This window comes from Mesorhizobium sp. M1348 (genome assembly GCF_040317925.1).
Taxonomy (GTDB): domain Bacteria; phylum Pseudomonadota; class Alphaproteobacteria; order Rhizobiales; family Rhizobiaceae; genus Mesorhizobium.
Map to the genome: position 1 here is coordinate 1 of NZ_JAMYLH010000005.1, position 54356 is coordinate 54356.

A 54356-nucleotide genomic window follows, 5' to 3' on the forward strand; every position below is an offset into this window, starting at 1 on the left:
GGGGGGCCGCCCCGCGCGGCCCGGGTGTGGGGGCGTTCCGGCACCCACAACTTAAATTTAAGCTTAATTTTCCCCGAGGCGCCGGTTGGCACAGCCCCCCCTCTCGGGCGGGTGCGCGGCCACCTCTCCCCCGCTTCGCGGAGGCGAGGAAACGCTGCCTCAGCCACGGAGCTTCCCCATGCGCATTGCCGTCCTCGCCGACATCCACGGCAATGTCCTGGCGCTCGAAGCCGTGCTCGACGATCTGCGGCGACGCGGCGGCGCCGACCTCATCGTCAATCTCGGCGATTGCGTTTCCGGCCCGCTCTGGCCGCGCGAGACCATGGAGCGGCTCGAGGCGCTCGACCTGCCGACGGTACGCGGCAATCACGACCGCCGCGTTGCCCGCGACACCGGCGACGAGACCATGTGGCCGTCCGACCGCTACGCGCACGAACGGCTGACAGAGGCCCAGCGCGAGGCGCTGTTCGCGCTGCCCGTCACGCTGGAGGTGGCGCCCGGCATACTCGCCTTCCACGCCCGGCCCGACCACGACGAAAAATACCTGACTGACGCGATAGTCGACGGCCGGCTGGTGCGCGCGCCGCTGGCCGCCATCGAACGGCGCCTCGGCGCGATCGATCCCGCTTGCCGCATCATGCTTTGCGGCCACAGCCATCGTAGCGAGCTGGTCCGCATACCCGGCGGTCCGGTCATCTTCAACCCGGGCAGCATCGGCTGCCCGGCCTATGACGATTCGACCCCGCCGGCGCATGTCTCCGAGCAAGGTTCGCCGCACGCCCGCTATGGCATCCTCGACTTGCACCCTGATCGTTTCGAGGCCATCGCCGTCGATTATGACCACGAGGCGGCGGCGCGTCAGGCCGAGCAGGCGGCACGGCCCGAATGGGCTCACGCGCTGCGCACCGGCTTCATGCCGGGTTGAACCGCGGTTATACCCGGTCCGAACGGATGACCGCCTTCGAGCGGCAGAAGCTGCGGCCGGTCCAATCTTCAGTTGTCCGACGCGGATCGCTTCGATCGCTTGGCAGGACGTCGGGTGCTGGCCGCCGAAGTCTTGGGCGTCGAAGTCTTGGGCGATGAAGCCTTTGGCCGTGTCGGCTTGGGCGCCAGTTGCGTTGGGTTGAAAGTCTGTGCTGGAACCGATTCGGAACCGGCCCGAATGTCGGCGTCGCGCACCTGCTGGCCAAAGTTCAGGCTGGTCAGCTGTTCGATCTCGGCCACCGTCGAAAGAAACTCCGATACCCTGGCAATTTCAAGCGGGTCATCGAATGCCTCGGCACGCTCGCCGAACGCTTCGGGCATCACTTCCAAAACCGGCTTCTGGTCCGCCAGCAGCGCGATGGCGCGCAGGCCAGCTTGATCGGACCACAGCGCGATCTTCCAGAACTTCAGCGGAACATGGCTGTCGAAGCGGTAGGGAGGATCGTCCTCGCGGAACACTGGCCCGGCAAACACCGTGACACGGCCTCGGGTCGTGTAGGCGTTGCGCAGCACATAGGTTTCCACCGCGCGCCATCTCAGTTTCCCCTTGGAGCCGGGATGGTTAAGCGAGCTTCCCTGATTGAAGAAGCCGACTTGCGGCGCAGCATTGGGATAGAAGAACGTGTCGCGTTCTGCCGCGACCGCCTCCTGATCCACCCCCCATGCAGGGTCGCCGCGAAGCGTGATATGACCCTTCTGGAACATTCGGGCTATTCGTTCCTTGGATTTTGCGACAGGAAATCCAGGCACATTCTGGCTCGAATAGAATTCCTGGGTCATCTGCTCGCCAAGGTCGATGCGGCGATCGGGCCGGAAAGCATCGCTGGCTTCCGAACCGGAAATCGACTCCACCCCCAATTCGACAAGCGACGGGTTGTCGATGACCGTCTTGTCCTCACGATTTACCGCCTTGGTGCGGGATCCATCGATATTGCAGGCGGTGACGAAGGCAAGCCTGCGATCGGCGTTCATCAAGATCGAAAAATGATGGTAGCGCAATTCGTGTGGGTCCTCGCCCGGTTTGGCAAGAAGGTTTTTGGCCAACCGGAAGGGTGAATCGGCAACCGTCGGCATTGGCAGGACAAAGCCCGGTATGAAGCCGGGCTCATACCCTCCACGATCGTCGAAGTCCTCTGTTTTCCAACCCGCTGCCTCGGCGATGGCTACCTTCGCGGGTTCGCTTGCCGGGCTCTTGCCGTCGTTTCGTCTTGCATCGCCTCCGTCGCCGTCGATTAACGGCGCCCGGACATTTATCTCGACGGGAAAAGTCCAGGTGACCGAGCCATCGGCGTTGTGTCTCGTCGCCGGCGGATTGCGATCGGGTTCCGGCCGCTGCACCGGCTTGTCCGGCACATCTTCGCGAATGTCGGCGTTCAGCCGAACTGTCTCGTCCATCATGCGCGGCGTGCCGGCCCAAATCGCCAGAGCTTGCGAAACCGCCGATGCCGAGGAGCCCGGTAGCCTGGTCTTTCTAGTGCTGAGATCGTCAACGATGGCGCTGATCCGTATGCCTTCGTTGATCTCGCGCGTAAGCGCATAGCCACCTATGCCCGTCACCTCGTGGAACGGCCCGGCCCAATGATGCAGGGCAATAGGCTCCCATTCGTTGTTGAAGACCGGTGAGCCGGACGAACCCTGTTCGGTGTCGGCGACATAGTGCAGCACTTGCACCGTTTCGTCGCGGGCCACCAGCCGGTTTTCACGCAGCACCAGTTCCTTGAAGCGGCCATCGGGGTGCTGAACGATGTTGGCGATTTCGCCAAGCATATGCTTGTCGCGCGCGTCCGACAGCGAGATAAAACCGAACTCCCCCAGTTCCTTTGGACCTGAACGCCGCTCGCCGACCCCGATCAGCGTATAGTCCAGACCCTCTATGCTATCGGTCACGAAACAGGATTCGGGATCGAACAGGAACGTCGTCGGCGTACGCACGGCATTCGCACCGTCCTGCTCATAATCGAACTGGACCTGGAAGCGCCGGGAATCCGCCGGCGACGAAATCACATGGTTGTTTGTGAGGAACAGCCTTGGTCCGACCAGGAAACCCGATCCTTGTGGATTGCCGTTGAGAAAGGCAACGCGGCCGACCGCATCGGCCACACGGCGCCCACGCTCCAGAAATGCGACCCCGATGAAATCGAGCGTTGGGCCGAGAATTGCCTCAGGTCCTGGCTGTTTGGCGGCGGCCTTTCTTTCCCCGGCAGACCTCATGTCGATCGCTGCCGATATCATCTCCGCTTCGGTGCGGCTGAGCGACGCCTTTACCTGCAGCCTGTCGAGGCGCCTGGAGAGGGTCTGTTCGGCGGCCAGCGGATTGCCGTTGGCGATGTGACCAAGTGAAGCCTCAATCTCGGCGCGCGTTTTCTTGATACGCTGGCGAACTATGTTTTCCACCTGTGCAAATATTTCAAGGTCGACCATATTGCCCTCCTCAACCTTACTTGAGAGAGTGCATATTTACATGAAATGTGCAATATTTTGCCGGCTGTAGTTTACGGAAGTGGCCTGGTCGCGATTCAACACGCGGCCCCTTTTCGGGCTTACACAGCGCCGCCTCGTCGCCTATAAAAACCGGCTGGCGTGCGATGGCGCTTTCGTGCCTAGCCGCGCCTTCGGCAATTGAACCTACCGCCCGTGGCAGATGACTAGGCGCACAGTAACACTCCCGACGACGCTGCTTGCGGTGATTGCCGCTCCGCTGATGCTGGCGGAGCTGCCGGCCACCGGCCAGGAGCCGGAGCCCATCATCTCGATTGTGACGGGTCTCGCTCCGGATGACCTCCTGAACGTGCGCGCCACGGCATCGGCCATGGGCAAGATCGGGGCACGGCTACCGAGTGGTTCGAGCGTGAAAAATCTCGGCTGCGGCGACGTCAGCGGCTACAAGTGGTGCAAAGTCCAAGACATCGACGACCCGAAGCTGAGCGGATGGGCTCCGGCGCGCTATCTCGACCCCATCAATCCCCGGCAAGTGACACCGCAGGTGGCGGCCAGTGCGGAGAACCCTGCCTCTCAACCGCTGCCGGATCTGACAACGCGCCTCGGCGCGGCCGCTCCCGAAACGCCGCTGAACTCCGCTGACTCAATCGGCAGGGTGGCGATCGAGGATGCTTACCGCCTGGCCCTGGCCGCTGGAAACCCGTCGACTGGACAGGTTGATGGATCGGCGCCCGCAGCAGTGGGTCCCGTCCAGAATTTCGGCGCGGCCAACGCGGCGCCTCCGCCCGACGCACAGACCGTTGCACGGCTGCAGCCGCCGGGGACACCGGTCCCAGGTGCTGGCAACGCCATCCCCTGCGCGCGCTATCTCGGCCAGCCGATGACCAGCTGCAAGGCAGGCGTCGCGCGCACGGGCGACAAGATCGACGTGACCGTGACCTGGCCCGACGGCGGCACGCGCATCATCAGCTTCAAGGCCGGCAAGCCGGCCAGTGCGGACGCACCCGGCGAATTCCGCTTCACCCGCGAGGGCAGCCTCAACATCATCCGTATCGGTGCTTCCGAGCGTTTCGAGATCACGGATCAGTTGGCTGGGTTAGGGGAATAAGGCAGTAGGGCACTAGGGCAATATGTTTAAAGGGCGCTCGAACCTCTGCCCTACTGCCCTACTGCCCTACTGCCCTACTGCCCTACTGCCCCACTGCCCCACTGCCCCACTGCCCTACTCCCCTACTCCCCTACTGCCCTACTGCCCTACTGCCCTACTCCCCTACTCCCCTACTCCCTCATTTTCGGGGTTACATCCGGCAAAACTCTTCCCTATAAGGCCCTCCTAGCCTGATACCAGAATCGCGAGCACAACCGGCCGGGTCATCCCGTCCGGCTTTTTGTGCAAGCCGCCCGCCGAACGGACCCTCGACATGCCAAGACGCACCGACATCAAGTCGATCCTGATCATCGGGGCCGGCCCCATCGTCATCGGCCAGGCCTGCGAGTTCGACTATTCCGGCACCCAGGCCTGCAAGGCGCTCAAGGAAGAGGGTTTTCGCGTCATCCTGGTCAACTCCAATCCGGCCACCATCATGACTGACCCGGAACTGGCCGACGCTACGTACATCGAGCCGATCACGCCGGAAGTTGTCGCCAAGATCATCGCTAAGGAGCGGCCCGACGCGCTGCTGCCGACCATGGGCGGCCAGACCGCGCTCAACACCGCTTTGTCGCTGCGCCGCATGGGCGTGCTCGACCGCTATCAAGTAGAGATGATCGGCGCCGACGCCACGGCCATCGACAAGGCCGAGGACCGCGCGCTGTTTCGCGAGGCGATGAACAAGATCGGCCTGGAAACGCCGAAGTCGATGTTGGCCAATGCCACCGACGTCAAGAATGCCGACCGCAAGACACACGAGGCCGAGCGCGCCGCGCTGAAGGCCGAGAAGCCCGAAAATCTCGACGCCGCGCTCGACGCGCTGGAAACGCGCTGGAACCTCGGCGAGGGCGACCGCAAGCAGCGCTACATCAGCCACGGCATGGCGATCGCAGCACAAGCGCTCGATCATGTCGGGCTGCCCGCCATCATCCGCCCGTCCTTCACCATGGGCGGCACCGGCGGCGGCATCGCCTACAACCGCGCCGAATTCTACGAGATCGTCCAGTCCGGCCTCGACGCCTCGCCGACCACCGAAGTGCTGATCGAGGAGAGCGTGCTCGGCTGGAAGGAGTATGAGATGGAGGTCGTCCGCGACAAGGCGGACAATTGCATCATCATCTGCTCGATCGAGAACATCGACCCGATGGGCGTGCATACAGGCGACTCGATCACCGTCGCCCCTGCCCTGACGCTGACCGACAAAGAGTACCAGATGATGCGCAACGCCTCGATCGCGGTGCTGCGCGAGATCGGCGTCGAGACCGGCGGCTCCAACGTGCAGTTCGCCGTCAACCCGGCCGACGGCCGCCTGGTGGTGATCGAGATGAACCCGCGCGTCTCGCGCTCGTCCGCACTGGCCTCCAAGGCGACCGGCTTCCCGATCGCCAAGATCGCCGCCAAGCTCGCCGTCGGCTATACGCTGGACGAGCTGGAGAACGATATCACCGGCGGAGCAACGCCGGCCTCGTTCGAGCCGAGCATTGATTACGTCGTGACCAAAATCCCGCGCTTTGCCTTCGAGAAGTTTCCCGGCGCCGAACCGGTGCTGACCACCTCGATGAAGTCGGTCGGCGAGGTCATGGCCATCGGCCGCACCTTCCAGGAATCGCTGCAGAAGGCCTTGCGTGGACTGGAGACCGGCCTGACCGGTCTGGACGAAATCGAGATCCCCGGCATCGGCCACGGGAACGCGCCAGCCAGCCATGTCGATGACCGCAACGCTATCCGCGCCGCTCTGGGCACGCCAACGCCCGACCGGCTGCGCATGGTGGCGCAGGCCATCCGCATGGGCACCTCGCTGGAAGACGTGCACGCAATGTGCAAGATCGACCCGTGGTTCCTCGAGCAGATCGCCGGCATCCTCGCCATGGAAGCGCGCATCCGCGAGCACGGCATTCCGGAGGACGCCGCCAATCTGCGCATGCTGAAGGCGATGGGTTTCTCCGATGCCCGCCTCGCGTCCCTGGTCAGGAAGGATGTCGAAGAGATCCAGAAGATACGCGACAAGCTCGACGTTCATCCCGTCTACAAGCGTATCGACACTTGCGCCGCCGAGTTCGCCTCGCCCACCGCCTATATGTATTCGACCTATGAAGTGCCGTTTGCAGGCGCGCTTGCCAACGAGGCGCAGGTCTCGTCGCGCAAAAAAGTTGTCATCCTCGGCGGCGGCCCCAACCGCATCGGCCAGGGCATCGAGTTCGACTATTGCTGCTGCCATGCCGCGTTCGCGCTGCGCGACGCCGGCTTCGAGGCGATCATGGTCAACTGCAACCCGGAGACCGTGTCGACCGACTACGACACTTCGGACCGGCTCTATTTCGAGCCGCTGACGCCGGAGGATGTCTTGGAGATCCTGCGCGCCGAACAGGCATCGGGCGAACTGGTCGGCGTCATCGTCCAGTTCGGCGGCCAGACGCCGCTCAAGCTCGCCGATGCTTTGGAAAAAGCCGGCATCCCGATCCTCGGCACCTCGCCCGACATGATTGATCTCGCCGAGGACCGCGACCGCTTCCAGAAGCTCTTGCACAAGCTCGGCCTCAGCCAGCCGAAGAACGGCATCGCCTATTCGGTCGAGCAGGCCCGCCTCGTCGCCGGCGAGCTCGGCTTCCCGCTGGTGGTGCGCCCGTCCTATGTGCTCGGCGGCCGCGCCATGCAGATCATCCACGACGAGAGCATGCTGCAATCCTACCTGCTCGACACCGTGCCCGGCCTGGTGCCGGAGGACATCAAGCAGAAATACCCCAACGACAAGACCGGCCAGATCAACACGCTGCTCGGCAAGAACCCGCTGCTGTTCGACACCTATCTCTCAGGCGCCATCGAGGTCGATGTCGATTGCCTCTGCGACGGCAGGTCGACCTACGTCTCCGGCATATTGGAGCACATCGAGGAGGCCGGCATCCATTCGGGCGACTCGGCCTGCTCGCTGCCGGTGCACTCGCTGCCTTCGGAGCTCGTCGACGAGCTGGAGCGGCAGACGGCCGCCCTTGCCCGCGCACTCAATGTCGGCGGACTGATGAACGTGCAATATGCGATCAAGGACGGCACCGTCTATGTGCTTGAGGTCAACCCGCGCGCATCACGCACCGTGCCGTTCGTCGCAAAGACCATCGGGCGGCCGATCGCCAAAATTGCCGCCCGCATCATGGCGGGCGAAAGCCTGGAAGACGCCTTCGCCCATTACGGCGCCATGCCGGACCCGCGCAATCCCGGCCACATCGCGGTCAAGGAAGCAGTGTTCCCGTTCGCCCGCTTCCCCGGCGTCGACATATTGCTCGGACCGGAAATGCGCTCGACCGGCGAGGTCATGGGCCTCGACCGCGACTTCGCGCTCGCCTTCGCCAAGAGCCAGCTAGGCGCCGGCGTCGACCTGCCGCGCTCCGGCACCCTGTTCGTCTCCGTGCGCGACGAAGACAAGAAAGGCATCCTGCCGGCGGTCAAGCGCCTTGCCGGCCAGGGCTTCAAGGTGCTCGCCACCTCCGGCACCGCCCGCTTCCTCGCCGAGAACGGCGTCGCGGCGGAGAAAATCAACAAGGTGCTGGAAGGCCGCCCGCACATCGAGGACGCCATTCGCAACCGCCAGGTCCAGATCGTCTTCAACACCACGGACGGCCAGAAGGCGGTGTCGGACTCGAAATCGCTACGCAGGGCGACGCTGATGCAGAAAGTGCCGTATTACACGACGCTGTCGGGCGCCGCTGCGGTGGCCGAGGCGATTGCGGCGCTACGGGCGGGGAGTTTGGAAGTGCGGCCGCTGCAGGAGTATTTTAGTTGATCTAAAGTAGTGCTGAGGTGGCCAGCAGGCAGCCGCAGCCTTTAATGCATCCCTGATAGGAAGCCTCGTTTACGCATTTCACAGCAATTCCGAGATTGTCGACCAAGCGGCCAACAGGAATATCTGGATTGAGGGCCAAAATAGCCACCATACGGCGGCGAGAGGCGTACCAATGCCGATCAATGTTGCAATGAACGATAGAAGTTTGCTTTCAACGACGAGATTGTAGAGAGTTCTAAGCCGGCCACCATGCATCTCCCACCAGCCCGTCTCAGTTCGGAGATCTCGATCTTTCACCAACGTCGCAAAATTCGCGAAAATATCGACTTTACGCAAAGTCGACTGATGAAGCCCGTAGAAATTCCTCTGCTCAAAGGCCGCCGCCTCTTGAGCTCCAGTCATGAAGTCCAGAGGACGAATATGGTTTTTAGCGATTAGCGACTCTATTCGAGGATGCGAGATATACCCCTTTCCATAGATATTGATGATCAATCTTGAAAGATCATGCTTTCGATCGTCGTCGATAACCACCGGCGCTCCACCAAGAACGGTATATCGGTGTTCGATAGCGGCAAAGCCGTAGTTGGCGTCGCGCATATTCCAATGTAGGAAATGACTATTCCTATATGATCCCACAAACGAAAAGAACGCATCGAGCATGACTCGCTCCAGCCGATCATAGTGTTGTTCAATCTCGGCGAATGCTACGCCTTGGCGTTCAGCAACCTGATGAATCGAAAATGAGTGGGTTTGCGCGTCGCTAAGTTTGCGAACCGCAACTGAAGTCACCCTGGGCGAACGTCCGTCAACCCGGTCGTAGAAGCTTTCGCATGAATAATGGATTAGCCATGTATTTTTGGCGTCAGCAAAGATACCGTCAATTTCCTTCCAAGCTTCCGTTTGGCGAGTCGGATCAGGCGCCGTCATATGTGGCATCCATTTATACGAGAGCTTTCCTATCAACTAGACGGCACACAATACCAAGTCTTAAATAGGATTGTCGAAAGTTAGAATAAAAGCTAGCCTGTGTTGCTCTCGACCTGTCGGAGCTGTGGAGGGGCCGCTGGACATCGGTTTTGGACACCGAGCCAGCGGCTCCTCGTGGGCCCAGCAAAAGCTGAGCTTAATTCCCGTTTGGACCGGGAATCAATCCGTAGACGCCATCGCGCGTATTACATTTGCAATCTTGTTCGCTTCTGCAGGTGTCAGATCGTAGGGTAGGCCTTGCACCTGAACCGTCAAGTCCGGCCTAATAGGAATCGGTAATATTGAGACCGAAGTAGGTGGCGCCATTGGAAAGATGGGCGATATTTTTTGCGAAGGCCTTTCCGGAGTGCCGTTATCAATAGTATTGGTCGATTTCTGGCGCTCTGTAGATTTCCTTCCGGACGACTGGATCGATGGTCGAAAAGACATTGGATTGTCTAGATAACTTTTGAAATCATCAATCGCGGATTTTAATCTGCTCTTGTACGTGTTTAGGCTATCAGGCGTATAATTTGACCCGGAAATATTCGAAAATCTAACAAGAAGCTGATCAAGATCTACATTTGTAACGTCTTCCGCCTCATCGCGTTCAAGTATAGAGAGAACTTTGTTCGCTGACGCTTTGCGCGAGCGAGCAGTCGTCTTGTTCATTAAGCCCTTCCTCGCAAGGTAGTCGAGGAACTCCAGAAGGGCTTCGCGGGACCGCTTTCCATTCATTGCAGCCATCCTTTCACGGATAGGCATAACACATTCCGGATAAGTTGCAATATCTTTTGTGTCCACGTAGACGTTGTCCATATCTATAAGGGCGAATTGGATAATGGACACTCGGCCTAGCCGAGAAACCCAATAAACCGCCCCGCAAACAGCACGGACGTCCACAGCACCAGCGAAAGCACAGCCAGCACGGCCGTGGCCCTACCGGCCGGCTCGTCACCGCCTTTTGCACGGCGCATGAAGACAAGAAAATTGGCGCCGGCGAGGAGGATGAGGGTCATCTTGGCGAGGAAAATCGGCATCGCCGCATACTCGCTCGCCCTGACCGAAAACAGCAGCGATCCCGTGACAAGCGCACCGCCAAACGCGCCCAATGCGGTGCGGCGCAGTAGCGCGACGAACGCCGCCTGCGGCAGCGACCGGAAGACGCCGAGGACCCTGAGGTCCATGAGCCAGACGCTGGTCAGCAGCGCGCCGATCGCCATGATGTGCAGCGCATTGACGATGGGGTAGGCGACGAAGGAGGCCTTCAGTCCCCGCACAAGCGCGAGTTGCTCGATGCCAGCGAAAAACCCGTCCATTCAGGCCGGCGGCACGCGGTCGGGATAGACGTCATAGGTCTTGCCGCCGACGATGATGCGGACTGCCTTCATGCGCTTTTCGCTCTCGTCGCGCGAGCGATGGCCGATCGCGGTCACCTCGTCCCCGACCTTGGCGACACCTTCCGTGAAGCCGGCAGCGATCGTGCGGGACGGCGGCGCCATCTCCACTCGCCAGACCGCTCCCTCGGCGTCGACATCCAGCGTGGCGTGCGGATTGCCGATATAGATGGCCGTGATCTTGCCCTTGAGTTCGAAGAATCCGTCCTGCGTCCACGACCAGCCATGATGGGCATAGGCTGCGGTGCCGGCGACAAGGATCACCGCCGCCGCCAGCGTGACGCTCCGGTTGAAAGGTGACAGCATCGCTCGTCTCCTCGGTTCCGGCATAAAAGGGTAGGTCAGCGCGCTGCAGCGTCAAATCACATGAGGGCCTTTTGGGTCGCTGCGCTCCACAGCCATGGTAACGGAACGGATCCTAGGGTCTGCGCTCCGCTTCGCGTTCGCTCCGCCCTAGGATGACGAAGCGAGGGGAGGTTTCCAGCCAATCTCCAACGTCCGCGATTAGCGTTATGCCACTGTACCTTCGTCATCCTAGGGCGGAGCAGGAGCGAAGCGACGTCGCGGAGACCCTAGGATCCATGCCGTTACCTTCGAGCGTCGGAGCCTCTGCTGAACATCGCCGCACTTACCGAGGCGCTTGCCCCGAACCTCACCCCGCCCAATCCACCTCGATCATCCCCAGCCGCTGATAAAGCCGCACCGCAGCCGCGTTCTCGACCGTGTTGGTCTTGAGATCGACATGCGCCGCGCCCCTTGCCTGAAATACCGCAAAGGCGTGACGCATCAGCGCTTCGGCAATGCCCTTGCAGCGCGCCTCGGGGTGGACGGCAAGGTCCTTGACGAAAGCCCGCGTCCAGCAGAGCGCAGCGCCGGCCAGCCGGCCCTTGCCGTCGATGACCAGGAAACACAAAGCGGGATCGAAGTCCGCGTCGCCCGAAATGCGTGGCCACCACTCGTCGAACGGCCCATCGGCGCCGTCGTCGAACACCGCGGTCAACAGCGTATGCAAAGCGAGTGCATCGGCGGCTTCGAAGGCGCGCATGAAAAAACCTTCGGGCCAGCGCGGCGCCAGGAGCGTGTCGTCGAGGATCTTGCGCAGTCTTATGTCGTTTGGCGCCGGTGGGCGCGGCTCAGGCATCGGGCTGCATGCGGCGGCGCAGGCTGTCGCTGCCGAGGCCGGTTTCGCTCAGCATCCCCTTGCGCTTGGCGTCGTAGTAATAGCCGCTCTGGTAGAGCCGGTCGGCGCGCTTGGGGTTGCCGCCTGAGACCAGCCAGGCGCCGCGCAGATATTTCACCGCGTATTTCAAATTGGTCTCGGCGTCGAACAGGCCGCTCGCCGGCCCGTCATAGCCCATGCCGCGCGCCGTCGCGTGCTTGATCTGCATCAGCCCCCAATGGCCGTGGTTGTAGGCTTTCGGGTTGAAGGTGCTCTCGCGGTTGACGACGCTGCGCACCAGGTCGACCGGCACCTGATAGAGCGCGGAATATTTCTCGATCAGCCGCTCGATCTCGCTGCGGCCCCCGGCGTTCGACCGGCCCTCGGTGGGGTCGGTCGCGGCCAGGGCGGCCGGGTTCTGCGGCACCGTGTAGGAAACCGGCTGAACGCCGGGCATGGCGGCGGTCTGTTCGGTGACCGGCATGGCGACAGCGGCCGTTGCGATGGCTGGCTGGGCATTAGTGGTGATAACGGCGAAAGCCGCCAGCGGCGTCGGCCCGGCAAAGGCGGCGGCCGGCTCGACCGGCAGTCCTGCCACCTGGGCGACACCGGACGGCTCCGGCAGCACCGAAACCGTGTCGGGCAGCGCCAACGTAAAGCCGGCATCGGTATTGGTCGCATTTTCGGTGAAGGCCGGCGTCGGGGTCACCGGCGAATTCGAGGTGCAACCGCTGAGAGCGGCCACGGCCAACACCGCCGCTAGGACGGGAAAGAGGAATTTTGCTGGCAAGCGGCGCTCGGGTCCGGTTCGTCGGGTGTTAAGAAGTCCTTACACCAGCATCTTTCCCCCGGCAATCCGCGGTAGAAGGTGGTTTTCGGGTGGCGAGCCGGACCGGGAAATGCGATATTGTTCTGGATTTGTACTTCGAAGGATTCCGGAAAGGAGCACGCCATGGACGCCTCTCATGCCACCGCCGGCCACGCGGTCTTCGAAACCGTGCTCGGCTTCATGGGCATCGCCTGGAGCGACGCCGGACTGACCCGGCTCTGCCTGCCGCAGCGCAATCGCGACGCGGTGGAACGCCGGCTGCTGCGCCATGCCGCCGCCGACCAGGCAGCGAAGCCCGAGCCGCAATGGGTTGCCGCGCTGATCGCCTCGATCAAGGCCTACGCCGCCGGCGAGGATATCGATTTCTCCAACGTGCCGGTCGATCTCAGCGGCGTCGACGAGTTCCGCCTGGCGATCTATGACGCGGCGCGAAAGCTCGGCTTCGGCGAAACCACCACCTATGGCGAACTGGCCAAACGCGCCGGCCATGCCGGGCTGGCGCGTGAAACGGGCGCGGCTCTCGGCGCCAACCCGGTGCCGCTGGTCATCCCCTGCCATCGTATCCTTGCCGCCGGCGGCAAGATCGGCGGCTTTTCCGCACCCGGCGGGTCGGCCACCAAGGAAAAGATGCTGGCCATGGAAGGTGTACGCGTCGGCCCGCCGCCGCCGGCGCAGGTGTCGTTCGGGTTCTAGGGTTTATCGATGTTCAGGTGAGGCCGGCATCTCGGCACGTCGTCTCAACCCCTAATCCGGCAGCAGGCGCCGGCGGAAGCGGCGGTCGATCTCCACCCGCTTGCATTTGTAGACGGTGCAGGAATTCGTATCGGCGCTCGGCACCGAGGCCCGCGCCCTGACCTCGCCGATGTCGCAGAATTGCTGGCTCCGCACGTAGCGGTCGTAGAGCGCCAGCCCCGGCACGCGCGCCGATCTGTAACGCAGGATGACCGCGCCCTCGCGCGCGATCGTCGCCTTCACCTTGCCGCAGCTCATGCGTGTCGGGTCATAGCGCGAGACCGCCTGCGCCTCGGCGGCCACCAGCGTCAGGCAAGCGGCAAGCAGAACGATTTTCATGGCCCCTCTCCCCAAAACCCGGTCGCGCCCGAAGCAGGCGCGATCTCCCGCGTCAGGCGCGCAACAACGACGCTCTCACGCGATTGGGGCGGCCGTTGGGCAGCGTTGCCGCCGCGCCATTTTCCGCCCCGTCTTGTTTTTCGCGCGAAAGCATATTATATGCGGTCCATTGATATTTCGGCCGATCGATCCGGGCCTCGCGATATTCGCGTTTGCTGACGTTCTATCTCCAAAATCTCGATACAAACCGGCTGGGTTTCGGCCCCGTCAAACTAAAGCAAACGTAAAGGACTATCGAAATGGCAACAGGTACGGTCAAGTGGTTTAATTCCACCAAGGGTTTCGGCTTCATTCAGCCTGACAGCGGCGGCGCGGACGTTTTCGTTCACATCTCCGCAGTCGAGCGTGCTGGACTGTCGACCCTGGTCGAAGGCCAGAAGATCAACTTCGAGATCGAGCAGGACCGCCGCACTGGCAAGTCGTCCGCTGGATCTCTGAGCAAGGCAGCCTGATTTTGCGAATGGCGCGCGCCGGGCGATAGCCCGGGGCGCGCGGCAAGTCACGGATGTACTGACAGTCGCGCGAGAAGCGCGCCGGAGCGACAGACCCCGACAAGCCGAAGCAGCAGATTGCTGCCGGCCCGGCCAAAACGCTCCCGATCAGGCTACCAAGCATGGGAAGGCGGGATTTTGTCCCGCCTTTTTGCTGTTTGGATTCCGATGAACCGCCGCCTTGGTCCTATGGGACCACTTTATGGTGTTTTTGCCCCGGTCATGGTACTATCGACCGATGAGCAAGCTTGAACAGATTGAGAAATCCGTCGCCGAACTAAGCCCCGAAGAGCTCAAGGCGTTTGCCGCATGGTTCGAGGCGCTGCAGGCCGACATGTGGGACCGTCAGTTCGAAGCCGACGCCAAGGGCGGCAGGCTGGACAAGCTTGCCGAGCAGGCATTGGCTGATCATCGCGCCGGCCGGACCCGGCCTCTGTGAATCATTTTGCGACTCCCTCGTTTTAGGAGGCCTACGCAAAACTGCCCTCGTTAATCAGAGCAAAGGCGAACAGACGTTTCGCCAAACTGAATTCTGAGCCGTTCCACCCGTCGTTGCATTTCAAACAGGTCGGGCGCTACTGGTCGGCGCGGGTTGATATCAACTACCGCGCCGTAGCTGTTCGCGACCACGATGACGTGGTCTGGTTCTGGATAGGCACCCATTCCGAATATGATCGCCTGCTGAAATAGCCGCGCGACCATTCACGCCACGGGCCGAAAGCCGCTAGCGCGACCGGGCATCGCGCCTGTTGGCGCGCCCGTCCGGAGCGAGCCGCGAAGCGGCGACAAGCGTGAGGACAGAATTAAGGCAGCCACTCCAGCGGCACATGCCCCGGGTCGGCCTCGACCCTTTTCAGCCAGGCGGCCACCGCCGGATAGGCGTCGAGCTGAAACCCACCCGTCTCGGCCGTATGCGTATAGGCATAGAGCGCGATGTCAGCGACGCTGAGCGCATTGCCGGCGAAGAAGCTGCTCCCGGCCAGGTGCTTGTCCATGACGCCGAGCGCCTTGTTGCCGCGCTCCAGCGTCACCGCCAGCCGATCGGGTGTCGCGTCTTTCGCGCGTTCTGGAAAGGTCAGCAGCGCCCTGCGCACGGCGATATAAGGCTCGTGGCTGTATTGCTCGAAGAACAGCCACTGATAGGCCAGCGCGCGTTCGTATCTGTCCGCCGGCAGAAACCGCGTGCCTTCGGCGAGGTAGAGCAGGATGGCGTTGGATTCGGCCAGCCGCCGGCCGTCGTCGAGTTCGAGCAGCGGGACCATGGCGTTCGGGTTTTTTGCGACATAGTCGGGCTTGCGCGTCTCGCCGGTATGCGAGCTGACCTCGACATTGGTGAAAGCGATGCCGAGCTTGGCCATCAACAGGCGCGGCTTGTAGCAATTGCCGCTGTCGATCATTCCATAGAGTATCATCGGTGCTCCCCCTTGCTCGCAACCACCCGTCTCAAGGCTTGATCCAGCCTCAAGCCTCTATCCCGGCAGCGGCGGCTTCATCCAGTGATTTGTTTTGGCGTAACCATCAGCGCCGCTGATGCATTTCAGGATATGTCGAGATTCAAGTCAGGCCGAGCCGAGAAGTGTGGGTTCCGAGAACCGGAGCGGAGCGTACCTTTTGGGTACGTGAGCACCGGAAGCGCAGGACCCCCGTTCGCAGGCCGGCATCACTTGAATATCGGCATATCCTAGCCGAACAAGGGGACGACGTTGCTATCCCTGCCAAGCAGCCTGTCGATCGACAGCGGCTCCTCGTCGAACAGCGTGCCGGCCAGCGCCGGCCGGGCGAGGTAAAAACCCTGCAGCAGGTCGACGCCGCCATCCAGCGCGACGCGCAGATGCGTGGCGTTCTCGACGCCTTCGACCAGCACCTTGGCGCCGCGGTCGTGCAGCGTCGAAACCAGCGGCCGGAAAAACCGCTCGGCGGCGGCATGGCGGCAGAATTCGGCGAACCAGGTGCCGTCGATCTTGACGATGTCGGGCTGCACGAGGGCGACCCTTTCTTCCGTCGAATGCCCGGTGCCAAAATCGTCGATGGCGATGCGGACGCCGTCGCGCCGCATCTCACGCGCCAGGCTGACAAGCACCTTGTCGCCGGCCGCCTGCTCGGTGATCTCGCAGACCAGCATGCCGGGATGCAGGCCGAAATCCGCCAGATGCCTGGTCATCAGCCTGATTTCGGCCAGCGCCCGTGCGGGGTCATCGTTGATCAGCGGATTGTAGTTGAAGAACAGGTCGAGCCCGTCGACGCCGATGTTGCGGAAGTTGCGCAAATGCAGCACCCGGCACATGGTTTCGACAAACAGCCGATCCGCAGTCGGCACATCTTCGAAGAAGATTTGCGGCGCCATCGGCCTGCCTGCACGATGCGGCTCGATCAGTCCCTCGACCGCGACGGCGGCGAGAAACCTGCCGCGGGGCGCGAAGACCGGCTGGTAGGCGCTCCTCAGCCGGAATGCGCCGTAGACGCCATATTCGATGCCGACCTCGTCGGCAAAGATCGCCTCGCCGACCTTGCGCCGCATGTCGGCTTGCCCGGTCACGATGCCACCCTGCGGCCAAAGGCCCGCATCGGCCGTCGCGATGGCGAAACGGCCGCAGAAACCTTCTCCGTATCGGCCGACACCGCAGCCGCCTGCCCGCTTTTGTCGAAGACGCGGAAGCTGGTCGGCGCAAGCTCGGGGCGCGCCAGCACATAGCCCTGCACCATCGAGGCGCCCGACTTTTCGGCGAGCTCGAGCTGCCAGCCCGTCTCGATGCCCTCGAACACCGTACGGATGCCTTGCTCTTCGAAGCTCGTCACCATGGCGGTCAGCAAGGCGAAGCCGGCACCGGATTCCATCAGCGTCATGATCCAGTCGGCATCGAACTTGACGATGTCGGGCCTGAGTTCCTTGATGCGATTGATGTCGGACTCGTCGGCGCCGTAATCGTCGACCGCAATGCGCAAACCATTGCCCCTGAGCGCCTCGACGAAATTGTAGAGCGTTTCCTGCGATGCCGATTTCTGCTCGGTGACCTCGCAGACGACGCGGCGCGGATCGATGTCGGCCTCGTGCAGCACCAGCCGCATGTCGCGCAGCGCCTTGTCGGCGATGCTGCGGTCGGTGAACACCGATGGATCGAAGTTGATGAAGATCGAGGCGTCTCGCGGCAGGCAGGCGCCGGCGTTCAGAAGGTGCAGCGTCCTTGTCAGCGCCTCGATATGCAGGCGGTCGACCGCCGGACAGCTGTTGAAGAAACTCGTTGGCGGCTGCGGCTCGCCTTCGCGGAACGGCCGGATCAGCCCCTCGAACGCGACGACGGAAAGCTTGCCCTTGTTGAAGGCGAAGATCGGCTGGAACGCGCTTTGCAGCGTATAGACCCCCCAGACACCGCTGGCGGTGCCGTCATCATGGCGGATGATATGGGCAAGCCCGATGCTGCGCGTCACGGTTCCTCGCTGTGCGAGACTGGCGGACCGGCTACGGTCCTGCCGTTCAAGCTTTTACCGATCGTTGATGAATTTATTGTTGCCAGCATTGCGCGCTGGCTCATTCGACAATGCCTGCGCTGGGCTTGCGCTTGGCAAAACGATGCGACATGAGAGGCGCCGCGGCGCCTTCGCCGCGCCCGTCCTTTCTGGAGATATTTCTCATGGCCTTTCTTGCCGACGTCCTTTCCCGCGTAAAGCCTTCCGCGACCATCGCAGTGACGCAGAAGGCGCGCGAGCTGAAAAACGCCGGCCGTGACGTGATCGGGCTGGGCGCCGGCGAGCCGGACTTCGACACCCCCGACAACATCAAGAACGCCGCGATCGAGGCCATCCGCCGCGGCGAGACGAAATATCCGCCGGTCTCCGGCATCGTGCCGCTGCGCGAAGCGATCGCGAAAAAGTTCAAGCGCGAGAACAATCTCGACTACCGGCCGGACCAGACCATCGTCGGCACCGGTGGCAAGCAGATCCTGTTCAACGCCTTCATGGCGACGCTGAACCCCGGCGACGAGGTGATCATCCCGCGGCCCTACTGGGTGAGCTATCCCGAAATGGTGGCGATCTGCGGCGGCACCTCGGCCTTTGCCGACACGTCCATCGACAACGGCTTCAAGCTGACGGCGGCCGTGCTGGAAAGGGCGATCACGCCGCGCACCAAATGGCTGTTGATGAACTCGCCGTCCAACCCCTCGGGCGCCGCCTATACCGAGGCGGAGCTCAAGAGCCTTGCCGACGTGCTGTTGAAGCATCCCCATGTCTGGGTGCTGACCGACGACATGTACGAGCACCTGACCTATGGCGACTTCGTCTTCAAGACCATCGCCGAGGTCGAGCCTAAGCTCTATGAGCGCACGCTGACGATGAACGGCGTGTCGAAGGCCTATGCCATGACCGGCTGGCGCATCGGCTATGCGGCAGGCCCGGTGCCGCTGATCAAGGCGATGGACATGATCCAGGGCCAGCAGACCTCCGGCGCCTGCACCATCGCCCAATGGGCGGCGGTCGAAGCGCTGAACGGCCCGCAGGATTTTATCCCGAAGAACAAGGTGATTTTCCAGGGCCGGCGCGATCTCGTCGTCTCGATGCTCAACCAGGCGCGCGGCATCACCTGCCCGTCGCCGGAGGGTGCGTTCTACGTCTATCCCTCCTGTGCCCAGCTGATCGGCAGGAAGACCAAGAGCGGCAAGGTGATCGACAGCGACGAAACCTTCTGCTCGGAACTGCTCGAGGCCGAGGGCGTGGCGGTCGTTTTCGGCTCGGCTTTTGGCCTCGGCCCGAACTTCCGCATCTCCTACGCCACGTCGGAGGCCTTGCTCGAAGAGGCCTGCACGCGCATCCAGCGCTTCACCGCCTCGCTGGCCTGAGACGTTTCAGCCGCCATACTGCTCGTCGCTGACCTTCTCCAGCCAATCGACATGCACACTCTCGAGTGCCTCCTGCATGGCGATGTGGGTCATCGCCGATTTGGGCGCGGCGCCGTGCCAGTGCTTTTCGCCGGCCGCAAAGGAGATGACGTCGCCGGCCCTGATCTCCTGGATCGGGCCGCCCCAGCTTTGCGCGAGACCGGCACCGGACGTGACGTAGAGCGTCTGGCCGAGCGGATGCGTGTGCCAGTGGGTGCGGGCGCCGGGCTCGAAACTGACCAGCGTGGCGCGTAGCCGCGCCGGCGCCTCTTTCTCGATGATCGGCGTCTGCAAAACCCGGCCGGTAAAATATGTCTCCGGCGCAACGATCGTCGGCACGCTGCCGCAGGCAATAATCTTCATCGTCGCAAGTCCTCGATCCAATCCAGTGTCTAGAGCCTACCACTTTCGTCCGACGCCGGCTGCATGTCCTGCCGGCTGCGGGCAAGGCGCGGCCAAAACAGGCCGGTGCGCCTGCGGTAGGCGTCGTAGGCGTCGGCCAACCTTGTCCGCGAAAATTTTCGTTCTTCGTCCAAGGCTGCGATCACATAGATCGCAACGATACCGGCGACCGGCACCACCGCCCAGACCGACCAGGTCGCGATACCCCATCCGATCCAGAAGATGATGTAGGACGTGTAGAACGGATGACGGACATGGAGATAAGGGCCTTCGGTCACCAGGCTGTCGGGATTGTCCGGATCGAACGCGAAACGCAGCCGCGCCTTGCGGGAGACCGAGATCGCCCACCAGAACAGCGCCGAGCTTGCCAGTTCGATGGCGAGCCCGCCGATCTTCGCCGCCACCGGCTGCCGCTCGATCCACAGCAGTGCAAGAAAGAACAGCGCCGTGCCGACCACGACGGCCGAAATGATCATCGCGCCCTGAGACATGCTCGGCGACTGGAAATGCGCGCGCATCGACCAGGCATATTGGCCGAGCGTGGCGATGCTGCTGATCGAGACGAGAAGGTCGAGCGTGGATTCCATCATCAGGGTCCCGGGGTTAGCTGTGGTGGATTCGTTCATCATACCCGGCAGAAACCGAGAAATCATTTCTTAACCACCGTTCTAAACAACATGGTGACCTCGGCATGCGATGTTGACCTGGAGACAATCCCAAGGTCCAACCAGATATGGCCGTTTCCCACCGCACGATCCGCACGCCGCAAGCGGATTTGCGCCTCAGCCAGTCGTCGGGACCCGGCATCCCGCTTGTCCTGATCCACGGCTCGGGCAGTTCGCGCGCCGTATTCGCCCGCCAGTTCGACAGCCCGTTGGCCGCTGCCCATCGGTTGATTGCTTTCGACCTGCCCGGCCATGGCGAATCCTCGGACGCCCGCGATCCGGCGACGGACTACACCATCGCCGGCCTTGCCCAATCGGCGGCTCAGCTCCTCGATGCCTTGGGCATCGGCCGCGCCGTCGTCTTCGGCTGGTCGCTTGGCGGGCACGTGGCAATCGAACTCGCGAGTTTTCACCGCGCCGTCGGCGGGCTGATGCTGACCGGCGCGCCGCCGGTATCGAAGGGTCCTTTCGGCATGCTGCGCGGCTTCCACGCGCATTGGGACATGCTGCTGGCGTCCAAAAAGACGTATTCCGAACGCGATGCCGAGCGCTTCGAGACGCTGTGTTTCGGCGACACCGCCGATCCGTCCTTCCGCCAAGCCATCCTGCGCACCGACGGCCGGCTGCGCGCCGCGGTGACGCGCGGCATGCTCACCGGCAAGGGCGCCGACCAGAGACAAGTGGTCGAGCAGGCGGCATTTCCGGTTGCCATCGTCAATGGCGAGAACGACCCGTTCGTCCGGCTCGGCTATTTTGAAACGCTCGCCTACGGCTCGTTGTGGGAGCAGTGCCACATCATTCCCGGTGCCGGGCATGCGCCTTTCTGGGAGCGTGCGGACCGGTTCAATCCGTTGCTCGCGCGCTTTGCCGAGACGGTGGCAGTGCAGCGCGTCGACGCAACCCCGCTGGCGTCGCGCCTAGCCGGCACCGGCTGAACCCAGCCCCTCAACTTCAAATCCCTTCAACTTCAAATCCCTTGCCCTCCCGGCCTGCCCGTGGGACGATGCCTTTTGGGTAGGTGGCAAATTGAAAAAAGCCTCGCCCGCGACGGCCGACAGGCCGGCCGCCGCTCACAGGGAAACGCCTGAGTGGAGGTCAGCCATGGGTACTCGCGCCGGAGGACGACGCACGGGACCGAAATGCATTGCCATAGTCGGTCCCTTCGCAAGCGGTAAGACGACACTTCTCGAAGCCATACTCGCCCGTACAGGCGCCATTCCCCGCCAGAATCCCGTTTCGTCGGGAAATACCGTTTCCGATCATTCGCCCGAGGCGCGCGCTCACGGCATGAGCGTCGAGGCGACCTTCGCCACCACCGATTTCATGGGCGAGCCGTTCACCTTCGTCGATTGTCCCGGCTCCATCGAATTCTCCTTCGAAGCCGAGCCGGTGCTGGCCGCCTGCGACGTCGCCGTGGTCGTTGCCGAGGCTGACGAGAAGAAGATCCCTGCCCTGCAGCTGATCATGCGCAAGCTCGACGATCTCGGCGTGCCGCGCATGCTGTTCCTGAACAAGGTCGACAAGGCGATAGCAGGCGTGCGCGACACGCTGAAGATGCTGCAGCCGGCAAGCTCGGTGCCTCTGCTGCTGCGCCAGATCCCGCTGCGCAAGGACGGCGTCGTCATCGGCTCGATCGACCTCGCTTTGGAGCGTGCCTACATCTATCGCGAATATGCCGAGAGCGAGGTCGCCCAGATCCCGAGCGACGACAAGGCGCGCGAGCTCGAGGCGCGTTTTTCCATGCTGGAGACGCTCGCCGACCATGACGACCGGCTGATGGAGCAATTGCTGGACGAGATCGAACCGCCGAAGGACGCGATCTTCGACGATCTTGCCGCCGACCTGCGCGACGGCATAGTGACGCCGGTGCTGATCGGCACCGCCGAGAAGGGCAATGGCGTGCTGCGCCTGTTGAAGGCGATCCGTCACGACGCACCCGACATCGAGGCGACGCGCCAGCGTCTCGGCGCGCCCGACGGCAATGCCACCGTGGTCCAGGTGATGAAGACCATCCACACCGCGCATGGCGGCAAGCTGTCGGTCTCGCGCATCCTGTCCGGCCAGGTCGCCGACGCAGCCGAGCTGTTCCTTTCCACCGGCGAGACGGCAAAGGTCTCCGGCATCTACAAGATGCTCGGCAAGGACCAGGTCAAGCTGATTTCGGCCAAGGCCGGCGACACGGTCGCGCTCGGCAAGCTGGACGCCGTCAGGACCGGCCAGACGCTGAGCTCGACCAAGGGCGGCATCAAGCCGCTGGTCACGCTGGCGCCGCCGCAACCGGTCTTCGCCTTCGCGCTGCGACCGAAGGAGCGCAAGGACGAGGTCAAGATGTCGGCGGCCATCCAGCGCCTGGCCGAGGAAGATCCCTCGCTCAACCTGCATCACAACCAGGATTCGGCCGAAACCGTGCTGTCCGGTCATGGCGAGATGCATCTGCGCGTCGTGCGCGAGCGGCTGGAAGGCAAGAACCAGATCCCGATCGAAGGCCATGTGCCGGCCGTGCCCTATCGGGAGACGATCCGCAAAGCGACGCAGCAGCGCGGCCGCCACAAGAAACAATCGGGCGGCCACGGCCAGTTCGGCGATGTGGTGCTGGAGATCAAACCGCTGCCGCGCGGGTCAGGCTTCCAGTTCACCGATACGATCACCGGCGGCGTCGTGCCGAAGACCTACATCCAGTCGGTCGAGACCGGCGTGCGCGATTATCTGAAATCCGGCCCGCTCGGCTTCCCGGTCGTCGATGTTGCCGTCAACCTCTCCGACGGCTCCTACCATGCGGTCGATTCCTCCGACATGGCCTTCCAGATGGCAGCGAAGCTGGCGATGAAGGAAGGCATGGCCGCGTGCTCGCCGGTGCTGCTCGAGCCGGTAATGAAGGTCGAGATCGTCACGCCGTCGGATGCGACGTCGAAGATCATCGCGCTGATCCCGCAGCGGCGCGGCCAGATCCTCGGCTACGACGCGCGGCCCGATTGGCCGGGATGGGACGTGGTCGAGGCGACCATGCCGCAGGCCGAGATCGGCGACCTCATCATCGAGCTGCGTTCGGCCACAGCGGGTGTCGCCAGCTACCGGGCCGTCTTCGACCACATGGCCGAACTCACCGGCCGGTTGGCCGACGAAGCGCTGAACACCAACGGCAAGGCCGCCTGAAACGGCAGCTGGCGGCCAGAACACAAGGGACACACAAGGAAACGGCGCCCGGACCATCCGGGCGCCGTTTCGTTGCGGACCGTCTTCGTGGGAGGCGAAACGGCAGGTCCGCCGCATACTTGCCGCCGGTGCCCGGCGGCGGAGGAAGGTTCGGACGCGGTAGCCGCCTGAGCCCGGATCGTCCGAGTGATGCCCCCATCCCCCGGACGAACCACACCGCGTCCTATGTTCTGCTTAATCGATTTGGCGCGCCCGCGGCATGTTACCCGAGGTTACATGTCACTGTTACGCGGCCGTTCCGGCCGATTTTCTGGCGATGTGTTGGTTTCAGGCAACAAAAAAGCCGGATCAATGAAGACCCGGCTGAGTTTGATTGGAAGTGCCTGTTAAGGCTAACCTCCAGAGGGGAACACTCGAGAGCGCTAATGGGAGGAGAACGCGCTCAGGAGATGATCTATATATGTGCTCTTCATGCCCAAGAAACAAGCATCTATTTTGCAACACACACATGCAAAAAGGCGTCGGCTGTGGTCTAATCCGTCCCGAAGCCCAATAGGACCAGTTGAATCGCTGAAATGCAGCGTGCGGCAAGGGAAAAATCGATCTGCAGCCGCGAATCAGCAGCGATTCCTGCTCGGAAAGTCGAAAAACGCAGGATGACGTAGAATCGTGCAGCACGCGTTTGTTTTTTCGGCAGCCAGACCTTGCTGGTGCATGTCGCCTAAAAGCCCGCCATCGAGCTTGACCTGAGGGTGCAGCGGTTTGGTTTACATGCCAAGGACAAGACCTGAAGCGCGTCGCAGGAGACCGTTCAAGGGCGCGCCTTGGAGCATGATCCCGGTCGAACAGGAAGATAGAGCTCCAACCCGATTCTATCGGGATGGAACAGGCTCTAGGTAAGGAGACCTCCATGCGGGCCGCTTCGGCGATCGCCGGCAGCGTCATCTTCCTTGCTGCAGCGCCCGGCGTGGTCGCCGGACTGGTGCCTTGGCTGCTGACCGACCGCTATCGCCTGCCCTGGTCGAGACTGCCCGGTTTCGTTCCTGTGGGCTGGCTGCTGGTTATCGCCGGCACAGCCATACTGCTGCATGCCTTCGCCCGGTTTGCCCTGGAGGGCCTGGGTACGCCCGCCCCGGTCGCGCCGACCGAAAGGCTGGTCGTCGGCGGCATCTACCGCCATGTCCGCAACCCGATGTACGTCGCCGTGCTGTCGATCGTCCTCGGCCAGGCGCTGCTGTTTTCGAGCTGGACGGTCGCTGCTTATCTAATCATCGCCGCGGCCGCCATGATCTCCTTCGTGAAACTATATGAGGAACCGACGCTTGCCCGCCGCTACGGCGACGAATACGAAGCCTACCGCCGCGCCGTACCAGGCTGGCTGCCCCGCCTGACACCTTGGCGCGGCTGAAGCAGCCTCGAAGGCTGCGTCACCACGGCAGCGGGCCGTCCTCGTTCGAGAACGTGCCCGTCGGACCGTTCGCGTCGAGAAGCGCGAGGCGCACGGGCTCCCGCGCGGCCTGTTCGACGGTGCGCGGACCTTCGAAGTTGTTCAGCTCCGTCGCGGTGTAGCCCGGGCACGCAGCGTTGACCTTGATGCCGGTCTCCTGGAGCTCGATGGCGAAGGCGAGCGTCATCGCGTTGACCGCCGTCTTCGACGGGTTGTAAACGGCGCCAAACGAAGTGCGGTACGGAAAGGCCGGATCCGCGTTCAATGTCTGCGAGCCGGCGCCGCTCGATACGTTGACGATACGTGCCGCCGGCGCCTCACGAAGGAGCCGCAGCATCGCTTGCGTGACGGCGATGACGCCAAACACGTTCGTCTCGAACACCGCGCGTACGTCGTCGAGAGAGGCAACACTCGGGCGGCCCGAGTTGATGATCTCCTCGAGCGGCCTGCCCGGCTTTCCCGCATGGGAGATGCCGGCATTGTTCACCAGCACGTCGAGGCGGCCGAGTTCGATACGGATGCGCTCTGCCGCGGCGGCGATCGACGCCTGGTCGGTGACGTCGAGCTGCAGGGCGTGGGCATCCCCTCCGATGCTCTTTGCGGCTGCCTCCGCATGCTCGAGCCTGCGCGATCCTACGAGCACGGTGAGGCCGTTCGCCGCGAGATCCTTGGCGATCTGAAGACCGATGCCCTTGTTGGCCCCGGTGACCAGGGCGACGGGTTTGTCCTGCATGGTAATCTCCTTCTGTGCACCGACGTGTGGCCAACACCGCCTTGCCGTGCTAGATACAAGTCAAACGGAACCACGTTCCATATATATCCGGAACAAGGTTCCGTTTGCAAGAGGCAATTTGATGGACGAAAAAGCGCCGAACGGCAAAACGAAAGATCAAGGCGATGGTCTGGAACCCCGCGACCGCGCGGATCGCCACGTGCGCGCCGACGCACGGCGCAACATCGACGCGTTGCTCCGGGCGGCCATGGCGGTGTTCGCGACCTCCGGCGTGGAGGCTCCGGTGCGAGAGATCGCGGAAAAGGCTGGCGTCGGCGTCGGCACCGTCTACCGCCACTTTCCACAGCGCTCGGACCTGATCGTGGCCGTCTTCCGCAACGAGGTTGACGCCTGTGCGGACGCCGCGCCGATCCTGGCCAGGAAGCATGAGCCGGGTGAAGCGCTGGCCCTGTGGATGCAGCGCTACGTGGATTTCATCACGGCAAAACGCGGCCTCGCGGCAGCCTTGTACTCAGGCAATCCGGCCTTCGAGACTTTGCCTGCCTATTTCAACCAACGGCTCCGGCCCGCGCTCCAAACATTGCTAGAGGCAGCGGCCGCGGCCGGCGAGGTGCGCGCCGATATCGAGCCGGGCGACCTGTTGGGGGCGGCCGCCAGCCTTGCCATGCCGGCACATGGTGGCGGCCCTGCCCAGGCGCGGCGCATGGTTGCCCTGCTCGTCGATGGTTTGCGCTACGGCGCCAGCACGCCGGCGCGCTCCTAGCCCAGAAGCCGATAATTAGCGAAACCGGCGATACAGCCCCCTTCTCCCCGTCACTATACGGGGAGAAGTGCCCGGCAGGGCGATGAGGGGCGGCACGACATATCAGGACTGCCGATCGCCGAGCCAAGCCAAGTACGACAAAGGCTGGTGCTGCACCTCATCTGGCTACCGCCATCTTCTCCCCGTATAGTGGCGGGGAGAAGGACGCTTTCGCCGAAGCTTTCGCCAATCGCCGACGTTGCTCGGAAAGCCGGCGGGCTGACTAGAAACTAAAACGACCAGCTGCGCGCCTTGGCGATGATGAAATCGCGGAAGACATGCAGCTTCGCCTGGTTCTTCATCGCGTCGGGATAGGCGAAATAAGTATCGAAGGACGGCACCTCGGTCTCGGGCAGCAACTGCACCAGCCCCGAATCCTTGCTGACCACGTAATCGGGCAGCATGGCGATACCGGCGCCGCCCTGCACCGCCCGCTTGATCGATAGGATGTCGTTGATCTGCAGCGTCGGCACCCTTTGCCCGCCTTCGAAATCGCCGACCGTCTCCAGCCAGTTCAGTTCCGACAGGTGCGCCGGCACCGGCACGCCGAAGGTGACGATGCGATGGGCCTTCAGCTCGGCGATCGAATTCGGCTTGCCGTGTTTGTTCACATAGGAGGGCGCCGCGTAGAGATGGAAATGCACGGTGAACAGACGGCGCTGAATAAGGTCCGGCTGCTGCGGCTGGCGCAACCGGATGGCGCAGTCGGCCTGGCGCATCGTGAGGTCGAGTTCCTCATTGGCCAGGATGAGCTGCAGGCTGACCTCGGGATAGAGCTCGATGAACTCCTGCACGCGCTCGGTCAGCCAGCCGGCGCCGAGGCCGACCGTGGTCGTCACCCTGAGCACGCCGGAGGGCCGGTCCTTGGTTTCGGTCAGTCGCGACTTGATGGTTTCGAGCTTCATCAGCACGTCGTGCGCCGTGCGGAACAGCATCTCGCCCTGCTCGGTCAGCACCAGGCCGCGAGCGTGGCGGTTGAACAGCGGGACGCCGACATCATGCTCGAGCGCGCTGACCTGCCGGGAGATCGCCGATTGCGACAAATGCAGTGTTTCCGCCGCATGCGTGAACGACCCCGCTTCCGCTGCGGCGTGAAACACGCGTAGCTTGTCCCAATCCAACGCCATGATTTCCCCTCGTCCTGTTTTCTGGCGTCCGCCTGTTATGGCGTCTGAATGAAAAATCAGGCTTTTGCGCGGCTCTTCTCAGCCGCTTGTCGAACAATCACTCCGCCGCTTCGCGGTGAACCTCGATCCCTGCCAGATATTTTTCCGCCTCGAGCGCGGCCATGCAACCGAGCCCGGCAGCCGTCACCGCCTGGCGGTAGATATCGTCGGTCACGTCGCCGGCGGCGAACACGCCCGGCATGTCGGTGCGGGTCGAATCCGGCGCCGTCCACAGATAGCCGTTCGGCTTCTGCTTCAGCTTGCCGGCAAACAGCTCGACCGCCGGCGCGTGGCCGATCGCCACGAACACGCCGTCGACCACCAGATGCATCTCCTGCCCAGTCACCACGTTGCGCAGCTTCAGCCCTTCGACCGAAGGCGGCATCGGCGCCTTGCCGGGCCGGCCGGTGACCTCGTCGACCACCGTGTCCCAGATGACGCGGACATTGTCTTTCCGCAGCAGCCGCTCGCGCAGGATGCGCTCGGCGCGGAAATCGCTGCGCCTGTGGATGACGGTGACGCTCTTGGCCAGGTTGGAGAGATAGAGCGCTTCCTCCACCGCCGAATTGCCGCCGCCGATCACCGCGACATCCTTGCCGCGGTAGAAGAAGCCGTCGCAGGTGGCGCAGGCCGAAACGCCAAACCCCATGAAGGTCTGTTCGCTCGGGATGCCCAGCCATTTCGCCTGAGCGCCGGTGGCGATGATCAGCGCGTCGGCGGTATAGATCGTGCCGGAATCGCCCTTGGCGCGGAACGGCCGCACGTTGAGGTCGACCTCGGTGATGATGTCGTTGACGATGTCGGTGCCGACATGCTCGGCCTGCCTGAGCATTTCGCTCATCAGCCATGGACCCTGGATCGGTTCGGCGAAGCCCGGATAGTTTTCGACGTCGGTGGTGATCATCAGTTGCCCGCCCTGCTGCAGGCCGGCGACCAGCATCGGCTTGAGCATGGCGCGGGCGGCATAGATCGCCGCCGTATAGCCGGCAGGGCCGGAGCCGATGATGAGAACAGGCGCGTGCTTGGTGATCATGAAAAGCCTCTGCGGGGGAGCAGCCATGGATTGTGGCATGAACTCTCGTCGATTGTTGCGCGTAATGTAAGTGTTGCCTGCGACGCCAGCAAGGCAAGTTGCCGTTCGTCCCCGGAAAGCTTCGGCGCCGGCGACGGCGACAAGCAACCCGCAGCAAGATGATGCGAAAATCCTCGATCCAGCGGATGGAATAGACAGCAAAGTCGTTTAACTACAAAGTCGCGAAAGATTCTTTCGCGTCACCACGGAAGCCGCACGGAAGCCACCATGCCGATCAAGGCCGATCTCGATGCCATCGACTGGAAGATCCTGCGCGAGCTTCAGCAGGACGGACGCATGACCAATGTCGAACTGTCGGGCCGCGTCGGCATTTCGGCGCCGCCGTGCCTGCGCCGCGTCCGGCGGTTGGAAGAGGCCGGCATCATCCGCGGCTACCGCGCACTGCTCAACGCACCGGCGCTCGGCCTCGACGTCGTCGCCTTCTGCCTGATCGGCCTGCATCACCAGGCCGACGCCGAGCTCAAGACCTTCGCCGAGCGAACCCGCGGCTGGCCGATCGTTCGCGATGCCTGGATGGTGTCGGGCGAGTCCGATTTCCTGCTGCATTGCGTAGCGAGCGACCTCGGCACCTTCCAGACCTTCGTCATCGAGGAACTGGCCTCGGCCCCAAATGTCGATACGGTGCGAACCGCGCTGACCATCCGGCGGGTCAAAGACGAAGGGCTGGTGGCGTTTTCGGCTTGAGAGACCAGGCAAGGCGCCTGAGAAACAAAAAACCGGAAACAAAAAACCCGCCTCGGGAGCGGGTCGTCGGTGGGAATCATCACCATACCCAAATTAGTAGCATAGCTGCCGGCACAAAGCAAGAACAAAATGTGGCGACCTCGATGAATTTGCCGATCTCCCCCCTTTCGGGGGAGATTGCAGCTTCGCCCACGGCATCAACTCCGAATGCCCGATCACCCCGCGTCGCAGAGGCGCTCTTCGACCATTTCGCACAAATGGTGATAGAGGCACAGATGCCCCTGCTGGATGATCGGCGTCGAGGTCGAGGGTACGTTGAGCAGGATGTCGGAGAGCGGCTTCAGCTTGCCGCCGGTGTCGCCGGTCAGGCTGATCACCGTTATGCCCATCATGCGCGCCTGTTGGGCGGCGGCGAGGATGCTTGGCGAATTGCCGCTGGTCGAGATGGCGAGCAGCACGGCGCCCGCCGAGCCATGCGCCTCGACCTGGCGTGCAAACACCGTGTCGAAGCCGTAATCATTCCCCCAGGCGGTCAGCACTGCCGCGTTGGCCGGCAGCGCGATGACGTTGTAGGCCTTGCGCTCCCTGAGGAAGCGGCCGACCAACTCGCCGGCGATGTGGATGGCGTCGCTGGCCGAGCCGCCATTGCCGGCTATCAGCAGCACCTTGCCCTGCGAAAGCGCGGCGACGACGGCGTTGACCGCCCGCTCCATCTCGCTGGTCAGGTCGCGCTCCACCATCGCCGAAATCGCAGCCGCCGAGCGGACCAGGTAATCGTTCAGTTCGGACATGAAACCCTCAGTTCCCGGCGCGCAATCTGCCGATGGTGCCGGTCGTGCTCTTGCCGGCGACGAGATCGACCAGCACGACGCGCCCGCCGGCCTTCTGCACGACATCGGCGCCAACCACCTGATCGACCGTATAGTCGGCGCCCTTGACCAGTATGTCGGGGCTCAGCGCCTCGATCAGCGAAAGCGGCGTATCCTCCTCGAAGATGACGACGGCGTCGACCGAGGCAAGTGCTGCCAGCACGCAGGCCCGGTCATGCTGGTCGTTGACCGGGCGTCCCGGCCCTTTCAGCCGGCGCACCGAGGCATCGCTGTTGAGGCCGAGCACCAGCCGGTCGCACTGGCTGCGCGCCGCATGCAACAGGCTGACATGGCCGGCATGCAGGATATCGAAACAGCCATTGGTGAAACCGACGCTCAAGCCCTCGTCCTTCCAGGCCCCCACCAGCCGCGCCGCGGCGGCGGCATCGAGGATGGCATCCTTGTGGGCAACCGGGCCGTGCGAGCGAAACAGCGCACCGGTGAGTTCCTCGATCGTCAGCCGCGCCGTGCCGCGCTTGCCGACGACAACGCCGCCGGCTGCGTTGGCGATGGATCCGGCCATGACGCGATCGGCCCCTGCCGCCAGGGCCAGCGCGAAGGTCGCGATCACCGTGTCGCCGGCGCCCGAAACGTCGAACACTTCGCGCGCCTGCGTGGCGATATGGCGGGCGTCGTCCGCACCGACGACGCTCATGCCCTTTTCGCTGCGCGTCGCGACGACGAAATCGAAACCGTGCGCCGAAATCAGCTGGCGCGCCGCCGCCTCGATTTCGTCGTCGGCAAACACTGCGCGCCCGACCGCCTCGCCGAGTTCTTTGCGGTTGGGCGTGATTGCCGTCGCGCCGGCATAACGCGCATAATCGCTGCCCTTCGGATCGACCAGCACCGGCTTGCCCGCTTCCCGGCAAATCGAGATCAGCTCGCCGGCGACGCCGCCGAGCAGCACGCCCTTGCCATAGTCGGACAGGATGACGATGTCGGCGCGCGCCAGCGCTTCGCGAAAATGCCCGACCAATGTCGCGCGCTCGGCATCGCCCAGCGGCTTGATTTCCTCTTCGTCGAAACGCAGCACCTGCTGGTTGAGCGCGCTGAACCGGCTTTTGGACGAGGTCATGCGATCGGCATCCTGCGCCAGCCCGCCGGTGTCGACGCGAAATTCGCCGAGCATGCGCATGACGTTCTTGCCGGCCTCGTCAGCGCCGATCCCCGAGACCGGTATCGCGGCAGCGCCGAGCGAAACGATATTGGCGACGACATTGCCGGCGCCGCCCATGGCCAGCGTTTCGCCGCGCCCGTGCAGCACGGGGATCGGCGCTTCCGGCGAAATGCGCTCGATCACGCCATTGACGAAACGGTCGAGGATGAAATCGCCGACCACCAGCACGGTGGCGTTGCCGAAGCGCGAGATGGCGCGGTGAAGAGGTTCGGGTGAAGGAAGCTTGATCATGTCAACGCGCGGGAGAGCCGATTTCAGTGACAGGGAAACTCGATTGGCAGGGCCGGCCGTTCAAGGCGATGCCGATATACCGCAATTTCAGCCGACGCAACGGTAGGCCTTCGACCGATCGCGGCGGCGAGACAGTGCGTCAGCTTTTCTGCAACGCGACATGCATGCCCAGCCCGACGAGCACCGTACCGCCGGCGCGCCGCATCAGGCGCTGCGCCCGGCTCGACTGCCGCAGCCTGGCGATCACCGCGCCGGCCAGCACCACGCAAACAATGTCGGCCGACGAGAACATCAAATTGACGATCGTTCCAAGCACGACGAACTGCAGCCAGACCGGAAACGCTGCCGAGGCATCGATGAATTGCGGCAGGAACGCCATGAAGAAAATCGCCGTTTTCGGGTTGAGCACCTCAACGGCAACGCTCTCGAAAAAGGCGCGGCGGGCAGATTTCGGCTGAATTCCCGGCAAGACGGCATCGCCTTGCGCCTTGGCGCGAAACAGCGAAACACCGAGCCAGATCAGATACAGCGCACCGACCAGCTTGACTGCCATGTAAAGCACCGGCACGGCATGGAAAAGCACCGACAGGCCAACAGCGGCGGCGAAGACATGAACGTAGCCGCCAAGATGGATGCCGAGCGCCGCCATCAGGCCGGACCAGCGGCCGCGCGCCATGGTTTGCGCGGCGGCATAGAGCATGGCGGGGCCGGGGATATAGGCGAAGATCGCCGTGGTGGCAAAAAAGGCGACAAGCAGTTCGGTTGACGGCATTGCCTTGCTCCTGTCGCCGGTCGGCCGGCAGGCCGACTGAAACGTGACCTTTGCGGCGCCACTATGGCGCTCATCCGGCCGCCCGCCACCTGCTTTGTCGACAGCCCGGCCCGCCTCCCCTATAAGGCCAGAATCCCACAAGGGCTACAACCGGCACAAGGTACCAGAGGCTTTCATGATCATCGTCACGGGCGGCGCCGGCATGATCGGTTCCAACATCGTCGCCGCGCTCAACGCCGACGGTTTCAGCGACATCCTCGTCGTCGACGACCTCACCTACGGCCACAAGATCGCCAACCTCGCCGATCTCGAGATCGCCGACTATCTCGACAAGGACGATTTCCTGGCGCGGATGGAGGCCGGAGACCTCGGCCGCATCGAGGCCGTCTTCCACCAAGGCGCCTGCTCGACCACCACCGAATGGAACGGCAAGTTCATGATGGAGGTCAACTACACCTATTCGAAGCGCCTGCTGCACGCCTGCCTGGCCCTGCGCGTGCCCTTCCTCTATGCCTCGTCCGCTTCGGTCTATGGCGGCGGCGCCGAGTTCCGCGAGGAGCCGCAATACGAACGCCCGCTCAACGTCTATGCCTATTCGAAAAAGCTGTTCGACGACTATGTCCGCCGTACCGTATTCGATACGGATCATTCGCCGGTGGCGGGCCTGCGTTATTTCAACGTCTACGGACCGCGCGAGGCGCACAAGGGCGCCATGGCCTCTGTTGCCTTCCATTTGTTCAACCAGGTCGAACGCGGCGAAAACCCCAAGCTGTTCGGCGCCTATGACGGTTTCGGGCCCGGCGAGCAGAGCCGCGATTTCATCCATGTCGGCGATGTCGCCGACGTCAATCTGTGGCTGTGGAGACGCGGTTCGAGCGGCATCTTCAACTGCGGCACAGGCAAGGCCCAGCCCTTCCGCGCCATTGCCGAAACGGTGATCGATACGCTCGGCCAAGGCCAGATCGAGTTCATCGAGTTTCCCGACCACCTCAAGGGCAGCTACCAGAGCTTTACGCAAGCTGATATGTCCCGCTTGCGCGCAGCCGGTTACAATGGCCAGTTCCGCACAGTGGAAACCGGCGTCAGAGACTATGTCGAATGGCTGAAAGCCCAACGATCCTCGTGATCGGCCCACGCTGGGTGGGCGACATGGTGATGGCCCAGTGCCTATTCTCGGCGCTGAGGGAGCTTCATCCGGATGCCGCCATAGACGTGCTGGCGCCGGCCTGGGCAGCGCCGCTGGTCAAGCGCATGCCCGAAATCCGCCAGCAGATCGACGTGCCGCTGAAATCCGGCGCGTTCGAATTCCGCATCCGAAGGCGCTTCGGCCGCCTGCTGCGCGGCCGCTACGACATGGCCTTTGTCCTGCCGGGAAGCTGGAAATCGGCGCTGATCCCGTTCTTTGCCGGTATTCCGCGCCGCGTCGGCCATCTCAAGGAAATGCGCTATGGGCTGCTGACCGACATCGTGCCGTTGCCCGATCGCCTGAAACGGCGCACCGCGCAGGCCTATTTCAGCCTTGCCCGGGGCGGCGCCTTCCGGGCCCCGAAGCTTGCGGTCGATCAAGCCAGCCAGGCGGCACTGCTCGGCCGTTTCGGGCTGACGCCGGGGAAATTCGTGGCACTGATGCCGGGCGCCGAATTCGGCCCGGCCAAGCGCTGGCCGAGCGAACACTATGCCGGGCTTGCCCGCGAGATGATGGCGAAAGGGTTTGGCGTCGCACTGTTCGGATCGAAGAACGACGCCCAGGTGACGGCTGAAATCGCCGCGCTGGCGCCGGGCGCCGTCGATCTCGCCGGCCAGACAAGGCTCGAGGATGCCATCGACCTGATCGCGGCGGCGAGGCTCGCCGTCTCCAACGACAGCGGGCTGATGCATGTCGCCGCCGCCGTCGGCACGCCGGTCGTCGCCGTCTACGGCTCGACCTCGCCTGAGAACACGCCGCCGCTCGCCGAGCGCCGCGAACTGGTCTGGCTCGGCCTGTCCTGTTCGCCCTGCCACAGAAAGACCTGCCCGCTCGGCCATCTCAACTGCCTGAAGACGCTGGAGGTCGAACGGGTCGTGGCTGCGGCGGAGCGGCTGCTGGAAATGCCGGCCGCCGCATGAAGGTGCTGATCGTCAAGACGTCGTCGATGGGCGACGTCATCCACACCTTCCCGGCGGTCGAGGATGCGCGCCGCGCCCGGCCGGATATCTCCTTCGACTGGTGCGTGGAAGAGGCATTTGCCGGAATCGTGGCGCTGCATCCAGCCATCCAAACCATCCACAGCGTGGCGATCCGGCGCTGGCGCAGGAAGCTGCTCCAGCCCGGCACGTGGCGGGAAGTGGTCGGCTTGCGCCGCGCCTTGCGAGATTGCCGCTACGACCTTGTCCTCGATGCACAAGGCTTGCTGAAATCGGCGCTGGTGGCACGGCTGGCGGCAGCACCGATCGCCGGTTTCGACCGGTCGAGCGCCCGCGAGCCTTCGGCGAGCCTGTTTTATGGCCATCGCGACGCCGTGCCGCGCGGCCTGCATGCCATCGAGCGCACGAGACGGCTGTTCGGGCTGGCGCTCGGCTACGAGCCGGATTTTTCCCGGCTTGAATCGGGCATCGTGCCGCCAGCCGGAAGATTTGTCGGCGAAAAGACCGCCTTCCTGCTGCACGGCACCAGCCGCGAGGACAAGAAATGGCCGGTCGCGGACTGGATCGAAACCGCCCGCCTGCTGGTGGGCACGGGAATGACGCCGGTCACCACCTGGTCGAACGACCGGGAAAAGGCGGTTGCCGAGGCGATCGCCGGCGCCGTTGCGCAGACCGTGGTGTTTCCCAGGTCGCCGCTTGCCGAGATCGCCGCTGTCATCGGCGGCTCGGCGCTGGTCATCGGCGCCGACACCGGCCTGACCCATCTCGCCAGCGCTTTCGGTCTGCCGACGGTGGCGGTGTTCCTGGCGACGGAGCCCGGCCTGACGGGGCCACGCGGGCCATTCTCATCGACGCTGCTGGCGAGGCCCGGCCGTAGCGTCACGCCGCCGGAGGTGATGGCGGAAGCCGAGAGATTGCTGGCGCTTAAATTACAAGGCGCTGCATAGGACCTTTTCAGAATTCGCTCTGGCGAGTCGAATAGCGTGGTTTTCGAGAACCGGAGCGGAGCGTACTTAAAGTACGTGAGCACCGGAAGCGCAGAAAACCGCGCTAGTCGGCCGCCAGAGTAGAATTATCAAAAGGTCCTAGATGAACTGCACCTGGACGATCTCGTAGCCCCTGGCGCCGCCCGGCGCATTGACCTCGATGGCATCGCCGACTTCCTTGCCGATCAGGGCACGCGCGATCGGCGAGGAGATCGAGATGCGGCCGGACTTCACGTCTGCTTCCTGGTCGCCGACGATCTGGTAGGTCTTTTTCTCCTCGGTATCCTCGTCGACCAGCACCACGGTGGCGCCGAACTTGACCTTGTCGCCGCTGAGCTTGGTGACGTCGATCACCTCGGCCCGCGCGATCAGGTCCTCGAGTTCGTTGACCCGGCCCTCATTGAGGCTCTGTGCCTCTTTTGCCGCGTGATATTCGGCATTTTCGGAGAGGTCGCCATGCGAGCGCGCTTCGGAAATCGCCTCGATAATACGCGGCCGCTCCTGTTGCTGGCGCCAGCGCAGTTCTTCCTTCAATGACGCGAACCCCTCGCCTGTCATCGGGACCTTGTTCATAATGCCTGACCTTTCCTGCCGCCGCCCCCGCAATCGGGAGCGACCTTGTCGATGGTACAAAAAGAAAACGGTCCGGCAGCCTCGCTAACGGAACCGTCTCACCACAATCTTGCAAGATATAGCAATCTTCGCGGGTTTTTCACGTCCAAAAAGTCGGATTTTGAAAAATCATCCACCGATGGCGCGGCTGACCTAACGTCAAGGAGCGCATCACGTGTACCGTGAGGCCAATTCCGGTTCGGGGCAGCATGTGCAGCATAGCAAAAAACCGGCTGCGATCGCCGCAGCCGGTTATGAGCAGCGTCCCGGAGGTCGGATTAGCTCCTCATGAAGTGATCGATCTGCTCAGAAAGCATGCCGTATTCGCGAGATCCCTTGCCCGTGCGCTTCTCGATTTCGCGGAGCTGTTCCTGGGCGCCGGCAAGATCGCCGATCTGCAGGTGTGCCTCGCCGAGATATTCGCGCACCAGCGTGTAATTGGGGTCGATGCGCAGCGCTTCCTCGTAATAGCCGAGGCCGACGGTGATGCGACCGGAATGGCGGTGCGAATAGCCGAGATAGTTGAGGATGCGCGGGTCCTGCTTGTTGGCGGCGAGGCTGAGCACGGCGATCGCCTCGTCATAGCGTCCATCCATCGCCAGCGCGCGACCGGCATCATAGATGCTGTCGTCGTCCAGCATACCTTGCTTCGGCGAGACACATTTCTTCTGCTTCTTGTCCCAGGCCTCCCCCTTCTTGCACTGGCTCTGGCCGCCGCCGCCGCCATTGCCGCCGCCGCCGCCACCACCTCCCCCGCCTTCACCAGCCGAAAACGCCGGAGCCGCAATCAGCGGCAGGGCGGCGATGGCCATGGCGTAAATCAGCAATCGTCTGCGCATCGAACTCTCCTTTGAACCTGACAATGCAACACTAACGCCGGGCCGAAGCCGTTTCGTCCCCGGAAAATGCCATCCTATCTCAAAACGGCGATCTCTCCCAGGAAGGCCATCTTATCCCGGGAACAGAGGGCATCGGAAATCATGCTTCACGATTAACGCCGACGCGCGAGAGAACGTGACGAGCGCTGCAAATCCGCTATCATCGGGCCGACCGAGCACGAAGCAGGGAGACGGCCGGTGCAGCAACGCGTTGAACGAGACTGGGAGCTTTCGATCGGTCCCGACACCGTGCGCCTGTTCATCCTCAAGGCGAAGGCGCTCAGCGCCGCCGTCAACGAAGACTATGCCGACGGCGCCGAGCACGAGGTAGAGCTCGACGGCAACGCGCACGACAACCACCATCATGACGGCCTTGCCGAGGAAAGTTCCGAAGATCTCACCGAGGAGGAACTGCGCGAGCTGATCGACGATCTCAATGTCGACGAAGCGGCCGAACTGATTGCGTTGGCCTGGGTCGGCCGCGGCGACTATGACGCTACGGAATGGACGGACGCGCTGGCCGCCGCCCGCGAGCGCGCCAACAAGCGCACGGCAAAATATCTGCTCGGCATGCCGCTGCTGGCGGACTGGCTCGAGGAAGGCCTGGAAGCGATCGGCGCGTGACGGCTCGGTTACCGATTGTGATCGGCCGCCCCCCTCGCCCAAGGCAACTTCCCCGCATTCTGGCCGTTGCGAACTAATGGCGGCGTTTGGCCTTTTCAGATTGGACAGATTGATGCTGGTCGTTGCGGCTACGTCGCTGACGGGATCCGTTTTAGCCAAGGCGCCCGAACTACCGCAAACTGCACCGGTTCCGCAGTTCAACCGGCAAATCACTCCGCCGCTACCAACCGAGATCCCGGTCCCCGAACCGCGCCCGGAGGATGCTCCGGAGCCGCCCCAGGCCACTCAGCCCCAAGGCGGTCAGTCCCAGAACGGCCAGCCCCAGAGCGGCCAGCCCCAAAATGGCGAACCAAAGACCGAGCAGCCGGAGCCGCCGGCGATTGCACCGCAGCGGCCCGAAAAGCCGGCGCGGGCTGAGCCGCCGGCAAGCCCACCGGGCGCGCCACCAAACCCGGCCGAGGCAGACAAAAAGGCGGAGCAAAAAATCCTTCCAGATCCTCGATCGGCCGCCATTGCCGGGAAAGAAATGCCGGGCGAGGAGTTGGCCTGCCGCAGGCGGCTGAAGTCGATGGGCGTCGATTTCGAGGAGCGCAAGCCCGAGCATGATACGGCGGTCGGTTGCTCGATCCCCTACCCGATCGTGCTGAAGACACTCGGCAAATCCATCGCCATCGGCCCGGAGCCCGAGCTCAATTGCCAGATGGCCGAAGCGGCCGTCCGCTTTGCTGCTTCGGTCATCCAGCCTGCCGCAAAGGCCGAGTTCGGCACGGATATCAAATCGATCGGCCAGGCCTCCGCCTTCGTCTGCCGGCCGCGCCACGCCGGCGGCAAACTGTCGGAGCACGCCTTCGGCAACGCGCTCGACATCGCCAGCTTCACGCTCTCCGACGGCAAAGAGATCGATGTCGGTCCAACGCCGCCGGAGAAGGACGCGAAATTCCTGGATGCAGTGCGCAAGGCGGCCTGCGGGCCGTTCAAGACCGTGCTTGGCCCCGGCAGCGATGCCGATCATTCGCTGCATCTCCACTTCGACCTCGAACCGCGCCGCAATGGCGGCACGTTTTGCCAATGACCTCGGCCGCCGATAATGGGCGCCGCAATTTAGCCGCAGGCGTGAACGCAGCCGCTGATTTTTCCTTTACTCTTCAGGTTTAGAGTCTGTGCCATCCAGGGACAGGGAACCCTTCCGATGGCCGGGCTATTTCGCGCTGCGTTTGCCGCTGCGCGGCACACAGAATGCGCGCACATGGCCGGCAGGCTTGCCGCCATGCTTGCCATTGCGGCGGTCTCGGCCTGCAACACCGGCAGCGTGCTGTCGCTGCAGCCGGCCGTCGACGTCGGCAGCCAGACCGCTGCCGTCCCGCCCAATTCCGACCCACAATATTCCGGCCCGCAAGATTCCGGCCCGGAATATTCCGGCATGCAGCGTCTCGTCCCGTCCAATCCCTATATGACGGCCGCCTATCCGCGCCTGGATAACCCGATGTCGCCGGCCGAACAGATGCCGGCCGCAGAGATCGATTGCCGCAAGGAACTGAAACGCCTCGGCGTCGTCTACACCGACGTTGCGCCGATCCATGAAGGCCAGTGCGGCATCGACTATCCGGTCAAGGTCTCGGCCATCGGCAGCGTCGAGATGAAGCCGGCCGCGACGCTGACCTGCGACATGGCCGCCACCTTTGCCGGCTGGACCAGGAACGAACTCGTCCCGTCGGCCCGCTGGCGCTATTTTTCAGGCGTCAAGACCATTCACCAGGGCTCGAGCTATTCCTGCCGCAGGATCGCCGGCGAAGGTGTTTTGTCGGAACACGGCAAGGGCAATGCGCTCGACGTGATGAGCATCGAGCTCAACAATGGCGACGACATCGACGTCCGCAAGCCCGGCCTGTTCGCCTTCCGCACACGCGGCTTCCTCAACAATGTGCGCGCCGACGGCTGCCAGTATTTCACCACCGTGCTCGGCCCCGGCTACAATTACGACCACCGCAACCATTTCCATTTCGACATCAAGTACCGCAAGAACGGCTATCGCGCCTGCCGGTGATTGCGGCCCCTGCCCAAGACCTGCTGCGCCGATTAAGATGGTGCGCAGACGCTTGGGTGGTGCCTCTTGAGCCAACGAAGCCTTCGACGACGTGCAACGACCTGGTTGGTGGCATGCTGTGCCGCTTATCTCTCGCTCGCCTATTTCGCCGCGCCTGAGTTCTGGACGTTGCGGGACCGCAATTTTCGCAGCCGCCAATTCGAGATGGTGACGCATACGCCGCAAGGCATTCCGGGCGATCCGATCAATGTCGGCCTTGTCAGCACCAAGAAGGAGCTTGTCCATTCTTTTGCCGTCGCCGGCTGGGATACGGCAGACGCGGTCACGCTGAAGACCGCCATCGAGATCGGCGAAAGCGTGCTGTTTAACCGCCCCTATCCCGACGCGCCGGTCAGTCGGCTGCTGTTCGAAGGACGCGCCCAGGACCTCGCCTTCGAAAAGCCGGTCGGCGACAGCGCCGACCGGCGCCACCACGTCCGCTTCTGGCAGACCGATGCGACCGGAGACGACGGCCGGCCGCTTTGGCTTGGCTCGGCAAGCTTCGACCGCGGCGTCGGCCTCAGCCATGACACCGGCGCGATCACCCACCACATCGGCCCCGACATCGACGCCGAGCGCCATGCGCTGATGCGCGACCTCTCCGCAGCCGGCACGCTGATCTCGACCAGCGAGATACCAGGCGTCGGCGCCACAAAGACCGGGCGCAACGGCGAAGGCGATCCCTATTTCACCGACGGCAAGGCCATCATCGGCGTCCTGCTGCAACTGCCGTAGGCGCGCAATCGGCCTTCCGTCTGACAGCCATTTTCGTCCCGACGAGGTCAGGGCACGGTGATCACGATCTTGCCATACGGTCCCGTCTCCAGACGCTCAAATGCCTGCGGCACGTCGTCGAAGCCAAACACCTTGTCGATCACCGGCTTGATCGCCAGCGTCTCGATCGCCTGGTTCATTCGCTCGAAAGCGCGGCGGTGGCCGATCGATATGCCTTGTACGACGATCCGGTTGCGCAGGAACGGAATGATCGGAAAACTGAGCTCCATGCTGCCGAGAAGGCCGATGAGCGACAGCCTGCCGTCGGCGCCCAGCGCATTGAGCGAGCGCCGCGCATTGTCGCCGCCGACCATTTCCAGCACATGCCTGACGCCGGCCCCGTTTGTCAGTTCGCGCGCCGCCTCGTCCCATGCCGGCTGGCTGCGATAATTGATCCCCTTCCAGGCGCCGAGCGCCTTCGCCCGCTCCAGCTTCTCGTCGCTGCTCGAGGTGACAATGGCGCGCAGGCCGAAGGCGGCGGCAAATTGCAGCGCAAACAGCGACACGCCGCCGGTGCCCTGGATGAGTACGGTTTCGCCCGGGATCGGCTTGGCCGCCTCGACCAGCGCGAACCACGCCGTCAGCGCCGCGATCGGCAGCGTCGATGCCTCGACGTCGCTGAGCGACGGCGGCGCCGCCACGGCGGCATCCTCATGAAAAAATGAAAAAGCACATGCTCGGACAACGTCCCGGGCAGTGACGAACCCAGCGTATGCTTGTGCAGCACGGGCGGCGCGTCGCCGTCCGGCCAGTCGGCGATCACCTGGCCGAGCACGCGCTGCCCGATGCCGAAGCGGCTGACTTTGCCGCCGATGGCCACCACCTCGCCCACCGCGTCCGATGTCGGCACGAACGGAAAGCTGAGGTCCGGTATCAGCACGCCATCGACGATCATCCTGTCCTTGTAATTCAGCGATATCGCTGTGACGCGTACCAGCAGATCATGCGGCCCGGGTTGGGGCAGCTTTCCCTCAGCCGGCTTCAGCCTGGACAGGCCGAAACCGTTCATCTGCCAGGATCTGTTTTCGGTGCTCATTTGGTTCGCGCTCCGTGGTTGATGGTTGCGCGAGACATTTACGCCGTTTCACTATGGAGAAAAGTGCTTCCATGTGGCATGTTCTGCAACAGATTAAGGAGCAAAACTCTATAATAGGAGCGCTTCATTGGAATCGGCCAATTTGCAAGGCATCGTCGCATTCGTTCATACGGTGGAGGCCGGCAGCTTCACCGGCGCCGGCGCACGGCTGCATGTCACGAAATCGGCGGTCGGCAAGTCGATCGCACAGCTGGAACAGCGGTTGGGCGTTCGCCTGCTCAACCGCACCACCCGCAGCCTCAGCCCGACCAGCGAGGGCCTGAGCTATTACGAAGCCTGCGTCAGGGCATTGGCCGAGATCGAAGCCGCCCAGTCGCTGTTGGCATCGCGCAAGCAGGTGCCTTCCGGCCGGCTGCGCGTCGACCTGCCTTTGGCTTTCGGCCGCCGGTGCGTCGCCCCGCTGCTGTTCGGCATTTCCAAAAAATTCCCGGATCTGACGATGGAAATCTCGTTCAACGACCGGCGCGTCGACCTGATCGAGGAAGGCATCGACCTGGCGGTGCGCATGGGCGACCTGGACGACAGCTTGTCGCTCGCCGCGCGCCGCATCTATGCCCAGCGTTCGGCCATCGTCGCCGCCCCCGCCTATCTCGACGCCCATGGCAGGCCGCACTCGATCGAGGACCTGGCCAGGCACAGCCTCATCGGCTATGGCCGCGACGGCACGGTCCATCCGTGGACCGTCAGGCATGTCAACGGCCGCCTCGAAAAATTCGCACCCAAGGCGCGGCTGGTGCTCGGCCACGGCGAACCGATGCTCGATGCGGTACTGGCCGGCTGCGGCATCGTCTATCTGCCGACATGGCTGACGGCCGACAGCATCAGGCGCGGCAAGCTCGAAATGGTTCTGTCGGACTGTCTTGTCGAAAACACGGTGGTGCATGCCATCTGGCCGGTAACACGCAACCTCGCGCCAAAGGTGCGCGTCGTCGTCGACGCCCTGATCGAGCATTTTTCCGCGCCGCCCTGGGATGCCGCATGAGGTGCCGCCTGATTGCCCGGCTCGCTAAATTTAAAAAGCGCGACCGTTCTATTTTCGAAAACCGCGCGGCAATGCTATGGACCCGGCATGCTTTATGCTGAAATTGCCATCGTGGTCGTCCTCATCTGCGTGAACGGCCTTCTGTCGATGTCCGAGCTCGCCATCGTCTCGTCGCGCCCGGCGCGCCTCAAGACGATGATCGACCGCAACATCAAGGGCGCCGGCCGGGCTCTGGCGCTAGGCGCCAATCCGGGAAAATTCCTGTCGTCGGTGCAGATCGGCATCACTTTGGTCGGCGTCCTGTCCGGCGCCTTTTCCGGCGCCACGCTCGGCGAGCGGCTGGCCACCTTCCTGGCGTCGGCCGGCGTCCGCGAAAGCCTCGCCGACCCGCTCGGCGTCGGCATCGTCGTCGCCATCATAACATATGGCTCGCTGATCATCGGCGAACTGGTGCCCAAGCAGATCGCCTTGCGCGATCCCGAACGGGTCGCCGTCAGGGTCGCTCCGGCAATGACCATCCTCGCCAGCGTCTCGGCGCCGCTGGTCTTCCTGCTCGACTTTTCCGGCCGCGCCCTCCTGTGGCTGCTTGGCCAGCACGGCCAGAGCGAGGACAAGGTCACCGACGAGGAGATCAAGATGCTGGTTGCCGAAGCCGAGCACCACGGCACCATCGAATCCGACGAACGCCGCATGATCGCCGGCGTCATGCGGCTCGGCGACCGTGCCGTGCGCGCGGTGATGACGCCGCGCACCGAGGTCGACTGGATCAATCTGCAAGCCGACGAGGCCGCCATCAGGAAGCTGCTGATGGACACCCAGCATTCGCGCCTGCCGGCCGGCGACGGCGGCGTCGACGCCATGATCGGCGTCGTCCAGACCCGCGACGTGCTGGCCGCAATGCTCGGCGGCCGCGCCCTCGACCCGCGCCGGCACGTACGCGCCGCGCCAATCGTGCATGACCAGGCCGACGCGCTGGACGTGCTTGCGACGCTGAAGGAATCCGACGTGCCGATGGCGCTGGTGCATGACGAATACGGCCATTTCGAAGGCATCGTCACCCCGGCCGACATTCTGGAAGCGATCACCGGCGTCTTCCGCTCGGACCTCGATGCCGGCGACGAGGAAAACGCCGTCAAGCGCGAGGACGGCTCATGGCTGCTCGCCGGCTACATGCAGGCCGACGAGATGGCGGAGGTCCTCGGCATCGACCTGCCCGAGAACCGCGACTACGAAACCGTCGCCGGCTATGTGCTGTCGCATTTGCACCATCTGCCGGCGACCGGCGAATGTGTAGACGCGCAAGGCTGGCGCTTCGAGGTGGTCGATCTCGACGGCCGCCGCATCGACAAGCTCATCGCCACCCGCCTGCCCGGCCGCCACCGCGAGGTCGTGCGGTAAGAAGCGGCGCGACTTGTGGGCTATATGCTCGCGGCGACACCGCTCGCACAGTCAAAGTTGATTGGGAATACCGCCTATGGTCGATCACCTTTTCGCCGACCCATATCTCGCTGCCGTCTACGATGCCTGGCACCCGAGATCTGCGCGCGACGACTATGATTTCTACCTGCCCCGCATTCTAACAGCAGACGCGGTGCTTGATGTCGGATGTGGAACGGGCACCCTCCTTCACGAGGCACGCCTGGCCGGACATTCAGGGCGGCTCTGCGGCATCGACCCAGCACCCGGCGTGTTGAATCGCGCACGAACGCGCACGGATATCGAATGGGTCCTCGGCGATCTCCAATCGGCGGGCTGGACAGCCGAGTTTGATCTCATTGTGATGACGGGGCACGCATTCCAGGCCCTTGTCAGCGACGAAGACCTGGGGGATTTCATGGCGGCTGCGCAACAGGCCCTTGTGCCAGGCGGATGCTTTGCGTTCGAAACGCGGAACCCTTCGGTGCGGGCGTGGGAACGCTGGACACCCGAAAATGCGGTCGTCGTTGAGCTACCTGACGGGTCTCTGGTGCAGATCACAACAGAGGTGATCATGCCGTTCGACGGACAGACGGTGACATTCACCCACAGGTTCGGCGGAAAGCATCCGAGCCTTCCGCAAGTTAGTCGCAGCACCTTGCGATTCCTCGACATGGACGCCTTATCGAGCCTGCTGGGGAACGCGGGGCTACGGATCGAACAGCAATTCGGCGGCTTTGACGGCAGCCCACTTGGCCCTTCGAGCCCGGAGATCATCACGTTCGCGACGAGATGAAAAGGAGCATCCGCTCTCCAACCTGCAAGGAACGACAACTCGCGGACCCATTGCGGACGTGGAGCCGTATTTCGCGGCGACTGCCGCCGACCGTAGGTCAGAGCCAAGCTTGGCAATCGCAGGATTTAGCGATCAATCGATTGCCTCGATGCCTTGCGCCTTCAGCCGTTCGAGATGGTCCTTCATCTCCTTCAGCCGCTCGGGGGAGTGGCCCTGCCACTCGGTGACCTCGCCCGTGATCCTGAGCGGCTCGCGGCAGCGATAGGACTGCGTCGGATTGCCGGGAAATTTCTTGTCCGTAAGATTGGGGTCGTCCATGATCGGGCCGGTTGGCTCCACGATATAGATCCTTTCCCGTCCGTCACCAGCGGCCAGCTCTGCACCCCAGATTGCCGCATCCAGAGTGCCGGTCAGATAGACCCAGGCTGCCTGCTTTCTCGCGCCGTAATTGGAGCTGTAGCCGGCTTCGATCAGGTCTCCCGGTTTAAGGTCGGCCCGGGTGCCGTGGTAGAATTGGCGCGGGTTGTCGGGGGCTGTCATCGGCTCGCTACTCATCCTCGCTGTCTCAGGCATCATGGTGTCGTGGTGCGCACTATTTCATGCACGTCATCGAATCAAGCGTCTGGCTGTGCGGTTATCGGACGTCCGCTCTCAGCACTCCTGACACCCGTTCCAGTCGCCCCGCCCGATGCACGCTAGCGGTCGGCTGCCGGCGCGGTTATTATCGGCGCCCAGTACCGTCGCTATGGTGGAAAAATGGATCTGCAAGCCTTCAGGGATTCGATTGCAAAACCACAGCCGCCAGCCGGCTTGAGCCCTGCCCTGCAGGCGCTGTGGTGGGATGCAAAGGGCGATTGGGCTAAGGCGCACGAGTGCGCGCAGCAGCGCGACGATACGGTGGGCATGCACGTTCATGCCTATCTCCATCGCAAGGAAGGCGACCAGTCGAATGCGGAATATTGGTATCGCCGCAGCAACGCCGCGCCGTCGACCTTAACGCTTGACGAGGAATGGCAAGAGTTGGCGCGTGCATTTTTGCAGCAGAGCTGACGCTTGCTCAGTCACCGTAAAATAGCCGGTCCTGCATCCACTCGCCGGGGTTTCAGCTGGCGCCCTGTGGCTCGTCCCTGCTGTTCCATTCCGCATTGCGCGCCCGCGCCTCTTCCGCGATCAGCTTGAATTCCCGCATCTTCGCAGCCTCGATGGCGAATGCGCTGCTTGGCAGGACGCCAGGGTCCTCCTGACTGTTCTGAAACTGAAAACGGGCCTCCAGTTCGGCCCATATTCGCTCGGGCGCCGTATCCTTGCTGGCAAGCAGCGCGACGACCAGCGCCAAAGTCTCGCGCTGGGCGTTCAGCCGCCCTTCGATCTCTTCATTCGGCAATTCGGACATGCGGTCGCTTCCAGTTTCTGGCTCAACGGCAAAATCGCACCCTTGTTCCGGAATTCGGGGCTGGCACGGTCCTGCTGAGCAGCAGATGCTCGCAATCGCAATCGAGATGATCTCTTCTCCTCGATCCTGTTGACTCGGGCGGATGGCACTTCTCGCGCCGCTTGCGTCCAGCCTCTTCGAACGCGGCATGCGGACAAAGCCTGAGAGCCTGAAGCGAATTGTCGAGACCGCAGCAGGGTGATGCTTTGTTGCAGACTCGGGGGTGACGCGGGGCCGATACGGCGGCCGGCAATCATGATATTGTTGCCCCTGAAGCAACCGTCAGCGTGCATATGCGATTTCGGGGGTCTGTACATGGGAACGCAACATTCCATCGCCGCGAGGCCTGAGACGGTGAGCTTCGAGCCCGCTCGAACGGCTGTTGTCGTCATCGACATGCTGCACGATTTCGGCAGCCGGGGTGGTATGTTCGACCTCGCCGGCCTCGACGTTGCTCCTATAGCACGTCTCATCCAGCCCATTTCACGGGTGCTCGAAGCGGCTCGCAACGCGGGATTGTTCATCGTCTACACGAAGCAGCAGCACAATGCCGACCTCTCCGATGCCGGCAACGAAGATGCCCCGCACCGTATCAAGCACAAGCGCTTCAACGCCGGGCAAGTCGTTACCGCCCCTGACGGCAGCGAAAGCCGCATCCTCGTGCGCGACACCTGGAATACGGCAATTGTTGCGGAACTCTCCCCGCAACCCGGGGACGCGGTGATCTCCAAGCACCGCTTCAGCGCATTCTTCGAAACCCCGCTCGACTCGACGTTGCGCGCGCGACGGATCGACACGCTGATATTTACCGGGGCAACGACCAGCGTATGCGTCGAGTCGACGGTCCGCGACGCAGCGTTCCGCGATTACCGCTGCATCGTGCTCCGGGATTGCACGACAGAGCTGATCGCCGCCGACGCGCCGCGCAGCAATCATGAAGCGTCGCTGCTCACCATCGAGCTTCTCTTCGGCTGGACGGCGGACTCCGATGCCGTGATCGGTGCCTTGGCTGCGGGGCGCGCAGCGGCCGAGTGAAGACTGGTTGCGCAATCTGATGCACGGAATGGCTGGCAAGAGTGCAAGCTCGCCGGCACGTCTGCCCCGCAACGATCAAAGGCTGTCCTCGAGAACGACCTAGGCTGCTGCGAGCACCGGAACAGCTGAGAAGGCTAGGCGTTGTCGGCATCCGGCATCTCGAGCGGACGCTATGAAACCTTCTGATTTTTAAGCCGTTATCGCCGGATGCCCGAGGCTCAATTCAAGCCGAAATCGGTTGACGGCGCCCAATCGCGCGATGTCGAGAAGTCGCGCCATGAGAAGCAATCGACCGTCGAAGTCGCGTCCGAGGTCGTCGGCGAGCCCTCGCCGCCGCCGGATTTCATCGAACCCGATCCGGAGTTGACACCTGAAGAGGCCGAGCAGGCGCGCAAGAGATATCTGCTGAAGCGCTTCTGGATCAGCGCGCGCGGCTATTGGGGCAGCAGTGGCGACAGGGTCGCTTGGCCGTTGACGATCGGGCTGTTGGTCCTGATCGTCACCAATGTCGGCTTCCAGTATGGGATCAATGTCTGGAATCGCGCAATTTTCGACGCCATTGAGCAACGCGATGCCCACACCGTATATTGGCTGAGCGCCGTTTTCGTGCCACTCGTGCTCGGAAGCGCCAGCCTCGTGGTGGCACAAGTCTTCTTTCGCATGAGGATACAGCGCCGCTGGCGTTCCTGGCTCACCACTGCGGTCATCGCACGTTGGCTCGCAAGCGGCCGCTACTATCAGCTGAACCTCGTCGGCGGCGACCACAGCAACCCCGAAGCCCGCATCGCCGAGGATTTGCGGATTGCCACCGAATCGCCCGTCGATTTCATCGCCGGTGTCATCGTCGCATTTCTGTCGGCCTCGACCTTCATCGTGGTGCTCTGGACGATCGGCGGCGCCCTGACCCTGACGATTGAAGGTTCGACCGTCACCATTCCCGGCTTCCTGGTCATCACCGCAGTGCTCTATGCCGCGATCACGTCCACCTCGATGGCGGTCATTGGCCGCCATTTCGTCCACCTCTCCGAGGAAAAAAATCAGGCGGAAGCCGAGTTCCGCTACACGCTGACGCGCGTGCGGGAAAACGGCGAGAGCATCGCATTGCTCGGCGGCGAGGAGGAGGAGCGCAGCGGCATGGACAAGACATTCGCCCATGTGCTCAGGCAATGGGCGCTCCTTGCAGGCCAGCACATGCGCACGGCGCTGGTGTCGCAGGGGTCGAGCCTGTTTGCGCCTGTCGTGCCGGTCTTGCTTTGCGCTCCAAAGTTCCTCGAAGGCAGCATGACACTTGGACAGGTCATGCAGGCTGCCTCGGCGTTTGCCATCGTGCAGGGCGCATTCGGATGGCTGGTCGACAACTATCCCCGTCTCGCAGACTGGAACGCCTGTGCACGACGCATCGCCTCGCTGATGATGTCGCTCGACGGGCTCGAGCGGGCGGAGCAGAGCAACACGCTGGGACGCATAAAGCGGGGCGAAACTGAAGGCGATGCGATGCTCAGCCTGAACAATCTCTCCGTGTCGCTCGACGACGGCACCGCCGTGGTCAAGGAAACCGAGGTCGTGATCCAACCAGGCGAACGGGTGCTCGTGGCCGGCGAATCCGGCTCGGGCAAGAGTACGCTGGTGCGGGCCGTCGCAGGTCTGTGGCCGTGGGGTAGCGGCAGCGTCAACATCCGCGCCGACAGGCGGTTGTTCATGTTGCCGCAACGGCCGTACATCCCCACCGGGACGCTTCGCCGCGCAGTCGCCTATCCAGGCGCCGCCGACAACTGGACGCTGAATAAGATCAAGGCTGCCCTCGACAAGGTGGGACTCGACTACCTCAACGATAGGATCGAGGAGGACGCGCCATGGGACCAGACCTTGTCGGGTGGCGAAAAGCAGCGGCTCGCCTTCGCGCGTCTTCTGCTGCACCGCCCCGATATCATCGTGCTGGATGAGGCAACGTCGGCACTCGATGAGAAGAGCCAGGACAAGATGATGGAGATGATCATTCGCGAATTGCCGAAGGTCACCATCATAAGCGTAGCGCATCGCGCCGAGCTGGAAGCCTTCCATAGCCGCAAGATCACATTGGAGCGGCACAAGGGCGGCGCAAAACTTGTCAGCGACATCGAACTCGTCCCGCGCAAGGACAGACGGAACTTGCTCATGCGCCTTCTGAGGCAACGGCGCGCCAACGGAAAGCCAGCGCGACCTTGAGCAAAGTGGAGCTGCCCTACACAAAAAGTGAGGCCGCCGGTCAGGACCCGGCGGACCTCGCCTGTTCGAGTCACTGCCCACATCTGGTCCTGAAAGCACCAGCCGTGGTACCTTGATTCCGTGCAGCTGCCGCGGTCGGAACGTCGGATGGTGCGAGCGCATTCCTGTTCGTGGTGCAACGCCGACGCCGGCTGCGAAACGCCCCGAGGGCAGGAAAATGGCCGAATTGGCTGCAAAACCCGGAATGGCATCAAAAGCCCAGATTGATTTCGAAAGCAAAGGGACCAGCAATGACAATCGCCAAGAACACGATCTGCCTTTGGTACGACAAGGGCGCCGAGGCTGCGGCCCGCTTCTATGCCGAGACTTTTCCCGACAGCTCGGTGAAATCCGTCCACCGCGCTCCCAGCGACTACCCGTCCGGCAAGGCGGGCGACGTGCTGACGGTCGAGTTCATGGTCGCCGGCATCCCCTGTCTCGGCCTTAATGGCGGGCCCGCGTTCAAACACAACGAAGCCTTCTCCTTCCAGATCGCCACCGACGATCAGCAGGAGACCGACCGCTACTGGAACGCCATCGTCGGCAATGGCGGCCAGGAGAGTGCGTGCGGCTGGTGCAAGGACAAATGGGGCATCTCCTGGCAAATCACGCCGCGCGTGCTGACCGAAGCGATGGCCGCCGGCGGCGATGAAGCAAAGCGCGCATTCGAAGCGATGATGGAGATGAAGAAAATCGACGTTGCAGCGATCGAAGCGGCGCGGCGCGGCTGACAGTGCTGGGGTGACCCGAAGCGGAAGTCGGTGCATCACCCCGGATGAGGAGGTCATCGATAAGATCAGAGCGGAGCGGCTGGGAATGCCGCCGTGCCCATCATCTCCAGGCAGGCGTGCAATGGTGTTGAACTGCGCTGAGTTTTACGACGCCGAACTGCGACGGCACAACGAGGTCTTCAGGGCTGCGGTCAAGGTGGGAACGCGCGATCGCGTGCTCGATATCGGATGCGGTTCGGGACAATCCTCTCGCGATGCTGCCCGCGTCGCGGTGGAAGGCAGTGTGCTCGGCGTGGACGTATCGGCGCAGATGCTCGAGATCGCCCGGAAGCGTAGCGCGGAAGAAGGATTGCGAAACGTCGCCTTTGAGCGCGGCGATGCGCAATTGCTGGTGTTTCCGCTTGCCGGCTTCGATCTGTGCATCAGTCGGTTTGGCGTGATGTTCTTTGCCGATCCGGCGGCGGCGTTCGCCAATATCGGCCGGGCGATGCGACCAGGGGCACGTGTTGTATGGATGGTATGGCAGTGCCGGGACCGCAACGAGTGGGCGACTGCCATTCAGCGGGCAATTGCGCCGGGGACAACCATTTCGGCGGGCGCCGCCACCCCGTTTTCGCTTGGCGACCCCGCCATCACCGCGGAGATCTTGCGTGCATCCGGTTTTGTTTCGGTCGACTTTGCCGAAGTCCATCAGCCGGTCTTCTACGGCCAGGACGTCGATGCGGCCTATGACGCTTTGCTTGGCCTGCAACTGGTGAAGGATCCGCTCGCCCGCGCGGATGTGGATGTCGATGCGGCGCTGCGGCGGTTGCGCGATCTGCTCGACGCGCATTTGACCGCGGACGGTGTGCTTTTTGACTCGCGTGCCTGGATCGTCACCGCATTTCGGGCGAGCGATGGTCGCCGGGCGATTGACCTGTAGACGATCCTGTTTTCTCGGCCCGGCCTTCCGATCAACCCATTTGCGGCGTGACTTCTGAAAGCAGCCAATCCCGAAAAGCCTTGACCTTGCGCTGACGGATCGCCTCTGGCGGGTAGACGAGATAGAAGCTGGAGGGGGATTTCAGGGCGTGGCCGAAGGGGCGGACAAGTCGCCCGGCGGCGAGGTCGGCCGCAACGAGCATGGTCCGGCCGAGCACCACCCCCTCGCCTTGTGCGGCCGACTCCATGGCAAAGGTGGCAGAGTCAAAGGTAATCCCGCTCTGCGGGTCCACGCCCTCGACCCCGGCGCTTGCGAGCCAGGTCGCCCAGTCGATTGGAAAGCTGTCACGGATCAGCGTGTGATGTCTGAGGTCCTGAGGCGTACGGAGCGGGTATGCGCCCTCAAGAAGCTTTGGGCTGCACACCGGAAACACCTCCTCGCCGGTGAGGAACTCTGAAGTGAGCCCCGGATAGTTTCCGCTGCCATAACGGACGGCGACGTCGATGCCGTCGCCGAGGAAGTTGGTCAGCTTCCCGCTCGTCGAAACCCGCACATCGACGTCGCCATGCGCTCGGTGAAAGCGGTAGAGGCGCGGCACCAGCCATCTCCCCGCGAAGCCATCGGAGGTACTGACGTTCAATGTCGAGCTCGAATAGCGAGCTGTTGCGGCAGCAGTGGCGGTGGCCAACTGGGCGAGCACCTCGCGCACCGCCCGCGCATAGGGCTCGCCAACGGCTGTCAGGCTCACCGAGCGCGTGCCGCGCTCGAACAGCTGCACACCGAGCTGATCCTCAAGATTCTTGATCGCCCGGCTGATGGCGCCGTGGGTGACATGAAGCTCCTCTGCCGCCTTGGAGAAACTCAACAGGCGCGCCGCGGTCTCGAAGCTCGGCAAGGTGGTGAGAGGAGGCAGCTTCCGGGGCATGGATCGATACCTATGTGTGAGCAACGCTCACACATAGTCGCCGATAAGTCGTTTGTCGTCCAGGCCGGGAGGCGGCATGTTTGCTCGCGTAATCAGTCATTCACCGCCGCTGCAAAAGGTGAGTTTGGTGTGACTGATACTCTCGCTGACCGAAGGTCGCGGGGCAACTGCTGAAACCAAAACTGCCGCCACTCTGGGAGAGCACCATGACCGCCAAACGAGTTGAACCCATCGTCGACGTCCTGACCGGCATGGCCGGCCGCATCCTCGCCTCGAGCCGCCGGCGCCGGACCGAGCGACAGATTGCACGCCTCTCGACCCGCCGGCTCGAAGACCTCGGTTTTGCCCGCGACTGGGACGGCTCGGTCTATCGGCCGTCGGACCACCGCTAGCCTGAACGAAAGCAACAGCGGACAGGCTCTTCGCCAAAGATGCTGTCGCAAGGAATTAACGGAGAACGGACATGGCCACCATCCACCCATTCCTCTGGTTCAACACCGATGCGGAGCAAGCCCGCGATTTCTATCTCTCGGTCTTCAAGAACAGCAAAGCGCTCCAGACCATCGAATACACCGACTGGGTGTCCGGAACCAACAAGACGGTCCCGCATGCCACCTTCGATTTCGAGCTCGAAGGACTGCACCTTACTGCGCTCAATGCCGGGCCGCAGCCGCCCTTCAACGAGCGGCTCTCGCTCTACATCGAGACCAAGGACCAGGCCGAGACCGACTACTACTATGAGGCGCTCACCGCCGGTGGCGGCAGGGAACAACCCTGCGGCTGGCTCACCGACAGATACGGCGTCTACTGGCAGGTCATCCCGGAAATCCTGCCGCGGCTCAGTGCCGATCCGGATCGCGAAAAGGCCGACCGCGTCCGGCAGGCGATGTATGGGATGCGCAAGATCATCATCGCCGAGCTCGAAGCCGCCTACGCCGGCAAGGCCTGACTCGCCCACCGCAATCGCAACGAATGGAGAACCCCCATGACATCGCTCGTGGACAGGAAAGTCATCGTCGTCGGCGGCAGCTCCGGCATCGGTCTCGGCGTCGCGGAAGCTGCTCTCAACGGCGGAGCGAAGGTCGTGATCGTCGGCCGGTCGCCCGAGAAACTGCAGGCTGCCGAACGGACGCTCAATGCAGGTAATCGCGTGACAAGCGTGGTCGCCGACATGACCGACGAAGCAGACGTCGCCCGCCTTTTCGAAGAGGTCGGTCCCTTCGATCACCTCGTATCGACCGCCGGAACACTGCCGCCCGGCGATCCCATCGGCGGAACCGACATGGAGGCTGTGCAAGGCTTCGTCGATAACAAGCTGATTGGCGCCGTGATGCTCTCCAAGCATGCTGTGCGCACCCTGAAGGCCGGTGGCTCCATGACCTTCACCTCGGGAATAAACAAGGATCGGCCGCCGGTGCCGGGAGGCTCAGTCGTCGCCGCGATTGCCGGTTCATTCAGCTACTTCGCCCGCGCCCTGGCGCTCGAACTGGCTCCGACGCGCGTCAATGTCGTGTCGCCCGGATGGGTCGACACACCGATGTGGGATATCGTTGGAGAAGCCAAATCCGGCTTCTTTGCCGACATGGCTGCCCGGTTGCCGTCGAGAAAAATTCCGACCGCTGCGGACGTCGCCGCCGCCTACCTCTACCTCATGGAAAGTGACCTCACGACCGGCGAAACGCTTCGCATCGATGGCGGCCATCACCTGATCTAGCCGCCATTTGCACGCCGCCTGAATGGGTTGAGCCGGCATGACCGCTAGATCGGCGCACTCCTGCCGAAGGCGGCGAGCGCCGGCGGTGTCATGCCGGCGTAGCTCAATCGGGGTTTACATCGGCAGCCAGGTCCCTAGTTTTAGCGTTTCGCGCCGCGCACCTAAGTGCGTGGATGATCGAGGACGGGACCGCGAGCTTTGGCCGGCCCCTCGAAACTTTCAAAGGATGGCTATCATGACACAGGCCAAGAATGGCGACACCGTGCGCATCAATTACAATGGACGCCTGGCAGACGGCACCCAATTCGATTCTTCCGGCAACGAACCGCTGCAATTCACGTTGGGTGAAGGACAAGTGATCCCTGGTCTTGAAACCCATGTCGAGGGCATGGAGGTGGGCGCGAAAAGCACCGTGACTGTTCCCGCCGAGGCCGCCTATGGCCCCCACCGCCCCGAAGCGGTCATGACCGTCGACCGCGCCCGCGTGCCAGACAACATCAACGTCGATATCGGCACTCGATTGCAGGTCAGAACCTCAGAAGGGCGCCCGATGCCGGTAACAGTCGTCGGCGTGGACGACACCAGCGTCAAGCTCG

Annotated in this window: 58 protein-coding genes (1 of these 58 running past the window's edge); 32 read left to right on the forward strand and 26 right to left on the reverse strand. The window is 63.1% G+C overall.

The genetic code is table 11. From position 1 onward, the window contains the following. Positions 1-178: 178 nt before the first annotated feature. Positions 179-925, forward strand: a complete 747-nt coding sequence (locus NKH13_RS10675) for a metallophosphoesterase family protein (RefSeq protein WP_352720888.1) — start codon at positions 179-181, stop codon at positions 923-925. 68 nt (positions 926-993) lie between these two features. On the opposite strand, the gene NKH13_RS10680 is transcribed toward NKH13_RS10675, so the two are convergent. After that, the gene (locus NKH13_RS10680) at positions 994-3405 is read right to left on the reverse strand and encodes a DNA/RNA non-specific endonuclease (RefSeq protein WP_352912468.1); all 2412 of its coding nucleotides are present in this window, start codon (positions 3403-3405) and stop codon (positions 994-996) included. A 262-nt stretch (positions 3406-3667) separates the two neighbouring features. On the opposite strand from NKH13_RS10680, the gene NKH13_RS10685 reads away from it, so the two are divergent. Together NKH13_RS10685 and carB are read left to right on the forward strand one after the other, a co-directional pair. After that, the gene (locus NKH13_RS10685) at positions 3668-4531 is read left to right on the forward strand and encodes an SH3 domain-containing protein (RefSeq protein WP_352912469.1); all 864 of its coding nucleotides are present in this window, start codon (positions 3668-3670) and stop codon (positions 4529-4531) included. Between the two features lie 313 nt (positions 4532-4844). Continuing rightward, positions 4845-8348 (forward strand): carbamoyl-phosphate synthase large subunit, encoded by a 3504-nt coding sequence (gene carB, locus NKH13_RS10690; RefSeq protein WP_352912470.1) that lies wholly within the window; start codon positions 4845-4847, stop codon positions 8346-8348. A 78-nt stretch (positions 8349-8426) separates the two neighbouring features. Here carB and NKH13_RS10695 read toward each other — a convergent pair whose 3' ends face one another. From NKH13_RS10695 to NKH13_RS10720, 6 genes are all read right to left on the reverse strand, one after another. Beyond that, the gene (locus NKH13_RS10695) at positions 8427-9275 is read right to left on the reverse strand and encodes a hypothetical protein (protein WP_352912471.1); all 849 of its coding nucleotides are present in this window, start codon (positions 9273-9275) and stop codon (positions 8427-8429) included. A 219-nt stretch (positions 9276-9494) separates the two neighbouring features. Next, positions 9495-10118, reverse strand: coding sequence for a hypothetical protein (locus tag NKH13_RS10700; RefSeq protein ID WP_352912472.1), 624 nt, complete (start codon positions 10116-10118; stop codon positions 9495-9497). 50 nt (positions 10119-10168) lie between these two features. Next, positions 10169-10633, reverse strand: a complete 465-nt coding sequence (locus NKH13_RS10705) for a DUF6644 family protein (protein WP_352912473.1) — start codon at positions 10631-10633, stop codon at positions 10169-10171. Then, positions 10634-11017, reverse strand: a complete 384-nt coding sequence (locus tag NKH13_RS10710; protein ID WP_352912474.1) for a DUF6152 family protein — start codon at positions 11015-11017, stop codon at positions 10634-10636. A gap of 346 nt (positions 11018-11363) precedes the next feature. Continuing rightward, positions 11364-11852 carry a GNAT family N-acetyltransferase gene (locus NKH13_RS10715; RefSeq protein ID WP_352912475.1) on the reverse strand — a complete coding sequence of 163 codons (489 nt, stop codon included), beginning with the start codon at positions 11850-11852 and terminating at the stop codon, positions 11364-11366. Further along, entirely contained in the window at positions 11845-12615 is a 771-nt protein-coding gene (locus NKH13_RS10720) for a transglycosylase SLT domain-containing protein (RefSeq protein ID WP_352912476.1), read from the reverse strand. Before NKH13_RS10720 ends, NKH13_RS10715 begins: the two co-directional genes overlap by 8 nt. A gap of 207 nt (positions 12616-12822) precedes the next feature. Between NKH13_RS10720 and NKH13_RS10725 the strand changes: the two genes are divergently transcribed. Continuing rightward, a complete protein-coding gene (locus NKH13_RS10725) occupies positions 12823-13392 on the forward strand; it encodes a methylated-DNA--[protein]-cysteine S-methyltransferase (RefSeq protein ID WP_352912477.1) in 570 nt (189 codons plus the stop codon). A gap of 51 nt (positions 13393-13443) precedes the next feature. On the opposite strand, the gene NKH13_RS10730 is transcribed toward NKH13_RS10725, so the two are convergent. Further along, positions 13444-13770 carry a hypothetical protein gene (locus tag NKH13_RS10730; protein WP_352912478.1) on the reverse strand — a complete coding sequence of 109 codons (327 nt, stop codon included), beginning with the start codon at positions 13768-13770 and terminating at the stop codon, positions 13444-13446. 299 nt (positions 13771-14069) lie between these two features. Here NKH13_RS10730 and NKH13_RS10735 point away from each other — a divergent pair, with 299 nt between their 5' ends. The 3 genes from NKH13_RS10735 to NKH13_RS10745 all read left to right on the forward strand — a co-directional run bounded on the left by NKH13_RS10735 (position 14070) and on the right by NKH13_RS10745 (position 15011). Next, the gene (locus NKH13_RS10735) at positions 14070-14282 is read left to right on the forward strand and encodes a cold-shock protein (protein ID WP_023678332.1); all 213 of its coding nucleotides are present in this window, start codon (positions 14070-14072) and stop codon (positions 14280-14282) included. A 277-nt stretch (positions 14283-14559) separates the two neighbouring features. Further along, a complete protein-coding gene (locus NKH13_RS10740; protein ID WP_352637184.1) occupies positions 14560-14760 on the forward strand; it encodes a hypothetical protein in 201 nt (66 codons plus the stop codon). 53 nt (positions 14761-14813) lie between these two features. Next, on the forward strand, positions 14814-15011 hold the full coding sequence (locus NKH13_RS10745) for a ParE family toxin-like protein (protein ID WP_352846774.1): 198 nt from the start codon (positions 14814-14816) through the stop codon (positions 15009-15011). 113 nt (positions 15012-15124) lie between these two features. Here NKH13_RS10745 and NKH13_RS10750 read toward each other — a convergent pair whose 3' ends face one another. From NKH13_RS10750 to NKH13_RS10760, 3 genes are all read right to left on the reverse strand, one after another. Beyond that, on the reverse strand, positions 15125-15733 hold the full coding sequence (locus NKH13_RS10750; RefSeq protein ID WP_352912479.1) for a glutathione S-transferase family protein: 609 nt from the start codon (positions 15731-15733) through the stop codon (positions 15125-15127). A 269-nt stretch (positions 15734-16002) separates the two neighbouring features. Beyond that, positions 16003-16857: an EAL domain-containing protein gene (locus tag NKH13_RS10755; RefSeq protein ID WP_352912480.1), complete on the reverse strand. Its 855-nt coding sequence runs from the start codon at positions 16855-16857 to the stop codon at positions 16003-16005. Beyond that, positions 16854-17747: an EAL domain-containing protein gene (locus tag NKH13_RS10760; RefSeq protein WP_352912481.1), complete on the reverse strand. Its 894-nt coding sequence runs from the start codon at positions 17745-17747 to the stop codon at positions 16854-16856. Before NKH13_RS10760 ends, NKH13_RS10755 begins: the two co-directional genes overlap by 4 nt. Before the next feature lie 203 nt (positions 17748-17950). Here NKH13_RS10760 and NKH13_RS10765 point away from each other — a divergent pair, with 203 nt between their 5' ends. Continuing rightward, a complete protein-coding gene (locus tag NKH13_RS10765; protein ID WP_352912482.1) occupies positions 17951-19153 on the forward strand; it encodes a pyridoxal phosphate-dependent aminotransferase in 1203 nt (400 codons plus the stop codon). Between the two features lie 6 nt (positions 19154-19159). On the opposite strand, the gene NKH13_RS10770 is transcribed toward NKH13_RS10765, so the two are convergent. Both NKH13_RS10770 and NKH13_RS10775 read right to left on the reverse strand, forming a co-directional pair. Beyond that, positions 19160-19555 (reverse strand): (R)-mandelonitrile lyase, encoded by a 396-nt coding sequence (locus NKH13_RS10770; protein WP_352712989.1) that lies wholly within the window; start codon positions 19553-19555, stop codon positions 19160-19162. A 29-nt stretch (positions 19556-19584) separates the two neighbouring features. Continuing rightward, on the reverse strand, positions 19585-20181 hold the full coding sequence (locus tag NKH13_RS10775; RefSeq protein WP_352912483.1) for a methyltransferase family protein: 597 nt from the start codon (positions 20179-20181) through the stop codon (positions 19585-19587). Between the two features lie 146 nt (positions 20182-20327). Here NKH13_RS10775 and NKH13_RS10780 point away from each other — a divergent pair, with 146 nt between their 5' ends. The 3 genes from NKH13_RS10780 to NKH13_RS10790 all read left to right on the forward strand — a co-directional run bounded on the left by NKH13_RS10780 (position 20328) and on the right by NKH13_RS10790 (position 24820). Further along, the gene (locus NKH13_RS10780) at positions 20328-21194 is read left to right on the forward strand and encodes an alpha/beta fold hydrolase (protein ID WP_352912484.1); all 867 of its coding nucleotides are present in this window, start codon (positions 20328-20330) and stop codon (positions 21192-21194) included. A gap of 166 nt (positions 21195-21360) precedes the next feature. Next, on the forward strand, positions 21361-23412 hold the full coding sequence (locus NKH13_RS10785; RefSeq protein ID WP_352912485.1) for an elongation factor G: 2052 nt from the start codon (positions 21361-21363) through the stop codon (positions 23410-23412). 910 nt (positions 23413-24322) lie between these two features. Beyond that, positions 24323-24820: a methyltransferase family protein gene (locus tag NKH13_RS10790; RefSeq protein WP_352712997.1), complete on the forward strand. Its 498-nt coding sequence runs from the start codon at positions 24323-24325 to the stop codon at positions 24818-24820. A gap of 19 nt (positions 24821-24839) precedes the next feature. Here NKH13_RS10790 and NKH13_RS10795 read toward each other — a convergent pair whose 3' ends face one another. Next, positions 24840-25592, reverse strand: a complete 753-nt coding sequence (locus NKH13_RS10795) for an SDR family oxidoreductase (protein ID WP_352713000.1) — start codon at positions 25590-25592, stop codon at positions 24840-24842. Between the two features lie 121 nt (positions 25593-25713). Between NKH13_RS10795 and NKH13_RS10800 the strand changes: the two genes are divergently transcribed. Then, on the forward strand, positions 25714-26355 hold the full coding sequence (locus NKH13_RS10800; RefSeq protein WP_352912486.1) for a TetR/AcrR family transcriptional regulator: 642 nt from the start codon (positions 25714-25716) through the stop codon (positions 26353-26355). 269 nt (positions 26356-26624) lie between these two features. Here the strand turns inward: NKH13_RS10800 and NKH13_RS10805 are convergent, their stop codons facing one another. Together NKH13_RS10805 and trxB are read right to left on the reverse strand one after the other, a co-directional pair. Continuing rightward, positions 26625-27521: a LysR family transcriptional regulator gene (locus NKH13_RS10805; protein ID WP_352713003.1), complete on the reverse strand. Its 897-nt coding sequence runs from the start codon at positions 27519-27521 to the stop codon at positions 26625-26627. A 97-nt stretch (positions 27522-27618) separates the two neighbouring features. Then, the gene (gene trxB, locus NKH13_RS10810; protein WP_352713006.1) at positions 27619-28593 is read right to left on the reverse strand and encodes a thioredoxin-disulfide reductase; all 975 of its coding nucleotides are present in this window, start codon (positions 28591-28593) and stop codon (positions 27619-27621) included. 267 nt (positions 28594-28860) lie between these two features. Here trxB and NKH13_RS10815 point away from each other — a divergent pair, with 267 nt between their 5' ends. Further along, a complete protein-coding gene (locus NKH13_RS10815; RefSeq protein ID WP_352469300.1) occupies positions 28861-29337 on the forward strand; it encodes an Lrp/AsnC family transcriptional regulator in 477 nt (158 codons plus the stop codon). A gap of 215 nt (positions 29338-29552) precedes the next feature. On the opposite strand, the gene NKH13_RS10820 is transcribed toward NKH13_RS10815, so the two are convergent. The 3 genes from NKH13_RS10820 to NKH13_RS10830 form a co-directional block, all read right to left on the reverse strand. Further along, complete coding sequence (locus NKH13_RS10820) at positions 29553-30128, reverse strand: D-sedoheptulose-7-phosphate isomerase (protein ID WP_352713011.1); 576 nt, start codon at positions 30126-30128, stop codon at positions 29553-29555. Positions 30129-30135: 7 nt separating this feature from the next. Beyond that, positions 30136-31614, reverse strand: coding sequence for a D-glycero-beta-D-manno-heptose-7-phosphate kinase (rfaE1, locus tag NKH13_RS10825; protein WP_352713013.1), 1479 nt, complete (start codon positions 31612-31614; stop codon positions 30136-30138). A 139-nt stretch (positions 31615-31753) separates the two neighbouring features. Beyond that, entirely contained in the window at positions 31754-32386 is a 633-nt protein-coding gene (locus NKH13_RS10830) for a LysE family translocator (RefSeq protein ID WP_352713016.1), read from the reverse strand. 175 nt (positions 32387-32561) lie between these two features. Here NKH13_RS10830 and rfaD point away from each other — a divergent pair, with 175 nt between their 5' ends. Genes rfaD through waaC form a run of 3 tightly spaced genes read left to right on the forward strand, consistent with a single transcriptional unit; the run spans position 32562 to position 35457 of the window. Next, complete coding sequence (rfaD, locus tag NKH13_RS10835) at positions 32562-33512, forward strand: ADP-glyceromanno-heptose 6-epimerase (RefSeq protein WP_352713018.1); 951 nt, start codon at positions 32562-32564, stop codon at positions 33510-33512. Beyond that, positions 33485-34492, forward strand: a complete 1008-nt coding sequence (waaF, locus tag NKH13_RS10840) for a lipopolysaccharide heptosyltransferase II (RefSeq protein ID WP_352713021.1) — start codon at positions 33485-33487, stop codon at positions 34490-34492. The genes rfaD and waaF overlap by 28 nt, the downstream gene beginning before the upstream one ends. Further along, complete coding sequence (gene waaC, locus NKH13_RS10845; protein ID WP_352912487.1) at positions 34489-35457, forward strand: lipopolysaccharide heptosyltransferase I; 969 nt, start codon at positions 34489-34491, stop codon at positions 35455-35457. Before waaF ends, waaC begins: the two co-directional genes overlap by 4 nt. 138 nt (positions 35458-35595) lie before the next feature. Here the strand turns inward: waaC and greA are convergent, their stop codons facing one another. Both greA and NKH13_RS10855 read right to left on the reverse strand, forming a co-directional pair. After that, a complete protein-coding gene (gene greA / locus NKH13_RS10850; protein WP_023719113.1) occupies positions 35596-36069 on the reverse strand; it encodes a transcription elongation factor GreA in 474 nt (157 codons plus the stop codon). 317 nt (positions 36070-36386) lie between these two features. Next, positions 36387-36947 carry a tetratricopeptide repeat protein gene (locus NKH13_RS10855; protein ID WP_352912488.1) on the reverse strand — a complete coding sequence of 187 codons (561 nt, stop codon included), beginning with the start codon at positions 36945-36947 and terminating at the stop codon, positions 36387-36389. A 237-nt stretch (positions 36948-37184) separates the two neighbouring features. On the opposite strand from NKH13_RS10855, the gene NKH13_RS10860 reads away from it, so the two are divergent. From NKH13_RS10860 to NKH13_RS10875, 4 genes are all read left to right on the forward strand, one after another. Next, on the forward strand, positions 37185-37610 hold the full coding sequence (locus NKH13_RS10860; RefSeq protein WP_292658164.1) for a DUF3775 domain-containing protein: 426 nt from the start codon (positions 37185-37187) through the stop codon (positions 37608-37610). Positions 37611-37722: 112 nt separating this feature from the next. After that, the gene (locus NKH13_RS10865) at positions 37723-38682 is read left to right on the forward strand and encodes an extensin-like domain-containing protein (RefSeq protein WP_352912489.1); all 960 of its coding nucleotides are present in this window, start codon (positions 37723-37725) and stop codon (positions 38680-38682) included. A 117-nt stretch (positions 38683-38799) separates the two neighbouring features. Continuing rightward, entirely contained in the window at positions 38800-39654 is an 855-nt protein-coding gene (locus NKH13_RS10870) for an extensin-like domain-containing protein (RefSeq protein ID WP_352912490.1), read from the forward strand. Positions 39655-39720: 66 nt separating this feature from the next. Continuing rightward, on the forward strand, positions 39721-40428 hold the full coding sequence (locus NKH13_RS10875) for an LssY C-terminal domain-containing protein (protein WP_352912491.1): 708 nt from the start codon (positions 39721-39723) through the stop codon (positions 40426-40428). A 47-nt stretch (positions 40429-40475) separates the two neighbouring features. Here NKH13_RS10875 and NKH13_RS10880 read toward each other — a convergent pair whose 3' ends face one another. Both NKH13_RS10880 and NKH13_RS10885 read right to left on the reverse strand, forming a co-directional pair. Then, on the reverse strand, positions 40476-41108 hold the full coding sequence (locus NKH13_RS10880) for a zinc-dependent alcohol dehydrogenase family protein (RefSeq protein ID WP_352912492.1): 633 nt from the start codon (positions 41106-41108) through the stop codon (positions 40476-40478). Further along, positions 41048-41503, reverse strand: coding sequence for an alcohol dehydrogenase catalytic domain-containing protein (locus NKH13_RS10885; protein WP_352912493.1), 456 nt, complete (start codon positions 41501-41503; stop codon positions 41048-41050). Before NKH13_RS10885 ends, NKH13_RS10880 begins: the two co-directional genes overlap by 61 nt. 127 nt (positions 41504-41630) lie before the next feature. Between NKH13_RS10885 and NKH13_RS10890 the strand changes: the two genes are divergently transcribed. From NKH13_RS10890 to NKH13_RS10900, 3 genes are all read left to right on the forward strand, one after another. After that, entirely contained in the window at positions 41631-42545 is a 915-nt protein-coding gene (locus NKH13_RS10890) for a LysR family transcriptional regulator (protein ID WP_352912494.1), read from the forward strand. Positions 42546-42632: 87 nt separating this feature from the next. Further along, entirely contained in the window at positions 42633-43943 is a 1311-nt protein-coding gene (locus NKH13_RS10895; protein WP_352912495.1) for a hemolysin family protein, read from the forward strand. 76 nt (positions 43944-44019) lie between these two features. Then, positions 44020-44757 (forward strand): class I SAM-dependent DNA methyltransferase, encoded by a 738-nt coding sequence (locus tag NKH13_RS10900; protein WP_352468471.1) that lies wholly within the window; start codon positions 44020-44022, stop codon positions 44755-44757. 132 nt (positions 44758-44889) lie between these two features. Here the strand turns inward: NKH13_RS10900 and arr are convergent, their stop codons facing one another. Continuing rightward, entirely contained in the window at positions 44890-45297 is a 408-nt protein-coding gene (gene arr, locus NKH13_RS10905; RefSeq protein ID WP_502912327.1) for an NAD(+)--rifampin ADP-ribosyltransferase, read from the reverse strand. Between the two features lie 216 nt (positions 45298-45513). Between arr and NKH13_RS10910 the strand changes: the two genes are divergently transcribed. After that, entirely contained in the window at positions 45514-45807 is a 294-nt protein-coding gene (locus NKH13_RS10910) for a hypothetical protein (protein WP_352912497.1), read from the forward strand. 52 nt (positions 45808-45859) lie between these two features. On the opposite strand, the gene NKH13_RS10915 is transcribed toward NKH13_RS10910, so the two are convergent. Next, positions 45860-46150 (reverse strand): hypothetical protein, encoded by a 291-nt coding sequence (locus NKH13_RS10915; RefSeq protein WP_352912498.1) that lies wholly within the window; start codon positions 46148-46150, stop codon positions 45860-45862. Between the two features lie 354 nt (positions 46151-46504). On the opposite strand from NKH13_RS10915, the gene NKH13_RS10920 reads away from it, so the two are divergent. The 4 genes from NKH13_RS10920 (at position 46505) to NKH13_RS10935 (ending at position 51121) form a co-directional block, all read left to right on the forward strand. After that, a complete protein-coding gene (locus NKH13_RS10920) occupies positions 46505-47224 on the forward strand; it encodes a cysteine hydrolase family protein (protein ID WP_352912499.1) in 720 nt (239 codons plus the stop codon). Between the two features lie 207 nt (positions 47225-47431). Further along, a complete protein-coding gene (locus tag NKH13_RS10925; protein ID WP_352912500.1) occupies positions 47432-49429 on the forward strand; it encodes an ABC transporter ATP-binding protein/permease in 1998 nt (665 codons plus the stop codon). A gap of 296 nt (positions 49430-49725) precedes the next feature. Beyond that, positions 49726-50199 carry a VOC family protein gene (locus NKH13_RS10930; RefSeq protein ID WP_352912628.1) on the forward strand — a complete coding sequence of 158 codons (474 nt, stop codon included), beginning with the start codon at positions 49726-49728 and terminating at the stop codon, positions 50197-50199. Between the two features lie 121 nt (positions 50200-50320). Beyond that, positions 50321-51121 (forward strand): class I SAM-dependent methyltransferase, encoded by an 801-nt coding sequence (locus NKH13_RS10935; RefSeq protein WP_352912629.1) that lies wholly within the window; start codon positions 50321-50323, stop codon positions 51119-51121. 31 nt (positions 51122-51152) lie between these two features. Here NKH13_RS10935 and gcvA read toward each other — a convergent pair whose 3' ends face one another. Then, positions 51153-52046 carry a transcriptional regulator GcvA gene (gene gcvA / locus NKH13_RS10940; RefSeq protein ID WP_352912501.1) on the reverse strand — a complete coding sequence of 298 codons (894 nt, stop codon included), beginning with the start codon at positions 52044-52046 and terminating at the stop codon, positions 51153-51155. 206 nt (positions 52047-52252) lie between these two features. On the opposite strand from gcvA, the gene NKH13_RS10945 reads away from it, so the two are divergent. The 4 genes from NKH13_RS10945 to NKH13_RS10960 form a co-directional block, all read left to right on the forward strand. Continuing rightward, positions 52253-52438 (forward strand): DUF1127 domain-containing protein, encoded by a 186-nt coding sequence (locus NKH13_RS10945; RefSeq protein WP_352713047.1) that lies wholly within the window; start codon positions 52253-52255, stop codon positions 52436-52438. A gap of 71 nt (positions 52439-52509) precedes the next feature. Beyond that, on the forward strand, positions 52510-52995 hold the full coding sequence (locus tag NKH13_RS10950; RefSeq protein WP_352713050.1) for a VOC family protein: 486 nt from the start codon (positions 52510-52512) through the stop codon (positions 52993-52995). A gap of 36 nt (positions 52996-53031) precedes the next feature. Then, positions 53032-53760 (forward strand): SDR family oxidoreductase, encoded by a 729-nt coding sequence (locus tag NKH13_RS10955; protein WP_352713053.1) that lies wholly within the window; start codon positions 53032-53034, stop codon positions 53758-53760. Positions 53761-53995: 235 nt separating this feature from the next. Continuing rightward, on the forward strand, positions 53996-54356 hold the 5' portion of the coding sequence (locus NKH13_RS10960; protein ID WP_352456956.1) for an FKBP-type peptidyl-prolyl cis-trans isomerase. The gene runs 74 nt beyond the window's last position; only the first 361 of its 435 coding nucleotides appear in the window; its start codon is at positions 53996-53998; its stop codon lies off the right edge, out of view.

Excerpts from the sequence above, each read along its gene's own strand:
- NKH13_RS10675 (WP_352720888.1), top strand. The coding sequence starts at position 179 with ATGCGCATTGCCGTCCTCGCCGACATCCACGGCAATGTCCTGGCGCTC.
- NKH13_RS10680 (WP_352912468.1), bottom strand. The coding sequence starts at position 3,405 with ATGGTCGACCTTGAAATATTTGCACAGGTGGAAAACATAGTTCGCCAG.
- carB (WP_352912470.1), top strand. The coding sequence starts at position 4,845 with ATGCCAAGACGCACCGACATCAAGTCGATCCTGATCATCGGGGCCGGC.
- NKH13_RS10695 (WP_352912471.1), bottom strand. The coding sequence starts at position 9,275 with ATGACGGCGCCTGATCCGACTCGCCAAACGGAAGCTTGGAAGGAAATT.
- NKH13_RS10705 (WP_352912473.1), bottom strand. The coding sequence starts at position 10,633 with ATGGACGGGTTTTTCGCTGGCATCGAGCAACTCGCGCTTGTGCGGGGA.
- NKH13_RS10710 (WP_352912474.1), bottom strand. The coding sequence starts at position 11,017 with ATGCTGTCACCTTTCAACCGGAGCGTCACGCTGGCGGCGGCGGTGATC.
- NKH13_RS10715 (WP_352912475.1), bottom strand. The coding sequence starts at position 11,852 with ATGCCTGAGCCGCGCCCACCGGCGCCAAACGACATAAGACTGCGCAAG.
- NKH13_RS10725 (WP_352912477.1), top strand. The coding sequence starts at position 12,823 with ATGGACGCCTCTCATGCCACCGCCGGCCACGCGGTCTTCGAAACCGTG.
- NKH13_RS10730 (WP_352912478.1), bottom strand. The coding sequence starts at position 13,770 with ATGAAAATCGTTCTGCTTGCCGCTTGCCTGACGCTGGTGGCCGCCGAG.
- NKH13_RS10735 (WP_023678332.1), top strand. The coding sequence starts at position 14,070 with ATGGCAACAGGTACGGTCAAGTGGTTTAATTCCACCAAGGGTTTCGGC.
- NKH13_RS10740 (WP_352637184.1), top strand. The coding sequence starts at position 14,560 with ATGAGCAAGCTTGAACAGATTGAGAAATCCGTCGCCGAACTAAGCCCC.
- NKH13_RS10750 (WP_352912479.1), bottom strand. The coding sequence starts at position 15,733 with ATGATACTCTATGGAATGATCGACAGCGGCAATTGCTACAAGCCGCGC.
- NKH13_RS10765 (WP_352912482.1), top strand. The coding sequence starts at position 17,951 with ATGGCCTTTCTTGCCGACGTCCTTTCCCGCGTAAAGCCTTCCGCGACC.
- NKH13_RS10770 (WP_352712989.1), bottom strand. The coding sequence starts at position 19,555 with ATGAAGATTATTGCCTGCGGCAGCGTGCCGACGATCGTTGCGCCGGAG.
- NKH13_RS10775 (WP_352912483.1), bottom strand. The coding sequence starts at position 20,181 with ATGGAATCCACGCTCGACCTTCTCGTCTCGATCAGCAGCATCGCCACG.
- NKH13_RS10780 (WP_352912484.1), top strand. The coding sequence starts at position 20,328 with ATGGCCGTTTCCCACCGCACGATCCGCACGCCGCAAGCGGATTTGCGC.
- NKH13_RS10785 (WP_352912485.1), top strand. The coding sequence starts at position 21,361 with ATGGGTACTCGCGCCGGAGGACGACGCACGGGACCGAAATGCATTGCC.
- NKH13_RS10790 (WP_352712997.1), top strand. The coding sequence starts at position 24,323 with ATGCGGGCCGCTTCGGCGATCGCCGGCAGCGTCATCTTCCTTGCTGCA.
- NKH13_RS10795 (WP_352713000.1), bottom strand. The coding sequence starts at position 25,592 with ATGCAGGACAAACCCGTCGCCCTGGTCACCGGGGCCAACAAGGGCATC.
- NKH13_RS10800 (WP_352912486.1), top strand. The coding sequence starts at position 25,714 with ATGGACGAAAAAGCGCCGAACGGCAAAACGAAAGATCAAGGCGATGGT.
- NKH13_RS10805 (WP_352713003.1), bottom strand. The coding sequence starts at position 27,521 with ATGGCGTTGGATTGGGACAAGCTACGCGTGTTTCACGCCGCAGCGGAA.
- trxB (WP_352713006.1), bottom strand. The coding sequence starts at position 28,593 with ATGATCACCAAGCACGCGCCTGTTCTCATCATCGGCTCCGGCCCTGCC.
- NKH13_RS10815 (WP_352469300.1), top strand. The coding sequence starts at position 28,861 with ATGCCGATCAAGGCCGATCTCGATGCCATCGACTGGAAGATCCTGCGC.
- NKH13_RS10820 (WP_352713011.1), bottom strand. The coding sequence starts at position 30,128 with ATGTCCGAACTGAACGATTACCTGGTCCGCTCGGCGGCTGCGATTTCG.
- rfaE1 (WP_352713013.1), bottom strand. The coding sequence starts at position 31,614 with ATGATCAAGCTTCCTTCACCCGAACCTCTTCACCGCGCCATCTCGCGC.
- NKH13_RS10830 (WP_352713016.1), bottom strand. The coding sequence starts at position 32,386 with ATGCCGTCAACCGAACTGCTTGTCGCCTTTTTTGCCACCACGGCGATC.
- rfaD (WP_352713018.1), top strand. The coding sequence starts at position 32,562 with ATGATCATCGTCACGGGCGGCGCCGGCATGATCGGTTCCAACATCGTC.
- waaF (WP_352713021.1), top strand. The coding sequence starts at position 33,485 with ATGGCTGAAAGCCCAACGATCCTCGTGATCGGCCCACGCTGGGTGGGC.
- waaC (WP_352912487.1), top strand. The coding sequence starts at position 34,489 with ATGAAGGTGCTGATCGTCAAGACGTCGTCGATGGGCGACGTCATCCAC.
- greA (WP_023719113.1), bottom strand. The coding sequence starts at position 36,069 with ATGAACAAGGTCCCGATGACAGGCGAGGGGTTCGCGTCATTGAAGGAA.
- NKH13_RS10855 (WP_352912488.1), bottom strand. The coding sequence starts at position 36,947 with ATGCGCAGACGATTGCTGATTTACGCCATGGCCATCGCCGCCCTGCCG.
- NKH13_RS10865 (WP_352912489.1), top strand. The coding sequence starts at position 37,723 with ATGCTGGTCGTTGCGGCTACGTCGCTGACGGGATCCGTTTTAGCCAAG.
- NKH13_RS10870 (WP_352912490.1), top strand. The coding sequence starts at position 38,800 with ATGGCCGGGCTATTTCGCGCTGCGTTTGCCGCTGCGCGGCACACAGAA.
- NKH13_RS10885 (WP_352912493.1), bottom strand. The coding sequence starts at position 41,503 with ATGAGCACCGAAAACAGATCCTGGCAGATGAACGGTTTCGGCCTGTCC.
- NKH13_RS10895 (WP_352912495.1), top strand. The coding sequence starts at position 42,633 with ATGCTTTATGCTGAAATTGCCATCGTGGTCGTCCTCATCTGCGTGAAC.
- NKH13_RS10900 (WP_352468471.1), top strand. The coding sequence starts at position 44,020 with ATGGTCGATCACCTTTTCGCCGACCCATATCTCGCTGCCGTCTACGAT.
- arr (WP_502912327.1), bottom strand. The coding sequence starts at position 45,297 with ATGACAGCCCCCGACAACCCGCGCCAATTCTACCACGGCACCCGGGCC.
- NKH13_RS10910 (WP_352912497.1), top strand. The coding sequence starts at position 45,514 with ATGGATCTGCAAGCCTTCAGGGATTCGATTGCAAAACCACAGCCGCCA.
- NKH13_RS10915 (WP_352912498.1), bottom strand. The coding sequence starts at position 46,150 with ATGTCCGAATTGCCGAATGAAGAGATCGAAGGGCGGCTGAACGCCCAG.
- NKH13_RS10920 (WP_352912499.1), top strand. The coding sequence starts at position 46,505 with ATGGGAACGCAACATTCCATCGCCGCGAGGCCTGAGACGGTGAGCTTC.
- NKH13_RS10925 (WP_352912500.1), top strand. The coding sequence starts at position 47,432 with ATGCCCGAGGCTCAATTCAAGCCGAAATCGGTTGACGGCGCCCAATCG.
- NKH13_RS10935 (WP_352912629.1), top strand. The coding sequence starts at position 50,321 with ATGGTGTTGAACTGCGCTGAGTTTTACGACGCCGAACTGCGACGGCAC.
- gcvA (WP_352912501.1), bottom strand. The coding sequence starts at position 52,046 with ATGCCCCGGAAGCTGCCTCCTCTCACCACCTTGCCGAGCTTCGAGACC.
- NKH13_RS10945 (WP_352713047.1), top strand. The coding sequence starts at position 52,253 with ATGACCGCCAAACGAGTTGAACCCATCGTCGACGTCCTGACCGGCATG.
- NKH13_RS10950 (WP_352713050.1), top strand. The coding sequence starts at position 52,510 with ATGGCCACCATCCACCCATTCCTCTGGTTCAACACCGATGCGGAGCAA.
- NKH13_RS10955 (WP_352713053.1), top strand. The coding sequence starts at position 53,032 with ATGACATCGCTCGTGGACAGGAAAGTCATCGTCGTCGGCGGCAGCTCC.